Genomic DNA, 57671 nt, shown 5'->3' on the forward strand with positions numbered 1-57671 from the left:
CCCGCGCAAGCGGGGGTGGACCGGTGGCCGCGCTGGTCGTCTTCGCCGCCCTCGGGTGCTTCCCGCGCAAGCGGGGGTGGACCGTTCCACCGCACCCTCACCACCGCCGAGCGCGAGTGCTTCCCGCGCAAGCGGGGGTGGACCGTTCCACCGCACCCTCACCACCGCCGAGCGCGAGTGCTTCCCGCGCAAGCGGGGGTGGACCGTCGGGCGACAACCGTGGGTTGTCGGCTCAGTAGTGCTTCCCGCGCAAGCGGGGGTGGACCGGGCTACACCATGGCGGGCCGGAGCATTCACGCGTGCTTCCCGCGCAAGCGGGGGTGGACCGGAACACAAGGGCACGAACACCACCTTCGGAAAGTGCATCCCGCGCAAGCGGGGGTGGACCGGAACACAAGGGCACGAACACCACCTTCGGAAAGTGCTTCCCGCGCGAGCGGGGGTTGAGTCAAGCCGCCCCATGGCCGCGCGCCGCGCGCGTGCTCGCGAGGGGGCACGCGCGGGTATAGGGGAGCGCGGGCCCGCGCAGCCGCCCCGTGCTCTCCCTGGTACGGCCCCCGGGCCCCAGGGTGCGGCTCCGGGGGTGGGGAATCGTCGTCGGACGATTGATGTGGGCGGCCGTCAGAACATCACCACCGAGCGGAGGACGTCGTCTTCGTGCGTGCGGGTGAATGCGGTCTCGACCTCGTCGAGCTCGATCGTCTCCGTGACGAAGGCACCCGGATCGATCCGGCCCTGCTGATGCAGATCGATCAGCATCGGGAAATCCTCACTGATCCCACCCTGCCGGTCGTGCAGATCCGTATGACAGACCCCACACGCCCGCACCGGCCACCACGGCCTAGCCCGGGCCCGGATCGGGAACGACGATCGTCTCGACCCGCACCGGCTCGTCCCTGCCCGGGGCAACCACACCCGCCTTCAGCTGTCCCAGCCCGACCGGATCGCGACGTCCCCGCACGCCGCCGCCGAACTCGCCGAGAATGACACCGGCCTGCCGCTCGCTCCGGGCTGACACGCACGGCCGGGCGAGGTACCGCGCCCGGCCGTCCGGAAAAGCGCTGGCCCGCCGCGGTCGTCCGCGGTTAGGGTCCGTGGTGTTGTCCCGGTGGCGTACGGTCGCCGGACGTGGCCGAGCAGAGTGTGGAGGTGTTGACCGATGGCTGTCGTTGCGATGGGCGCTGCCCGCATCCGGAAGTTCATCCAGTCCACCTCCGTGGCCGCCGGCTGACCTCACTCTCCATTTCTTCCGCGCCTGAGCGCGCGGCGCCGGGGCCACCCTTGTGAAGGGTTCACCCCTTGTCCTCCTCCGCTTCTTCGTTCTCCTCCTCTTCTTCCTTCCCCGGTTCGGCCTCGTCGTCGCATCCGCTTCTTCCGTACGGCTGGGACGACGGCTGGGCGGCCGCGTTCGCTCCGTACGCCGCACAGGGCCTGCTGCCCGGCCGGGTCGTACGGGTCGACCGTGGGCAGTGCGACGTCATCACCCCGGTCGGCACGGTCCGGGCCGACACCGAGTTCGTGGTGCCCCGCGATCCCATGAAGATCGTGTGCACCGGCGACTGGGCGGCCGTCGATCCGGCCGGTGACCCCCGCTATGTGCGGACGCTGCTGCCGCGTCGTACCGCCTTCGTGCGCTCCACCTCGTCCAAGCGGTCCGAGGGCCAGATCCTCGCCGCGAACGTCGACCACGCGATCATCGCGGTCTCCCTCGCCGTCGAGCTGGACCTCGGCCGCGTGGAGCGGTTCCTCGCGCTCGCGTGGGAGAGCGGGGCGCAGCCCCTCGTCGTCCTCACCAAGGCCGACCTGGTGCCCGACGCCACCGGGCTCTCCTACCTCGTCGAGGATGTGGAGACCGTGGCCCCGGGTGTGCAGGTGCTGCCGGTCAGTTCGATGACGGGAGACGGTACCGAAGTACTCGCCGCGATCGTCTCCGGGGGCACGAGCGTGTTGCTCGGTGTGTCGGGTGCGGGGAAGTCCACGCTCGCCAACGCCCTCCTCGGCGAGGAGGTGATGGACGTACGGGCCACCAGGGACATCGACGGCAAGGGCCGGCATACGACCACCACCCGCAACCTCCTCGCCCTGCCCGGTGGCGGGGTGCTCATCGACACCCCCGGGCTGCGGGGTGTCGGGCTCTGGGACGCCGGAACCGGTGTCGGGCAGGCGTTCTCGGAGATCGAGGACCTCGCAGGGCAGTGCCGGTTCCAGGACTGCGCCCACGACAGGGAGCCCGGCTGCGCGGTCCTCGCGGCCGTGGCGGACGGCTCCCTCCCGGAGCGCCGGCTGACGAGCTACCGCAAGCTCCTGCGCGAGAACCAGTACATGGTCGCCAAGACGGACGCGAGGGCGCGCGCCGAACTGCGCCGAGAGTCCCGTCTCAGGGGCGCCGTGGGCAAGGCCGCCATGGAAGCCAAGCGCGGTCGGCTGCGATGACCGGTTCGCGGCGCGGGGGCGCCGGGCCCCGCGCCGCCGGGGCCGTACGTGGTCTGTCGTGCGGCCCGCGCAGGTCACCCCGGGCGCGGGCCGCAGGGGCGGCGGGGGCGCACGGTCTCCGCCGGGCGGTTCTGTGCACCGCGGGCGGCTTCGTACCCGGCGCGCCCGGCCGGCGGGGGCCATGGACAGGGCGCGGGGCGCCCCCGGCGGCCGGTTCCGCTTCGGGTTCCGGTTCCGGTTCCGGGTTCCGGTTCCGGTTCCGGGTTCCGTGTTCGGGGTTCAGGGTTCGGGGCGCGACCGTGCGGCGCCGTCACTCGTCCAGGCCCCAGCTGTGGATCTTCTTCGGATGGATCCGGATCAGCTCCTCGCTGAAGTGCGGCCCCAAGTCGTGCGGACCCGTGAGGAGTTCCGCCTCGCCCCGGATGTCCACCCCGCGTACCTTCCACGGCTTGAGGCTCACGATGTCGTCGACGACGAGCCCCACTTTCGGATTCGCCCGGAGGTTGCGCCACTTCTTCGTCCGCGCCAGGTCGTGGCCCCCGATCAGGATCGTGCCGTCCTCCTGGGGGAAGAAGCCGACCGGATTCGCCTGCGGCTGGCCCTTCGGGTCGACGGTCGCCAGCCGCCCCAGGCGCTGGGAGGAGAGATACGTACGCTCGGCTTCGCTGAATGAGGTCATGGACGAAGCCTCACACGCGCCGATGGGATTCCGCATCGGACCACGGTCCCGGTCCGGGAGCCGTACGGCCTGGGCCGGTGTGTCCACGGCCTGCCCGACGCTACGTTCCGCCCACCTCCCGCAGCACCGGGGTGCCCCGGGCACCGTACGCCGCCTCCGCGCCCGCGCGGGGCTCGGGCGGACCTGGTCAGCGCGGCTTGGCCGGCGGCGGGGGAGGCGGAGGCGCCGTCGAGCGCGGGGGCTTCTGCGACTGGACGGACTGGCCCAGGGGATCGCCCAGCGGATCGTCCCAGTCCTCCCCGGGCTCGTCCGGATCCGGATCGAAGGGGTCCGGCAACTGTTCCTGCTGATCGGGCACTTGTCTCCTCAAAGAGGGCGAGTGGGAGATTCCGTGCGCATACTATCGGTGTGGTTTCGGCGGACGGGTGGCGTGCGCGGCCGTCCCCGCGCTCCGACGAGGAGGCTCCCATACCGACGAACATCGCCGGTTTTCTGATGCTTGTCGTGCTCGCCCTTCCGGGATACGTCTACCACCGCGCCCTCGGCCGTCATGTGCCCGCACGGGTCCACACCGCCTTCCAGGAACTGGTGTCGATCCTGTTCGTCAGCGTGATCGTCGACGTCCTCGTCGTGGGTGCGCTGGAGACGGGATCCCGGTTCGGGCTGTGGTACTCCCCATCCTTCAAGGCGCTTTTCGACCGGCCGGGCGACTACGTCACCGCGCACTTCACGGCCGTCTGCGTCTGGGGAGCCGTGGCCCTGGCGGTCGCCTGCGCGACCGCGTACGGCGCGGGAGCCGGGCGGTGGTGGAAGGTCCTGCCGCCCTCGGGGCGACAGCGCTGGAACGACCGGGTCCGGCGGCTGGAGCCGCAGAACTCCGCGTGGTGGCTCCTCTTCCGCGAACACCCCGACGCCGAGGTGTACATCGGCTGCGTCCTGGAGGACGGCAGCTATCTCGCCGGGGTCCTGCACAGCTACAGCCGGGTGCCGCTGGAGCACGGCGACCGGGAACTGACCCTGCGCGGAGACATCTCGTACCGCCCGCCCGGTGAGACGGAGACGACCGTGCTGCCCCAGGTCAACGCGGTCGCCGTGAGCGCGCGACGGCTCGCTTTCCTGACCGTCACCTATCTGCCGGCCGCGCCCGATCCGGATCCGTCCGGTGATTCCGTGCCGTCCGCCGGCTCCCAGCCGCCGGCGGACCCGCAGCCGTCGCCGGACCCCCTCGCGTCCCCGGGCTCCCCGTCCGGGGACCCCCAGCCGTCGGCCGATCCGGCACCCGGGGACCCCCTACCACCGGCAGGTCCGGCACCCGGGGACCCTCAGCCGTCGGCCGATCCGGCACAGTCCGGCGGCGGGGCGCCGACCGCGGATCCGGCGCACTCCGCGCCCGGCCCGGGACAGCCGCCCGCCGGTCCGGCCCCGGCCGCCCCCGTAACACCCGCCCCGGCCCCCACGACTTCCGGCCCCCCGGCCGTCGGCCCAGGTCCCTCCGGCTCCCCGGCCGCCGTGCCGGGCCCCGCCCTCCCCGCGACCGGTCAGGGGGCCGGATGACCTCGATCCTCGGTGAGCGCTGGGGCGGCTGCACGGTGAGCGACGCGGTCGTCGAACTGCTGCTCCGGGCCCAGCGCGGAGCGGTACGGGACCGGTCCGACCGGATCGGCCTCCGCCATCTCACGGCCGCCCTGGGCGAGCCCGAGGCCCCCGGGGCGCCCGGTCCCGCCGGATGGCGCGCCGTGCTGCTCGCGTCCGGGTTCCCCGAGGAGCAGCTGACCTGGCAGGACCCGCGCCCCCGGACCGCCCCCGCCATCGGCGATCGGCCGGATGAACTGCCCCTCCCGGACGAAGAGTTACGCGAGCTGCTCGGGCAACTGTCCCGGTGGGCCCGTACGACCGGCGACGACCGCGCCACCACAGCCCATCTGGTCGCCGCCCTGGCCGGGACCGGCTCCCGCACCGGCTCCGATCCGGGAGATCCGCGCGCGGGACTCCACCGCCTCGGGCTGACCGCCGACACCGTCCTGCGGGCCGCCGCCCGGCACCGGCCCGCCGAACCCGACGAGGACACCGCCTTCCTCCCGCCGGCCGGCGTCTCCGCTGACCGCGTATCCGCCGGCCGTGTACCACCCGACCGTGTACAACCGGACGGCGTACAACCCGACGGCGTGCGGCCCGGCACGAACCGCGCCGTGAACACGGGGGAGCAGGGGCTGTTCCCCGTACCCCCGCCGCCCACCGCCGACGAACTCCGCGTCAGAACGGGAAAGCGCATGTCGCCCCTGTTCGTCCGGCTGTTCGCGCTCGGTGGCCCCGACTCGGGGAAGGAGATGGGCGCGCCGGTGGGGCTCGCGCGGCTGCGGCAGCTCGCCGCGCTGATCCTCGTCAACTACGTGCTCGCCACCGGCACCGTCCTGTCCGTGATCGTCTCCTCCTACCGCACCGGGCCCCTGTGGCTGCTGCTCGTGCTGCCGCTGACGTGGCTGCCCCTCGACCGGGTGCCGCTGCCGGTGTGGCTGGTCACCAAGGCGGCGACGGCCTGGTTCGTCCCGTGGCCGTTCGGCTGGCTGGTGGTCTGCTGGATGGCCGGCGAGGCGCTCCAGCTCCGGACCCAGCTGTGGATCTTCCGGGCGAGCCTGGGCAGCCCCGTACTCACCCGCGCCGCCCTCGTGGCGGAGAACCGGCAGAAGGCCGCCGACACACTGATCCGCCGCTTCGGCGGGTCGGAGGAGAGAGCCGGGGCCCCGGCGACATGGCGGCCCGAGGAGCGCAATGTCCTGTGAACGACCCCGGAAGCATCTGTCGGCGGAACTGCGCGACGACCGGGCGGCGGCGGAGTGGCTCGCCCGGAGGGGCGGCCCCGACGACCGGGCCGCCGAGGAACTGATCCTGCTGCTGGACGTGGTCCTCGCCGCGCGCACCGTCTCACTCGACGACGCCCTCGCCCTGCTCCCGCAGGTCCCGGAGGGAAGCCGGGCGCTGCGCCGGCGCCGTACGACCCGCCGGACCATCGGCCTGTGGGCCGCGGACAGCGCCCGGATCGCCTGGCGCCGCGACCTTCTCCCTCCCGTTCTGCACCACTTGGCGATGGGGCTGACCGCCGTGGCGGTGTTCTGGCTCCTCGGTGCCGATGCCCCGGCCCTGCCGTTCATCGGCACGGCCTGCGCGCTCGCGGGGCGGTGGCCGTACGCCGTGCCCCTCGCGCTCGTCGCCGTCGCGCTCGACCCTGCCCTGTGGTGGTCGGCCGGGCTCTGCCTGGGCTCGGCGATCGCCGCGCACCACAGCCTGGACCTCACCCACCAGGTGATCGGCCGGGCCTGGTGGGCGACGGGTCCCGTCTTCGGCTTCGTACCGCTCCGGGCCCGGCTGTCCCTGATGGCGCGGCGGCGGTGGAGCCTGTTCGCGACCGGCCTCGACCTCGCCGTGAGCGGCTACGCGGGGAAGGCGGGGCCCTTGCTCGCCGCCGCGCGGGCCGGGGGAGTGCCACCCGTGTGCGAACCCCTGCTCGCGATGGCCGGGGCGCGGGAGCAGCTCCACCGGGACGACCCCGCCGGCGCGCTGCTCACCGCCCGGGAGGCGACCCGTGAGGCACGGCGCCACGGCGGCGCGGTCCTCGGCTGGTGCCTCGCCGAACTCTCCCGTGTCCACCGCATCAACGGCGACGACGAAGCCGCCGCCGAGGCGCAGGACGAGGCCCTCCCGCTGCTGCGCGGCCGGTCCCGGCGGCGGCACGCCCGCCGGCTGCTGCTGGAGATCGGGGAGCGGCGGCTCGACACCGCGCCCCTGTCCGAACTCCTCCGGGAGGTCCACCGGATGCGGCTGACCGCCCTGCGCTGCCGCGACCACCGGCTGATGCGGGCCACCGAGATGCGGCTGGTCCGGCTGATGCTGCGGGTGGGCAACACCGCGGGGGCACGCGCGGCGCTGCGGGCCGTGGCCCATGGCGAGGACGCCCGGGTGGGGGTGCACGACACACCGGAGGAAGCGGTACGGCACCGGCTCCAGGCCGCGTTCGCGCTGGTCGAGGAGGAACGCACCCGCGACCACGGACGCCGGGACGCCATGGCCGCCCTCGCCGTCCTCGACGCCCGGACCCGGCCGCTCGCCGCGGTGGCGGCCCGGCTGGCCCTGGCCCGCGCGCAGGAGCTCGACGGCGACGAGGACGCGGCGCTCGCGCAGGCCGTGCACAGCCTCGTCGCCGTCCACGAGGCCCGCTACCGCGTGGGCGAGGCCCGCGGGCGCAGGCTCTGGGAGCGGATGCAGCTCAGTGTGTACGCGACGGCCCTGCGGCTCGCGGCCCAGCGGCGGGGCCCCGACGCCGGAGCCCTGGTCGCCGAGATCATGGAGACCGCGCGGGGAGAGGTGCTCCCGAGCCGTGTCGACGACTCCGAACTCGGCCGCCGGCTGGCGCTCGCGGACGCCATGAGCGCGGGGGACCTCATGGGCACGGGAGGCGTCACGGGTGCGGGGGGTCCCTTGGGTGCGGGGGGACGTACGCGTTCGGCAGGCAGTACGGGTGGGGACGAGCCTGTGGGTGCCGGGGACGTCACGGGCGCGGGGGATCCCGCGGACGCGGCGGGACGCACGGGTTCGGCCGACGGGAGGGGCGGGGGCGGCCGTACGCGTGGAGTCGGCCATACGGGCGGGGGCGAGCCCGGGCGCGCGGGGGACCCCGCCGGGGCGACGATCTCCACGGGCGCTAGCGGGGCCGCCGCCCGGGACCGGGCCGCGCCCGATGCCTCGGCCGCGCTCTTCACCCTCGGGCTGAGCCCCGTCCGCCGTCCCCCGGCGATCAGCGTCGACGGCGCCCGCCGACTGCCCGGCGACCGCTCCCGCGACGGCCTCTTCGCCCTCGACCGCGCCCTCCTCGCCGTGGCGGGCCGCTGCTGGTACTGGAGCGCGGTCACCGTCCTCGACCGTTACTACTGGGCCGTACGCTCGCCCGACGGCGTCTGGTCGCACGGCTGGGCCGCGATGGACGCCGAATCCGCGGCCGTCCGCGCGGACGAGGATCTGCGGGAGGCCCTTCCGCTGCCGAAGGACGGCGAGTCCGCGGCCGAGGTGCGCCAGCGGATCGAAGCGGGCGCGCTGTCCGGCACCCGGGAACGGGAGTCCCGCCGCGCGGCGGACGCCGCTTCCGTCACCGCCCCGGCACGGGGCCCGGAGTCCGGACGGCCGGGTGGTCCCGGCACCCGCGCGGACAGCGGCCCGACCCCGGCCGGATTCCCGCCCGGTTACCCGTCCGGCCCACCGCCCGCCCGGGGCTCCGGCGGCGGGCCCGGTCGCTCCCAGGGCCAGGGCCAAGGCCCGGCTCCGGGACCGTCTCCGGATCCGTCCACGCAGATGACGGTGACTCAGGAGCTGGGCCGCGAACTGGAGTTGCTCAGCCGGGTGTCGGCCGCCTTCCTGCCTCCGGTGCTCGCGGAAGGACTGGCCCGGCACACCGGTACCGAACCCGCCTCCCTCGTGGTGTCGCTGCCCGCCGTGCTCGGTCATGTGCCCGTGGCCGCACTGCCGCTGGCCCCCGGGCACGACCGGCGGGTGGTCGATGTGGCCCGGGTGGTGCATGTGCCGGGCTGGGCCGTCGTCGACCAGTGCCTCCGGCGGCTCCCGGGGCGTACGGCACGGCCCGGCACTCCCGTACCCCTGCGGCTGGCGGTCCTGTCACCGGACGCCGCCGACGGTACGGCGACCGCCCTCGAACCGCCCGCCGCCGCCCGGCACACCGTGTGCGGACCGCTGACCAAGACCCAACTGGCGTACACCTTGCAGACGTTCGACGACACCGACGGCCTGCTCTATCTGGCCGGGCACATCGACACCGTGCCGGGCAATCCGTATCTCAGCGGGCTGCGGGTCGCCCCCGAACCCGACGGCACCGCCGCGCGGGTGTCCATGGCCGACATGCTGCACACACCGGACGAGCGGACGAGCCCGGGGGAGACCGTGACACCACCGCCCTTCCCCGTTCCCACCCACGTCCTCGCCGTGGGATGCGGCAGTCTGGGGCTCCAGCCCCCCGTCCACGAGGGCGCGGACCGCACCAGTGTCAGCGAGTGGCTGGGCTTCGGCTCGGCACTGCTCCTCGCCGGCGCGGACCATGTCGTCTGCACGCTCTACACCGTTCACCCCTCCCGGCAGCTCGAAGCGGCCGTCAGAACGCTGACGGAGGGAATGTCCCGGGGGATACCCCCTGCCGATGTGCTGCGCGAGATGCAGCTCGCCCAGCTGCGGCGCTGGCGGCACCAGCGCGCCGGACGGCCCTTCGTCTGGCAGTCGTTCGCCTACAGCGGCGTGGGAGGCTGAGCGATGCGAGCGGTGATCTTCTCCGTGCTGCGCTGGGGACCGTTCCTGGCCGGACTGTGGTGGACGCACCTTCACCACCCCTGGCACGCGGCGCCGGCCCTCGCCGTCGTGGCCCTGCTGCTGCCCCGCCACTACGCCGTCGGTACCGCGGGAGCGGTCGCCGCCGCCTTCGTGCCCGGAATCCCGCCGGTCCCGCTGGCCGTCGCGGCGGTCTACCGGCTCCTGTACGAGAAGCCGCTGCTCCACTGTGTCGTGCCGGCCGCCCGGCTGCTGGGCATCTCCCCCCGGCTGCGGTGCCGCCACGGCCGGCGCGCCGAGGTGCGGCGCGCCGACGCGGCCCTCCGCTCGGGGCGGCCCGGCGCGGCGCTCGACGGGTATCTGGCGGCCCTCGCCGCCCACGGCCGCTCCGACGGCTGCGTCCGCCCCCTGCTCGCACGGGCCGCGGAAGCCGCCCTGCGCTGCGGCTGTCCCCGGCTCGCCGCCGAACTCGCCGCGGGAGCCGCGGTGTCGGGGCCGGGCCAGCCCCTCGGCCGTACGGCGGTACGGGTGGCCCGCGCCCACGCCGTACGTGCACGGGCCCTCCGCGAACTCGGCGACACCGAGGCCGCCGGGGCCGCCGTGCGGGCGGCGCAGCGGTCGCGGCACGGCGACCGCGGCACCGAGGAGTGCGTACGCACCGCAGCCGCCGAGATCCACTTCCACACCAGGCGGTTCGGCGGTGACTACGACGCCGAGGTCGAGGCCGCGGCGGAGATCGTGCGGCAGCAGCGGCTCAGGGCGGGCGCCAAGCGGGCCATGATCACCATGTTCACGGCGATGGGCCACCGTCTCCGGGACGCGGGCGACCCGTGCCGGGCGGCCTCCGTCTTCGGCCAGGCGGCCGCCGAGACCGGCGTCCACGACCACGCCGTCCGCACCTCCGTGAACGTGTTCACGTGGTGGCGAATCCGCCTCGGACCCCGCTGGCGCGGTGCCGTACGGCTGTGGCTCGAAGCGCTCGCCCACCAGATGCGGTGCGGGATCGAGGCGGAACACGAACCCGACGCCGAGTCCCGCCTGGTGCACGAGTGGGCCGTGAACCTCGTCGGTGTCTTCGACGATCCGCTGCTGGAGGCGCGACTGAGGGTGTACCGGCACCGACTGGAGGGCCGGGGCGAAGAAGCGCGCGGTGAACATGAAGCGCAAGGCGAACACAGAGCGCCCGGGAAGCGGGCGGAACGGGCAGTTCCGGGTGAGGGGGTGTCGGGGGTGCCGTCCGGCTTCAGGCCCGAGACCCGGCCCTTCGTCTTCGCCGACCCCACGGCCCAGCGCTCTTGGGCGCGGCTCCGCGAGGTGGCACACGCCGGAGCCGCCGAGGCGGAGACCCCGGCGCGGGGCGGGCTGGCGGGCCGGGGGCGGACACAGGAGCCGGACCGGGACGTGGCCTCGGACCCCGGCGCTGACTCTCCCCCCGCCTGGTGGGAGGGCTGGTGCTCACCGGCCACCGCCGCCGCCGGGGCCCGGGAGGCGCTGGACCTCTTCACCAGGCTCGCTGCCGTGGCCCCCGAGGTGTTCGATCCGATCCGGAAGCGGGTGACGGGCCCGGTGTCCGTACCGGGCGCGCGGAACGGCTCCGTGAGCGCCCCGCCTGCCACGGGCACGGGCGGCGGCCCGGCCGCGCCGACGGCGGCCGTGCTCCACCGGGCCCCGGACAGCCCGGACGGCCCCAACCCTCAGGGCGACCCGGACGTTCGGCCGACCGGTCAGGGGAATTCCGGCACGATCACGGTCCCGGAGCGGGCGTCCGCGCCGGGCCGGTACGTCGGCCCGTCCGGGCCCGGGGAGCGGGAAGGCACCCGGAATCCGGCCGACGCCGACGGGCCGCCCTCCGCGCGACGGAGCCCCGAGACCGCCGGCACGGCACCACCCGCACCCGCCGGGACGGCCACGGCATCCACGCCCCGGCGCGCCGGCACCGGGGCGGCCGAACCGACGGGCCCCGACCGCGCGACCTCCACGGCCGGTCCCGCGCCCTCCGCCACCGACCCCGCGCCGGGGCTCGGAACGGCCCCGGCCACCCCCGGGGCAGGAGGCCGGGCCCCTTCCGGCGGCGCGGGACCCCATGACGGCGCGGACGGCTCAAAGGAGACGGCGGCGTGGCGCATCGTGCTCCCCGCCGAGCCGCCTGAGTGGCTGCGCGAGGCGGACACCCTCACCGCCGTCCGCTGCTGGCCGCTCATGTCGGCCTTCGCGGAGGCGTACGCGATGGGGCACGCGCGTGTCACCGCCGGGCATCTCCTGCTGGTCCTGCTCGACGATCCGGAGTGTGTGCTCGCGGCGGAGGCGGGCGGCCTCGAACGGGCCCGGCTGCGGCGGGCACTCGGCACGCTGTACGGGCCCGGTGGCGCCGGTCTCCCCGAACTGGCCGACGAGACACGTACGGTACTGCGCCGGGCCCGGAAGACGGCCGACCGCCACGGCGAGCGGGACCTCACACCGATGCGTCTGATGAACGCCGTACTGGCCCGCGAACAGACGGTCGTCGCCGCGCTGTTCGGGGCGCTGGGCGCGGACGTCGACGAGGTGCGCGTCCGGGTACGGCACCAACTGGACCGGGTCGGCGCCGAGACGGCCGGCACCGAACCGCTCCCGCCGTGGATCCGGTGGAGCGGTGAACAGCCGGTCCGGCTCACCCCCGCCGCCCGCCGTGTGCTGGCGCGGGCCGCGGCCGTGGCGGTGTCGACCACCGGGCTGCTCGGACCGGATCAACTGCGCGACGGGCTGCGGGACGTCCCCCGCGCCCGTCCCCGCGCGGCCACCGGAGGGAAGGCCACTGGCGGCGGCGCCCAGGGGCCTTCGCCTGAGAGCCTCGGGAACACGCTCTGCCGCCTCACTCCACGGGCGCGGCGGGTGCTCGCCGACGCCGGGGCGGCGGCACGGGCCCAGGGCCATCCGGGCCTCGGCGTCGAGCACCTCAAGGCGGCGCTGGACCACGTCCTCACGGCCGGCACGCGGGGGGACGGTGACCGCGCCGCCGCGGGCGGTGCGGATACGCGTCCCGGGCCCGGAGGCCGTACGGATGCGGACCGTGCGTCCGTGACCGGTACGGATGTTGCCCGTGCGGGTGTGGCTCGTGCGGACGTGGACCCCGGGCCCGGGAGTCCTACGGCCGCGGTCCGTGCGTCCCGGGGGCGGACCGAGCCGGACCCCGGCCCCGGCGGGCGTACGCGGACGAGACCGGCCGTCGCCCCCGGAACGCCGCCGGAGGACCTCCCGGCCGATCCCTGGCGCCGCCCGGGTCCGGCGGATCCCTCCGTCCTCGCCCTGACGACCCGGGCGTCCGCCATCGCCCAGGCGTCCGCTTCTCCCTGCGTCGGCCCCGAGCATCTCGCGGCTGCGCTGGAGTCGGCGGCGCCCGCTTCCGTACCCCTTCATGCCCCGCACCCCCGGCAGCCGCTTCCGCTGACACCCCTGTGCGCCCGGGTGCTGGCGGCGGCCGGGGAGAGCGCGGCCGGGGCGGGGCGTTCCTCGTGGGACGCCGATGACGTGGCCCGCGCCCTGCCCGCGCTCTGGCAGGCACCCGCCGAGCCCGATCCGGAGAACCCGGGGGAGCCAAAGAGCCCCCACCCGTACCGAACCGGCGCCCTCACGGCGCTGATCGAGGCCCACGACTGGACCCGGGCCGTGAACGCGGAGGCCCAGCGCAACATCACCGCTCTCGCCTCCGGGCGGCCGGGGCCGGTCCGGGAAGCCCATGTCCGCTGGACCGCGGTGCTGTCCTTCCTCGCCCGGCTCGATCCCGGCAGCATGGCGCCCATGGCGGTCGGTGAACTGTTGACGGCCGCTCAGTTCCTGGGGCCCGGCCCGGCCGCCGCGCGGCTGCTGCGGGACGCGGAGGCCGGAGCCCGCGCCTTCGCTCCCCGCCACCCGGACGGGCAGGCACGGCTGGCGCGCTCCCTGTCCGACATCGCGGCCTGCGGTCTGCGGCTCGGTCTGACGGGGGAGGCCGTGCGCTGCTACGAGCGGGCCGTCCGCGCACTCCGCGCCCCCGAGCCCCTGTGGCTGGAGGACCGGGGGCTCGACGAACTCCTGGGTCTGGCGCTTCTGCACCGGGCCGAGTTCCTGGCACCCCAGGAGCCCGCCGCGTATCTGGAGGCGGCGGGGCACTACCTCGGTGCGGCGGCGGACGGCGACGCGGACCGGCGGCGGGCCGCCGTGTGGGCCTGCGGCCGGGTGATCGGCCGACTGCGCACCCTGGGGGAGAAGACCGCCGCGCTGGACGTCGCGACCCGCACCCTGCGGCTCTTCGACGAGCCGGTCCCGGAGCTCGGCGATGTGCACCAGGAGCGGGCCGACCTGCTGTACGCGCTGGGCCGGGAGGACGTGGGTCTGGGCGATGTCGCCGCGGCCGCGCGGCTCGCGCCGGAGCGCCCGTACCCGGCCCTGCGGCAGGGCGTCTTCCTGGAACGCGTGGGGCGCCTCGACGAAGCCGTGGCCGCCTACCGGCGGTCCGCCGTGCTGGATCCGGCGTACACCGGGACCCGCAGCCGGCTCGGGCAGGCCCTGGTCCGCCAGGGGCACCACGAGGAGGCCCTGTCCCTGCTCGCGGACGAGTGGCGGTCACCCTCCCTGCTGGCCCGTGCGCAGGCGCTGCGGGCCCTCGGACGGACGGAGGAGGCGTGGGCGGACCTCCGGGCCGCGAGCGCGGCGGCCCCCGGGATCGCCTGGTACCGCTACCACCACGGCCTCGGTCTGCTGGAGGCCGGGGACGAGCGGCGCGGCCGGCTCCAGATCGGCGAGGCCATCCGCCTGGAGATCGCGGACCTGGGCGCGGACCCGGTCTGGTACGCCGTCGGCGCGGGCAATGTCGCCGTCTACTGCGCGGCGCTGGGCGGCCTGCGCCCGGCCCGTACGTGGTACGCGGCGGCCCTGGCCGCGATGCGTCTTCCCTGGTCGGCCGACGAGCTGCACCACGACCTGCGGGAACTCGTGGCGATCCGTCCTGAGCTGGCGTCTCTCGTCGACGACGTGGTGCGGGGACTGGGGCACAGAGCCGCGCCGGGGGCGGGCGCGGTGGGTTCGCCCGTGGGTACGGGCGCGCGGGGTACGGATGCCGGGGACGGCTCGGGCGCGTCGACGGGACGGCGCCCGGGGGAGCCGTAGAGATCCGATGTTCCTCAGCCCCAGATGACCGCGCCCAGCCAGGCCCCCGCGATCAGCAGACAGGCGAACAGCTCCACCAGGACGCTTGTCCCGGCCGCGCGCATCACCGTGCGGGTCGAGGCGGCCGCCTGGCCGTGGCCGCCGAGACGGTGCCGTTCGTAGCCGTAGACACCACCGATGAATCCCGGTATCGCGCCGAGCACCGGCACCACGAAGAAGCCCACGACCGCGCCCGCGCCCGCGAAGGCGGCCATCCGGCGGCTGGCGCCGGACTCGCGTATTCGGCGCGTCGGCATCAGCCAGAGGATCACCTGGACGACCAGGAGCAGGGCGGTGGAGGCGACGAGCAGCACCCAGGCGAGGCTGGTCTGCTCATGGAGGGACCACCAGAGCATGGCGGCCCAGACGAGCCAGCGGCCGGGTACGCCCGGGATCATCACGCCGACCAGGCCCAGCGCGATGACCAGGCCGACAAGGAGAAGCTGCCAGACGCCGCCCATCTGCCAAGGGTGCCGGATGGCGGGGCGGTGCGCTTGCCGGAGCCACCGCCACTTGTTTTCCGGGGGAGCCGGCCCCGGGCCCCTGCGCCTCAAACGCCGGCGGGGCTGGTCTTCCCCGTCCCGGGGGCTTTGCCCCCGGGCCTCCGCGTCTCAGGCGCCGGCGGGGCTGGTTTTGTGCGGTCTTCGGGTGGCGGGGTTGTTGTGTGGTGGGTTGGGCGTGCCGTCGTTTTCTGGGGTGGCCCCGGGGGCCCTGTGGCTCGGGCGCCGGCGGAGCCGGGCTTGTGGTCTTGTGCGTGAGTCGTGTTCCGGTGGGGCCGGGGCGGGATTCATGGGTTCGGAGGGTCAGGGATCGCGGGAGACCCAGCCCCGGGCGTACGCGTGCCAGCCCAGCTGGAGGCGGGTGGTGACGCCGGTCAGCTCCATGAGGCCCTTGACGCGGCGCTGGACCGTGCGGAGGCCGAGGTCGAGTTGTTTGGCGACGCGGGCGTCGGTCATGCCGGCGAGGAGGAGGGAGAGGATCTCCAGATCGGTGGCGTCGGGGCCGGGCGCGAGTTCCTCGACGGGGGGTGGGGCGCCGCCGGGGGTGCCCGTGCCGAGGCGGAGGGGGAGGGCCTCGCGCCAGACCGCCTCGAAGAGGCCCATGAGGGACTCCAGGAGCCCGCTGCCGTGGACGACGAGGGCCGAGGGGTCGGAGCCGTGAACCGTGAGGGGGACCATCCCGAGGGCGCGGTCGGCGACGACCAGTTTGGTGGGGACGCGGTCCACGACCCGTACCCGCTCGTCGCGGCCGAGCGCCGCCGTCAGCTCGACGAGACCGCCGGGCGCGGACAGGACCTCGCGTTCTATCACCACGCGATACAGCACACCGCGCCGCGCCGCGTTCTCCTCCGCCGCGTTGTCCTGGCCGGTGATCACGACCGGCCGGCCGGTGACGAGCGCGCAGACCTCCTCCGTCGCCCCCAGCTGGAGCTGGGCGAAACGGTGCGTCACGGCCCGGCCGCCCGTCACCACCTCCACCAGATCGTGCACCGCGGGCTCGGCCGCCTCCGCGCGGTACTCCTCCGCGAGCAGGGCCGCCGCCAGCTCCGCCTGTTCCAGCTCATGGCGCTGCTGGGTGAGCAGCGCCCCGAGCGCGACCCCGGGCGGCGCCGCGACCCAGCGCCCCAGCCGGGCCGACGACTGCGCGGCGAGCCCCTGCTGTTCCAGCCGCCGCAGCGCCCTCTCCGTGTCCGTCTCCGGCAGCGCCAGCCGGTGCGCCAGATCGGTGACCTCGGCCGCACCCAGCGCGACCAGCGCACGGTACGCCGACTCCTGCCTCTCGTCGAGACCTATCGCTCCCAGCACCAGACCCCTCCCAGCACCAGACCTCCCCGGACCGGACACGCGACGCCATGACCCCCGGGGGACCGCCGTGGCGGAAAGCGGCCACGGCATGTTCCCGCCTCGCTCATCATCCCCTGTACCCCGCGCTGCTCTGGCACTGTTGCGCCACCCCAGCACCAACAGCCCCCGGCGTCGGTGTATTTGGTGTGCGCTGATGCGGTTTGTTCGCCTGGCGTACGCACCTCGTGCCGGAACTCAGATGGGAGAGCGATGCGCCCGATGACGCGTACGGCCCTGGGAGCGGCGACCGCCGCGGTCCTGGCAGCCGGCGTGATCGCCCCGTCGGCGGCGAGCCCGCACGACGGTGACGGCACGACCGGCGAAAGGCCGCTCGTCGGCAGCGAACCGGCCGCGCGGAAGGGGGAGCGGCCGGTCACGGTCACCCTCGTCACCGGCGACCGGGTACTCGTCCGCCGCGACCCGGCCGGCGCCCCGACAGCCACCCTGCTGCCGCGCGCCGACGGCACGACCCCCCTCGTCCAGACCCGGCGCTCGGGCCGGGACCTGTACGTCTACCCCGACGGCGCCGCCTCCGCGCTCGCCGCCGGCACGGTCGACGAGGAGCTGTTCAACGTCACCGGGCTGATCCGCCAGGGCTACGACGACGAGCGCTCACCCACCCTGCCGCTGATCGCCGTCTACGGCACCGATGTGTCCCGCTCCGCGCCCGCCACCCCGCGCGGCGCGCGGCGCGGCCCGGTCCTCAAGGCCGTCGACGGGCTCGCGCTGCGGGCCGACAAGAAGCGGGCCGCCACCTTCTGGGCCGACCTCGCCCGTACCCGCGGCAGCAGCCGGATGACCAAGCTCTGGCTCGACCGCAAGGTCGAGGCCACCCTCGACCGTTCCACGCGCCAGGTCCGCGCGGACGCCGCCTGGGCCGCCGGATACGACGGAAAGGGCACCAAGGTCGCCGTCCTCGACACCGGCGCGGACGCCGGACACCCCGACCTCAAGGGCCGGATCACCGCCTCCCGCAACTTCACCGACTCCGCCACCGACGGCGACGTCCAGGGCCACGGCACCCACACCATGTCCACGGTGGGCGGCTCCGGCGCGGCGAGCGGCGGCAGGAACAAGGGCGTGGCCCCCGGCGCGGACCTCCTGAACGGCAAGGTCCTCGACGACTGGGGTTCCGGCGCCACCTCCTGGATCATCGCCGGGATGCAGTGGGCCGTCGACAACGAGGCCGATGTCGTCTCCATGAGCCTCGGCAGCTCCGAACCGACCGACTGCACCGACCCGATGAGCACCGCCACCGCCGAACTCGCCCGCACCCAGGGCACCTTGTTCGTCGTCGCCGCGGGCAACAGCGGTCCCGCCCTGAACACGGTCTCCTCGCCCGGCTGCGTACCCGCCGTGCTCACCGTCGGAGCCGTCGGGCGCGACGACTCCACCGCCGGCTTCTCCAGCCGCGGCCCCGCCCGCGTCACCCACACGCTCAAACCCGAGATCGCCGCGCCCGGCGTCGACATCTCGGCCGCCGCGGCGGGCGGCCGCGGCGTGTACGCGTACCAGACCATGTCCGGTACGTCGATGGCCACCCCGCATGTCGCGGGCGCGGCCGCCGTGCTGCGCCAGCGCCACCCCGACTGGACGGCCCAGCGGCTCAAGGCCGCGCTCGTCTCGTCGGCCGAGCCCTCGGACCGGGCGTCCGCGCCCGGTGACGTACGCGAGACCGGCGCCGGGCGGCTCGACGTCCGGGCCGCCGTCTCCACCACCGTCACCGGCGCCCCCGCCGTCCAGGGCGGGACCTTCACCTGGCCCCAGCACGGCAGCGACCGCACCACCGTCCGTATCCCGTACACCAACACCGGCGACCGGCCCGTACGGCTGGACCTCGCCGTCCGATCCGTCACCGGCAACGACGGCTCCCGCGTCCGTGCGACCCTCGCCCGGCTCGGCACACGGTCCGTCACCGTCCCCGCCGGGGCCACGGTCACGGTCCCGCTCACGCTCGACCCGTCCGTACGGCTCGACCGCGCCCAGTACGGCGACATCACCGGCCGGGTCATCGCCACGGCGTCCGGCGTCAGCGTCTCCACGCCCTTCGCCCTGTACGTCCAGCCCGAGACCGTCACCCTGCGGGTCAAGCTCGTCGACCGCGCCGGAGCGCCCGCCGCCGGATTCTCGTCGCTCGACGTCATCGGCACCGACGACGCCACCGGCGAGCGGCGCTTCAACAACGGCGCGGCCGAGCAGGTCTACCGGCTGCGCCCCGGCTCGTACTTCCTCTCGTCCTTCACGACCTCTCCCGATCTGACGATCGGCTATCTGGCCCGCCCTCAGTTCGAACTGACGAAGGACACCACCGTCGTCCTCGACGCGCGGGAGGCCCACCGGCTGAGCGTGCGCACCGACCGCCCCGGCGAAGCCCACGGCGCCACCCTCGGGTTCTCCCGCACCTGGGACGAGTGGCTGCACGACGGCAGCGTCACCGGCAACCGGCTCGTCACCGGCTACTACGCCGACGTCCGGGGCCGCGCCCGTGACGGCGACTTCGAGTTCGCCAGCTACTGGCGCACCTATGCCCCGCTCATCGACGAGCTCTCGGTCGTGGGCGGCGGCGACCTCCGCCCGATCGCCGCCAGTTCCGGGTCGGTCAACCTGGACGGAACCGGCAGGGCCGACGTCGTCGACGCGGGCCGCGGCACACCCGAGGAACTCCGGGCGGCGGGCGTCGCCGGGAAGTTCGCCCTCGTCGCGTTCCCCGACGGCGGCGGCAGCGCCTACACCCTGGCGCGGGACGCCAAGGCCGCGGGCGCGAAGGCCGTCATCGTGCACCGCCCGTCCGCGGGCCGCTGGCTGCCCTCCACCGGCCACGGCGCCGCGCCCCACCCGGTGCTCGTCATCGAGGCCGCCGAGGCGGCGTCCCTGCGGGAGCGGCTGTCGGCCGGCCCGGTGACCCTCCGCTGGCGGGCCACCGCCCGCAGCCCGTACGTCTACAACCTGGCCTTCCCCGAGGACGGCCCGGTCACCTCCGGCCGCGTCTACCGCGTCCGCGACGGCGGACTCGGCCGCAACGAGTCCACCTACCACGCCATGGGCGTGCGCTCCGACTACACCGACAGCGTCCTCGCCTACCGTCCCGACGGTGCGCAGGCCCTGATCTCCGGCCTGAACCTGGTCGGTGTCCCCGGTACCCGCACGGAGTTCCACTCGACGGGCGACACCTCCTGGGACCACCTCGTGTCCTCCAGCTTCCCGTGGGGCGAGTACATGGTCGACCCGCCGCGCGCCTACCGGCCGGGGCAGCGGCGCGCGGAGAGCTGGTACGGCGGAGTCCCCGCCCCCGCCACGCCGCGCGACTCCACCGGCGAACCGGAGCTCGCCGCCGAACGGCAGGGCCGTCTCATCGGGGCCGCCCCCGCGTTCTGGGGCGACAGCGAACACTCCGGCCTCGCGGGTTCGTTCGGTGACCTCGGCAGTCTGAAACTCACCCGTGACGGCGAGGAAGTCGGGGAGAGCCCGTACCCGTTCGGTGTCTTCGAGGTCCCGGCGGGAGAGGCGGCGTACGAACTCACCCTGTCCACCACCAAGATCGGCCTGCCCTCCACCGTGTGGAAGCGCTCCACCCGGGTCGAGACGGCCTGGAGGTTCCGCTCCGCGCTGGACGAGAGCGTCTACTCCCAGGGCATCCCGCTGCTCTTCCCCGGCTACCGCCTCCCCGAGGACGGCCTGAAAACACTGCCCGCGGCCGACGGACAGCGGATCACCCTGACCGCCACCGGCCATGCGGGCTACCGGCCCGCCGCGCTGACCTCGGCGAAGCTGTCGTACTCGTACGACGGCGGTGACACCTGGACGGTCGCGCCCACCTCCCGCAAGGGCGGACAGTGGACCGCGACCGTGGACCACGCGGGCGCGGCGGGCAGGCCCGTCACCCTGCGGACCGAACTCACGGACGCCAATGGCAACTCCGTGACCCAGACCGTGGCCGACGCGTACGCCGTGCGCTGACCCCTGACAGGTCCGCCGGGCGCCCGGCCAACGGGGGGGCGGACGCCCGGCGGACCGCTGTTCGAGTGGCGCCCGCCCACAGGTTTTCGGCCTGCCCCGTTTTCACGGGACTCTCGCGGTGGACAATAAGGGCATGAGTCAGCAGGGGGAGACGCCCGCCGCCGCCGAGGACGACTGGTGGAACCGGCTGTACGACGAGTCCGCCCCGGACGCCGGTCCGACGGCACGAGGGCGCGACACACTCGACGACCACTTCGCATCCGTGTCGGACGCGGTCACCGCGCCGGGGCGGGAGGAGCCCTCGGGCGGCGGTGTCACCCGGTCCCGGCCCGGCGCCTGGTGGGAGGGGGACCCGGCGGACACCCCGGACGTCCCGGGGCCGCCGGTCCGCACGGCCGGGGCCGATCACGCTCCCGTTCCGGGCCGCGCCCCCGCTTCCGGAGACCCCGGTGAGTCCAGTAAGTCCGTTGATCCCGGTAAGTCCCGTGGGTCGGGTGCTTCGGGTGGGTCCGGGGCCGCGATTCCGAGCGCTTCGGATCCGGCTGTTCCAGAGTCGGGCCCGCGGGAGCCGAGTCTGCCGGAGTCGCCCCTTCCGGGGCTGACCATTCCGTGGCCGCCGGAGCGGTCCGCCGGATTCGGTGATTCCGGGGGGACCGTCGCGTCGGACGGTCAGGACAGGGCCACGACGGCGGGACCGCCCGGCTCCACCACCGCGCCGGGGGCGGCCGACGGCGAACCGGCCGAACCCCCTGAGCCGAGTGCGTCGGCCGAGCCGCGTCAACCACGCGAGCCGGGTGAGGCGCGCGAGCCGGCCGAGTCGCATGAGCCGCGCGAGCCGGGTGAGCCGGGTGAGCCACGTCAACCGCATGAGCCGGATGAGCCACGTGAGCCGCGTGTATCGGCTGATCCGCGCGCATCGGGTGATCCGCGTGTGCCCGGTGCGGCGGGTGAGGTGCCCGAGCCGCCCGTGCGGGACGCGGTGGCCGGGTCGGACCGGCCGACCAACCCGTCCGCGCCGGGCGCCTGGAGCCCGGCCGCCGCCGCGGCCCCGCCGTCCGCACCGCCCGGTCCTCCGGCAGCGCCCCCGCGCTCCCGGGCCCCGTGGGAAGCACCCGCCGAGGCCGAACCGCCGGAGCGTCAGACCCCGCCGCCCGTACGGCCTCCCGCGCAGGCACCCCCGCCCGCCTCGCCGCTCGCGCCCGCACCTCCGCCCGTACAACGCCCCGCGCAGGCACCCCCGCAGCCCCCGGGGACCCCCGCGCCTCCGCCCGTACGGCCCCCGGCACCGTCACCCGTCGCGCCCCCGGCGCAGCCGCCCGGGCGGCCCGTGGTGCCGCCGGCCGTCGGGCCCGTCGCGCCTCCGGTGCCGCCCGCCCCCGTGGCCGCGCCCCGCGCCGCCGAAACGCACCCGGGGTACATCGGGGCCGGGCCGCCGACCTACGACGCCGAGCCCACCGCCCTGCCCGTCGCGGACGCGGAGCGGCTGGAGGAGGTGGTCGCGGACACCGTGCTCGACGGGGCCCGGTACGGGGCGTACACGCTCCGGGCTGCCTCGACCCGCGGGGACTCCGCCCGCTACCGCGGCGAGCCGCGCCGGGACGCGCTGCTCACCGCGCGGTTCGGGTCCGGAACCGCCGCGCTGGTGCTGGTGGCCGTGGCGAGCGGGGCGCGGGCGGCCGAGGGTACCCATCTCGCCGCCGCCGACGCCTGCCGGTGGATCGGCGGGGCCGTCGGGCGGAGCCACGCCAGGCTCTCCGAGGACATCAGGGCCGGGCGGCGCGGTGAACTCAAGTCCGGGCTTCACCGCCTGACCGACCGCAGCCTCGGGAAGCTGCGGGCCGCCGCCGCCGAGATGGGGGTGGCGCCGGAGGAGTACACCGCCGGGCTGCGGTGTCTGCTGCTCTCCGCCGACCCCCGGTGCCGTACCCGCGTCTTCTTCGGCGTCGGCCCCGGCGGTCTGTTCCGGCTCAGGGACGGCGCCTGGCAGGACATCGAGCCGGAGGTGCCCCGGCCCGAGTCGGTCGCGGGCGAGCCGGTCGTCGGATACGGCTCGCCCCGGAGCGACGTTCCCTCCGAGACCCCGGACGGCGACCGGCTGACCATGGACCTCGGGATCCCGACACCGCCGACCCCGTACGTGGAGGCCCCGGCGCCGGCGCCCGCCGAGCCCTTCCGCTTCCGGGCCTCCGTCGCGCGCCCCGGTGACACGCTCCTGCTGTGCGGCCCCGGGCTCGCCGAGCCGATGCGCGGTGAGCCGGACCTGGCGGCGGAACTGGCCGGGCGCTGGGCCGGGGGTGAGCCGCCGGGCCTCGCCGGGTTCCTCGCCGATGCCACCCTGCGGGTCAAGGGGTACGCGGACGACCGTACGGCCGTCGCCGTCTGGGAGGCGTGACGGGGCCCGTGAGCACTCCACGGGCCCCCGGCCCACCCTTTGATGCGGGCCGCTGGGCGTAACGGGGAGGCGAAATCGCGCTCGTCGTGAATTGATGGACGTTCAGGCCGTCCATGCCGAGAAAGGGTGCCCAAACCATGGCCAAGCAGAACGTGGCGGAGCAGTTCGTCGACATTCTCGTCCGCGCCGGTGTCCAGCGGCTCTACGGAGTCGTCGGCGACAGTCTCAACCCCGTCGTCGACGCGATCCGCCGCAACTCCGCCATCGACTGGATCCAGGTCAGGCACGAGGAGACCGCCGCGTTCGCGGCCGGCGCCGAGGCGCAGATCACCGGGAAGCTCGCGGCGTGCGCCGGGTCCTGCGGCCCGGGCAACCTCCATCTCATCAACGGGCTCTACGACGCCCACCGCTCCATGGCCCCCGTGCTGGCCCTCGCCTCCCACATCCCCTCCAGCGAGATCGGCCTCGGGTACTTCCAGGAGACCCACCCGGACCAGCTGTTCCGCGAGTGCTCCCACTACAGCGAGCTGATCTCCAATCCGAAGCAGATGCCCCGGCTGCTCCAGACGGCGATCCAGCACGCCATCGGCCGCAGCGGCGTCAGCGTCGTCTCGCTGCCGGGCGACATCGCCGCCCAGCAGGCCCCCGAGAAGGCCGCCGAGCAGGCGCTGGTGACCTCGCGGCCGACCGTACGCCCGGGGGACGCCGAGATCGACAAGCTCGTCCGGATGATCGACGAGGCCGACCGGGTCACCCTCTTCTGCGGCAGTGGTACGGCGGGCGCGCACGCCGAGGTGATGGAGTTCGCCGAGCTGGTGAAGTCCCCGGTGGGGCACGCGCTGCGCGGCAAGGAGTGGATCCAGTACGACAACCCGTACGACGTCGGCATGAGCGGTCTGCTCGGTTACGGCGCCGCCTACGAGGCCACCCACGAGTGCGATCTGCTGATCCTGCTCGGGACGGACTTCCCGTACAACGCCTTCCTGCCCGACGATGTGCAGATCGCCCAGGTCGACATCCGCCCCGAGAACCTGGGCCGCCGCTCCAAGCTGGATCTCGCGGTCTGGGGCGATGTGCGCGAGACCCTGCGCTGTCTGATCCAGCGCGTCCGGGCCAAGACCGACCGCAGGTTCCTCGACAAGATGCTGAAGAAGCACGCCGACGCGCTGGAGGGGGTCGTCAAGGCGTACACCCGCAAGGTGGAGAAGCACGTCCCGATCCACCCCGAGTACGTGGCGTCGGTGCTCGACGAACTCGCCGACGAGGACGCCGTGTTCACCGTCGACACCGGTATGTGCAACGTCTGGGCCGCGCGTTATCTCTCGCCCAACGGCCGCCGCCGGATCATCGGGTCCTTCAGCCACGGCTCGATGGCCAACGCCCTGCCGCAGGCGATCGGCGCGCAGTTCGTCGACCGGGACCGCCAGGTCGTGTCGATGTCCGGCGACGGCGGGTTCTCCATGCTGATGGGCGACTTCCTCACGCTCGTCCAGTACGACCTGCCGGTGAAGGTGGTGCTCTTCAACAACTCCTCGCTGGGCATGGTCGAGCTGGAGATGCTCGTCTCGGGGCTGCCCTCGTACGGGACGACGAACAAGAACCCCGACTTCGCGGCGATCGCGCGGGCGTCCGGCGCGTACGGCGTACGGGTCGAGAAGCCCCGGCAGCTGGCGGGCGCGCTCAAGGAGGCACTCAGGCACAAGGGCCCGGCGCTCGTCGATGTGGTGACCGACCCGAACGCGCTCTCCATCCCGCCGAAGATCAGCGCCGAGATGGTCACCGGGTTCGCGCTCTCCGCCAGCAAGATGGTGCTGGACGGCGGGGTCGGCCGGATGGTGCAGATGGCTCGTTCCAATCTGCGGAACGTTCCCCGGCCCTGAGACACCCGGCTCCGACAATTGGCGTAGACCACATCCGCCCGCTGGGGGAAAAATCCGGTCCCGGAGCGGCTTGACCATTTCGTCATGCGTGGTGTGCCCCGGATAAGGGCAGGGCTCTCCGTGGAAGTGTGCGACACGGAGAGTCGTGACGAAGGGTCCGACGTTAACGGGTGGGGATGATGACAGGGCGTCAGGGAGGGGCCGGGTCCGCCGCAGACGGACACGGCCGGCATGGGGGACAGCCTGGAGGGGCCCGCGGAAGGGAGCGGCTGCACCGGAGCATGGGGTGCGGCGATCTGAAGTCCGTACCGGAAGTGCGGCACGGACTCCGGGAACTACTGGATCACTGGGCCGGCCGGGACACGGCGGACGTGGCCGAACTGCTGGCGAGTGAACTGGTCACCAACGCGCTGATCCACACGGATCACGGCGCGGTGGTCACGGCGACGGTGGCGTCCACGACGCTCCGGGTGGAGGTCCGCGACTTCATGGAGGGACTCCCGGACCGGCCCGCCGTCACCGCGGAGCAGCCGGACACCCTCGACGTCCACGGCCGGGGGCTGGCACTGGTCCAGAGCCTGGCGGACTCCTGGGGCGTACGGACGCAGAGCGCGGGCAAGGTGGTCTGGTTCGAACTCAACAACAGGGCCGCGTAAAGGGTGCCCGGCGGGCAGGGGTTGCCCGCCGCGCCCCGGGGCGGTGAACGGCACAGGGCCGGTCCGGGGAAACCGGACCGGCCCTGTCGGTGAATCGGGGGGCTGGGGTCAGCCGAACTGCTGCTCCAGATCCTTGAGTTTGCGTTCCAGCGAGTCGAGCCGCGGCAGGGTCATCGTGTCGTCCTCGGCGGTGAGGTCGACCATCCGCGGCTCAGCGGACGCCGAGTCCGCGGCCTGGCGGGAGGGCGTGGATCGAAGCGGCAGCTGTCCAGGCTCTATGGCAGGCTCCGCTACGGATTTCGAACCCTCCGTAAGGGCCCCCGCGGAGCCCCCGGACGAGCCCGAACCCGAACCGGAGGCCGACGCGGAGGCGAGCGCGGGGAGTTCCGGCTCGCGCATCACACGGCCCCGGCCCCACGCGCGGTGCTGCCGGTTGAGAGCCCTTATCCGCGCCCGGTCCAGCTTGGCCTGGTCGCGGGAGCGGATGCGGTTCTGCTTCTTCGCCGCCTGGTCCTCGCGGACCTCCTCGACGGCCTCGTCCAGGGTGCGGACACCCTCCAGGAGCATCAGCGACCAGGCGTTGAAGGTCTCACGGGGGGCCCGCAGCCACCGCACCACGCGGATCTGCGGGAGGGGACGCGGTACGAGACCCTGCTCGCGCAGCGCGGCGCGGCGGGTCTGCTTGAGCGCGCGGTCGAAGAGGACCGCGGCCGACAGCGACATGCCCGCGAAGAACTGCGGGGCGCCCGCGTGGCCGAGGCCGCGGGGCGCGTGGACCCAGTTGAACCAGGCGGCGGCACCCGCGAACGTCCACACCAGGAGGCGGGAGCCGAGGGCGGCGTCACCGTGGCTGGCCTCACGGACGGCGAGCACCGAACAGAACATGGCGGCACCGTCGAGGCCGAACGGGACCAGATACTCCCAGCCGCCGGAGAGATTCAGATTCTGCCGGCCGAAGCCGACCAGGCCGTGGAAGGAGAGAGCGGCGGCAACCGCGGCGCAGCAGAAGAGGAGTACGTAGGAGGCCGTGCCGTACAGGGCCTCCTTGCGCCTGCGGCGCTCCTCGCTGCGCTCCCAGGAATCCTCGGGCTCCGCTTTGGCGGGGACCTTCTTGGCGCGCTGGAGCACGGCGATCGCGACCAGGACTCCCACGAGCATCACGCCGCCGGGAAGCAGCCAGGTAAGCGATATGTCTCTCATGTGTTGGCGTCCCTTACATCTGCATCGCGGTAGGGCGTTTCGGCCGCCATAGTGACCGAAGTCCCGGCGATCCCAGGGGGTTTCGTGGCAAGAGAACGCCAATGGGGCCATACGGCATACGGATAGGTGCGTTTCACTCGAACTGCCGTACGGGCAGAGGGAGTTGCGTACGATTTATATCACCCGGAAGGGGGTGCGTGACATCCGCAGTGTGACATTGATCCCCGCGTCGGCGGATCAGACGCCCTGAATCAGTCTTGTCACACGGTCGGTGTCGCACGTACGGGGGCACGTGACGCAAGTGTCGTCGGGCCGCAGTGTATAGAACATGCAGCAACTCGCCCTGTCCCGGGTGGGCAGTTGCTCGCCCGAGGGCCCGGTGAGGACGCGGAAGCCGGGTGTGCCGACGTACGGCTTGGCGGTGCCGGGCAGCAGCAGGTCCAGTTCCGCCATCGCCCGCGGCTCCTCGCCGAGCAACCGGGCGACGTACCAGAGCCCTTCGACGATCTCGTCCGTCGCCATGCCCCACAGCGCCCGCCGCCCGCGCCGCATACGCGGGCCGAAGCCGTCCAGCAGCGGCCCGAGATGACCGGCGACGGCATGCCGCACCTCGTCGCGCAGCGCCTCCTCGTCCGGTACGACACGGGCGCCGGGCAGCCGGGCCGCGGGATCGCCCGGCAGGCAGGCGAAGTCGGTGACGCGGACCGCCATGTGCCCGAGCGTGCGATGGAAGGCGGCGCCGGCCGGCGCCACCCGGGGAACGCGGCGGCGCAGGAACCAGGGGACGGTGATCAGCAGGCAGGCCGGCCAGGCGTAGCGGTGGAGGCCGAAGGTGGCGATCACGTCCGGGCGGGCCCGCTGTCCGTAGTCCCGCTGGATCTGCTCGTCGTCCCAGGCGAGATAGCCGTCCAGGGCGGGCCCGCCCGCCGCCAGTTCGTCCGCGCCCACCCAGCCGTCGCCCGCCGGGGCCTGCTCGCCGGGCTTCAGCTCCCGTATCCGCAGCCCGGAGTAGACCTCGGCGAGACGTGCGTAGGCGTCCTCGACGGCCGAGGACGCGGGAGGCAGCAACGCGGGCAGGGTCATTTCCGGGACCACCGAATCACGATCGTCATCAGGTAAGGCTTACCTTACCCGAAATGGTCGGTGTTTGAACTGAGGTCCGGTCCGCCTATCGTGCACCCTGGGCCCGGGGCCGTACCGGCCGGGCCCGGCACCGGCCGGAGGAGGACCCGAGTGGAACAGGCCCCAGCGCGCGACGCGGCAGCGCCCCCGCCTCCGTACGCACCCGCCCCGCCTCCGTACCCCGCCCGCTCCCACCCGGCCCGGCCGTACGCCGCCGCGCCGCGCACCGGGGCCCGCCCCGGGCCGGGCCGGGACGAGCGCCGCGCGCCCGCCGCCGAGCCGCGCGTGCCGGAGCAGGGGCGCGGCGAGTCCGTACGGACCGTGCGGCCGCCGGACGAGCAGGCCCGGGGCGAGCACACCCACAGCGAGCCGCCCGCCCCGGCAGAGGTGCCCGCCCCGCGCACCGTCCAGCGGCACTCGGTCCGCGGCCAGGTCCTCCAGGCACTGCGCACCGCGCTCGTCGACGGCGAACTGGTGCCCGGCGAGGTCTACTCCGCGCCGGTCCTCGCCGTACGGTTCGGTGTGTCGGCGACCCCCGTGCGGGAGGCCATGCAGCGGCTGACGGCCGAGGGCGCGGTCGAGGTGGTCCCCAACCGGGGCTTCAGGGTCGCCGTGCGATCACCGCGTGAACTCGCCGAACTCGCCGAGGTCCGCGCCCTGATCGAGATCCCGGTCATGCTGCGCCTGGCCCGTACCGTCCCCGCCCGCCGCTGGGCCGAGCTGCGCCCCCTCGCGGAGGCGACGGCCGCCGCGGCGGCGATCGGCGACCGGGCCCGCTACGCGGAGTCGGACCGCGCCTTCCACCGCGCGATGCTCTCCCTGTCGGGCAACGACCAACTGGTCGCGGTCGCCGACGACCTCCACCGGCGCTCCCAGTGGCCCCTGACGGGCGCCCCCGTCACCCGGCGGGCGGAGCTGGTGGCCGACGCGGCCGAGCACCAGGCGCTGCTGGAGGCGCTGGTCGCGCAGGATCTGACGGTCGTACGCGCCCTGATCCGCGAGCACTTCACCGGCTCCGCGGACGCCTGAACCGCCGCGGCCGCCCGGTTCACAGCATCGTGGGCGGCTCCAGGTCGGTCAGCAGCGCCGCCACATGCAGACCGGTCATCAGGTACTGCTCGAAGATCTCGTTGTGCAGCGCCCACGGAGAGCGCCGCTGCCGCACCCGGTCGATCGCGTCCCCCGCGTCGAGCCCCATCTCGATCAGGGTCTGCGCAACCAGCAGACCCGACCGGTTGTACCCGGAGTGGCAGCGCACCAGGACGCTGCGCCCGCCGCGTAAGGCGTCGGCGGTCACCACCGCCAGCTCGCGCACCCGGTCGATCTCCCGCGCGGTCAGCGGATCGTCGGGGATGGGCAGGATCCGGTGCTCGACACCGGCCGGCGGGCCGTGGCCCTGGCGGGTGAACAGGCTGACGACCAGGTCGAACTCGCGGTTCACCACCACGGGCCGCCGGCGCTCGTCGCCGTCGATCCAGACATGGCCGCCCATCCACAGCCGGCCGGTGATCTCGTCCCAGCGCGAACGAGGGTCCGGGACCTCCCCCTCCTTGCGGCGTGTTCTCACCCGCCGTTCACCCCCCTCACTCCCTGTCAGGCCGCGGGCTCCGACGGCTTGGCGGGCCGTGGCGGGACCGTGGTGGCCAGCTTCCCCGCGAGCCATACCGGTACGCCGCCGAGCAGTCGGAAGAGCCGGCCCGCCTCGGCCCGCAGCCGGCCGGCCTCCGGTTCCGGCTCGCAGTCGGCGAGCGCGGCCAGCGCCGGAGCGGCGCCGATCAAGTACCCCAGTTCGACACGGATGCGCAGTGCCTCGGAGAAGCCGTGCCGCGCCTCCGCCAACTCCCCTTCCCGCAGGGCGAGCCCGGCCTGATGGTGCCAGGTGAAGGAGAGCAGGAGTTCATCGCCCTGCGCGCCGGCGCCGTCGTGCGCGCGGCGGTAGGCGGCCCGGGCCGCCTGCGGCGAGTCGGCGATGTGCTCGGCGAGCAGACCCCGGCGGAAGTCCAGCAGCGGGCGCCGCGGCGAGGTGGGCTCCAGCAGGGCCGCGGCCCGGCCGAGCGCCGAGCGGGCCTCGTCGGCCCGGTCGCGCACCCCGAGGATCGTCGCCGCGTACGCCAGTCTGCCGCGCTCGCAGGCCGCGCCGCCGCGCTCCTCGTCGTCCCGGGCGACGGCCTCGGCGGTCCGGAGCGCGTCCTCGGCGTCGGCCCAGCCGTCGGCGGTGAACAGACACCTCTCGACGAGCAGGCCGACCCGCTCCAGAGCCGCGGCGGGATCCGTCGCGTACGGAGCCAGCAGGGCCGCCGCGTCGGTCCAACAGCCGCGTGAGCGCAGCCGCCATACCGCGGTCTGGAGTGGATCGTCACCTGCTGTGGTTCCATAACCAGACATGGCGGTATGCGCCACTATGCCCTCCCCGAGCACGTCCTTGAGCTGTTGAGTATGGGGAATCTCAGCACGGATGGGTGCGCCTGGCCAAGGGGATCAGGTGAATGAATTCACAAAGTTTTCCCCGTCGGCCGGATCGTGATCGGATCCGTTGCGGGCCGAGATCATCGGGATTCGGCGGCGACAGGGGTCTAACCGAGGTGTCCGGCGGGCGTCAACAGGCGGAAACCCGCCATCGCCGGGACGGGTGATCAGGGGTCCCGGAATCCGCGCTCGGGACGCGCTCCGGCGCTCCGGCCTGGGTGTCGTCGCCGCCGGGCGGCCGGGAGGGCCCGGCACGCCTCCGCCGCGTACCTCCGGTAATGGCCCCGCGGGCCGGATTCCGACGGTCCGCGGTCGGGGCCCGCCGGGCGTCCCCGGGCGCGCCTTTCGGTCGGCCCACCGGCTCCGGGCGCGTGGGGAATGGCCGGTTCGCTCCCCTGCCGGTGATTCCGCCGGATCCGTTCGGCGAGGTGGCTCGCCCGGGACGGGCCGTCCCGGACGTACGGATGGGGCGCGAGGGTACGGGCGGGGCGGGCCCGGTCGCGTGGGGGCGGGCGGCGGCGGGCTCGGCCGGGCGGCGGGTCGGCGATCGGCGGACCGTACGGGCGGGGGCCCGGCCGTATGGAACGCGACGCCGTACGGGCGGGGGCGGCCATATGGAACGCGCCGAACGGCGGCCGGGGGCGGGTGCTCAGGCCGTCCGGCCGAGCCGGGCCTCCAGACCGTCGAGCAGATACTCCAGGCCCGTGGTGAAGGCGCCGTCCCAGTCGTCGTCGTAGAGATAGCCGTGGGCCGCCAGGGTCGGATAGCGGTCCCCGGCGGCCCGCAACTGCTCCTGGCCGAGCCGGCGTTCCTCGTCGGTGATGTGCAGGGCGGTCTCGGTCGACGCGGACCCCATCACATGGTTGTAGAGCGCCCAGGTCGCCGCGGAGAGGCCGCTTCCGGTGAATCCTGCGCGGACCAGGGTCGCCTGGAGGATCTCCATCCAGGCGAGGAAGTTCGGTCCGATGGCCGGCCGCCGCCGCGCGGGCACGGCGGCGGCCCACGGGTGCCGCAGCAGCGCGGAGCGCCAGGCGGACAGCACCGCCGTGACGTCCTCGCGCCAGGGGGACGCGTGCCCCGCGTCCGGGGGCGCCTCGCCGAAGATCGCGTCGACGGCGAGGTCGATCACATCGTCCTTCGTGTCGACATGCCAATAGAGCGAGGGAGCGACAACGGCGAGCCGGTCGGCGAGCCGCCGCATGGTGAGCCGCTCGATGCCCTCCTCGTCGAGGAGGGCGACGGCGGCCTCGACGATACGCCCGAGGGTGAGCGGAGGCTCCCCGCGGGAGGTGCGCCGCGGCCTGAGCCAGACACTCCGTACCGCGTCACGTCCGTGCTGGTCACGCTGGTTGTCCGCCCTGCTCATCGCACCTCGTTCGACATCCCGGCCACCGTGACCGGTCGGGCCAGCGTAGTACTGTGTGCGCCGTCCCTAACGTTGTTAGGGACTCCCATACGTTGTTAGACCAGTGGGGGAGTGATGGAGAACAACACGCAGGACCGGGCCCGTCGGGGGCGACGGTCGTGGACGCTGCTCGCGGTGAGCGCGGCCCAACTGCTCGTGGTCCTGGACGGGACGATCGTCAATATCGCCCTGCCGTCCGCGCAGCGGGCGCTCGGCATGTCCGACGCGGGCCGGCACTGGGTGATCACCGCCTATCTGCTGGCCTTCGGCGGACTGCTGCTGATCGGCGGCCGGGTCAGCGGTGCCCTCGGCCACCGCCGCGCCTTCGCCGTCGGCCTGGCCGGGTTCGCCGTGGCGTCCGCGCTGGGCGGGGCGGCCGTGAACCCGGGGATGCTGTTCGGAGCCCGCGCCCTGCAAGGGGTGTTCGCCGCGCTGCTCGCGCCCGCCGGGTTGTCCCTGCTGGCGATCACCTTCACCGAGCCGCGTGAACGCGGCCGGGCCTTCGGGGTGTTCGCGGCGGTCGGAGCCGCCGGGTCGGCCGTCGGCCTGATCGCGGGCGGACTGCTCACCGAGTACGCGAGCTGGCGCTGGTGCCTCTACGTCAATGTGCCCGTCGCGCTGCTGGCGGTGCTCGGCGTGGCACTCGTGCCACGGGACCGCCCGGTCCGCGGCGGGGGACGGCTCGACGTCCCGGGCGCACTGCTCAGCGCGGCGGGCTTCGCGGCCGTGGTCTACGCGTTCAACGAGGCCGAACCGCGCGGCTGGGGTTCACCCGCGGTCCTGGGCCTGCTGGCGGCCGGCGGCCTGCTGCTGGCCGCGTTCGTCGCCGTCGAGATCCGGGCCCCGCATCCGCTGCTGCCCATGCGCGTTCTCCTGGACCGGGTGCGCGCCGGGGCGTTCGTCTCCATCACACTCATGTTCGTCGCGATGTTCGGCTTCTACCTCTTCATGAGCTACTACACCCAGACGGTGCTGGGTTACTCACCCGTCGAGGCGGGCCTCACGCTGATCGTCAACGCCCTGGCGGCCGTCGTCGGATCCCTGTTCATCGCCGGGCGGCTGCTCGGACGCGTACCGCCCGCGGTGCTGGTCGTGCCCGGGCTGCTCGCCGCCGCGGCCGGGGTGTTCGTGGTCACGCGGCTGACGCCGGGCGCCACGGACGTCCTGGTGTTCCGGCTCACCCCCGCGCTCCTGCTGACCGGGCTCGGCCTCGGCTGTGTCATGACCGCGACCGCCGGACTGGCGACCGCGGGGACACGCGGCCACGACATCGGAACGGCGTCCGCGGCCTACAACGCGTCGATGCAGCTCGGGGCCGCGCTCGGCACCGCGCTGTTCAACTCCGTCGCGGCGAGCGCCGCCGCGTCCCGGTCGGCGGGGGCCGCGGCCGTCTCGTCTCGGGAGGCGGCCGTGCACGGCTACACCACCGCGCTGACCGTCGCCCTCGGTGTCCTGCTCGCCGCCGTGTGCGCCGCGGCCCTGCTGACGGCGACCCGCGCCCCGGGGCGGTCCCCCGAGCCGGAGAAGGAGCTGATGCCGCTGCCGTAGATCCGTCCCGTGGACCCGGCCCCGGATCCCGGCGCCGCGTCCGGCCGGGGGCCGGTGTTCGGATCCGGGGTGCGGGTCGGTTCGCCCGGTGGCCCCGGGACCGCGCGGGACCCCCGGGGCAGGGGGACGGACGCCTCCGCCCGGGTCCGCCGTCCGCGAGAGCCGGGACGGTCACCGTCCGGGTGGAGGCCGGGCCCTCCCGGCTCAGGCGGGGCCGGGAAGGTGGAAGGTGGCCTCGCCGGTGATGCGGACGGTCGTTTCGTCGCCCGGAGCCACACCGGCGCCCCCGGTGGTCCGTACCGTCACCGCGCCCACGCCCGTGACATCCACCGTGACCAGCGCGTCGTGGCCGTGGAAGCGGACCTCCGTCACCCGGCCGCGCGCGGAGTCGGTTGCGGCGGGGGCGTCGGCGTAGGTGGGGGAGACCAGACGCAGCTGCTCGGGGCGCAGGACGACCGTGCCGGAGCCCGCCGCCGGGCCCGGGCCGTCCGCGAGCGGGACCGCGCCGAGCGCGGTCACCGCCCGGCCGCCGTCCGCGGTCCCCGCCAGGAGCACCGCCTCGCCCACGAAGGAGGCCACCCAGGGGTCCGCGGGACGCGCGTACAGCTCCTGGGGGGTACCGGACTGGGCGACCCGTCCGTCACGGATGACCGCGACCCGGTCCGCCGACGACAGCGCTTCCTCCTGGTCGTGGGTGACCAGCAGCGCGGTCGCCCCGGCGGCGCGCAGCGCACTCCGGATGTCCGCGCGCAGCCCCGCCCGCAGACCGCTGTCGAGGGCGTTGAACGGCTCGTCGAGCAGGACCAGCGCGGGCCGGGGCGCCAGCGCGCGGGCGAGCGCCACCCGCTGCTGCTGACCGCCCGACAGCTCGTGCGGCATCCGGTCGCCGTAGTCGCCTAGCCCGACGAGTTCCAGCATCTCGGCCGTACGGGACCGCCGTTCGGCCCGCCCCGCGCCGACCAGGCCGAAGGCCACGTTCCGGGCCACGCTCAGATGCGGGAAGAGCGCGCCCTCCTGCGCGACGATGCCGACACCCCGCCGCTCGGGCGGCACATGGACACCCGGTCCGCTCACGGTGCGCCCGCCGACGACGACCTCGCCCGCGTCCGGTGCGACAAAGCCCGCGATGACCCGCAGCAGGGTGGTCTTGCCGCAGCCCGACGGGCCGAGGACGGCCGCGAGTTCACCGTCGGGGACGTCGAGCGCGAGGTCGTCGAGGACCCGGACACCGTGCCCGTACGAGGTGGTCAGCGCACTCACGCGCAGTCCGGCCGTGGCGGTCATGAGCGCCTTCCGAGCAGATAGGAGGGGATCGCGGCGATCAGCACGATGGCCGCCGCGTAGGGCGCGGCACCGGCGAAGGCGCCCGCGCCGGTCTCGGTCCACAGCCGTGTCGCGAGGGTGTCGGTACCGGTCGGCCGGAGCAGCAGCGTCGCCGGCAGCTCCTTCATGATGACCACGAAGGTGAGCGCGGCGCCCGCGCCGATCCCGGGCGCCGCGAGCGGCACCGTGATCTCGCGGACGACCCGCAGCGGGGAGCGTCCGAGGGTGCGGGCCACGTCCTCCAGCACCGGCGGTGCCTGGAGAACCGCCGCGCGGGCCGAGGCCACCGCGACCGGCAGGAACAGCACGACGTACGCGGCGATGAGGAGCGGCAGCTCCTGGTACAGCGGATACGCGTACCGGACCGAGAAGAACACCAGGGCCAGTCCGACGGTGATCCCGGGCACGGCGTGTCCGGCGTACACGGACTGTTCGAGCAGCCCCGCGAGCCGTCCGCGGTACCGCGCGGAGAGCACCCCGACCGGCAGGGCGAGCAGGGTGGTGACGGCCGCTCCGGCGGCGGCGACGGTGACCGTGGCGACGGTGGCGGACCACAGCCGCTCGGGGTCCCAGCCGGAGTTGCCGACGGTGAGCCAGTATCCGAGGGTCGCGAGGGGGAAGGCGACGGCCGCCGCCGCGACCGCGCCGCACCAGGCGAGCGCGGGCGCGGTCCACCGGCCGAGCCGGAGCCGGACGGGCGGGCGCGCGCTGCCCCGGCCGGTGCGGGAGTGCCCCGCGCGGCCCCGGGTGCGGTTCTCCGCCATGACCAGGATCACGGTCATCGCGACCAGCACACAGCCGAGGACCGCGGCCGGGGTCCGGTCGAAGCTGGCCTGGTACGAGGAGTGGACGGCGCGGGTGAAGGTGTCGTACCGCATGATCGACACCGACCCGAAGTCGGAGAGGACGTACAGCGCGACGAGGATCGCGCCGCCCGCCGCCGCGGGCCGCAGCTGCGGCAGGGTGATCCGCAGGAAGGTGCGCAGCGATCCGCTGCCCAGGGAGCGGGCCGCCTCCTCCTGTGCCGGATCGATTCCGCGCAGGGTCGCCGCGACCGGCAGGAAGACGTACGGGAAACAGGCGAAGGTGAGGGTGATCGCCGCGCCGGGCAGCCCCGCCAGCGACGGCGCGGCCGAGATCCAGGTGAAGGCGGCCACATAGCTCGGTACGGCCAGCGGCAGGGTCGCCAGCACCGCCCAGACCCGGCGGCCGGGCAGCGTGGTCCGGACGGTCAGCCAGGCCAGGGAGATACCGATCACCAGGGAGGCGGCGACGACGATCGCGGCCAGTGAGAGGCTGCGGCCGAGCAGTTCCCTCGTGCGCGGCTCGGAGACGATGTCCCAGGCGAAGCCCCAGCCGCGTTCCATGGCGCGTACGCCGAGATAGCCGAGCGGCAGCAGCGCGATCAGCGCCGCCGCCGCAGCGGGGAGTAGCAGGACCAACGGTGGACGGCGCCGCCCGGCCGCCGCGGGGGACGCGGCGGCCGGACGGCGCACGGAGTGTGAACTCTTCATGCTCATACGGAGGGTGTGTCGCTCCCGGTGCTCGCGGGACCGATCAGACCATGCCCGCTTCCTTGAGCATCTCCAGGGTCTTCTGGAGGGACTCCAGCTTCCCGAGGTCGATCTTCGGGGCCTTGAGGGACGCCAGCGGCGGGAGGTCCTTCACGGAGGAGGTGACACCGGCCGCGAGCGGGTACTCCTTCGTCTCCTCGGCGAAGTAGGTCTGGGCCTCGGTGGAGAGCAGGTAGTCGACGGCCTTCTCGGCCGCGGCGCTCTGGCCGCCGTCCTTGAGGACACCGACGCCCGCGACGTTGATCAGCGCGCCCGGGTCGCCGCCCGGCAGGAAGTGGATCTTGGCGGTGAGCTTGTCCGCGCCGACCTCGGCGGCCTTCTCGTACCAGTAGTAGTGGTTGATCAGACCGAGGGAGACCTCGCCCTTGTCCACCGCGTCCAGGACCGCGCCGTTCTTGGCGTACGGCTTGGCGCCGTTGGCCTTGAAGTCCTTGAGCCACTTCAGGGTGGCCTCGTCGCCCTCCAGGACGCGCATACCGGTGACGAACGCCTGGAAGGAGGCGTTGGTGGGCGCGTAGCCGACCTTGCCCTTCCACTCGGGCTTCGTCAGGTCCTTGACGCTGTCGGGGGCCTTCTCGACCTTCTTCGAGTTGTACGCGATGACGCGCGAGCGGCCGGAGACGCCGACCCAGTCGTCCTGGCCGCCGCGGAAGGCGGCGTCCACCTTGTCCAGGGACTTCTGCGGGATCTTCCCGAGCATTCCGGCCTGGGAGAGCGCGCCGAGGGCGCCGGCGTCCTGCGAGAAGAACAGGCCCGCCTTGGTCTTGTCGCCCTCCTCCAGGATCTGGGCGGCGAGCTCGGCGCTGTCGCCGTAGCGGACCTGGACCTTCGTGCCGGTCGCGGTCTCCAGCTTCTTGATGATCGGGGAGATCAGCTCTTCGTTGCGCCCGGAGTAGATGACCAGCTCGTCCGTGCTCTGTGCGGTGCTCTTGGCCTTGGGGTCGCTGTCGTTCTTCTTGTCGTCCGAACCGCCGCAGCCGGCGAGTACGGGAAGGAGCAGCGCGGATATGGCGAGTGCGGTGCCGCGGCGGACGAGCGGACGTCGCATGGGTGCCTCCTGAACAACCCGCGCCGGGCCGGACGGGGAGCCGGCCGTCGGTGCGGGACCAATTTACGGACGTCCCATAAATATGGTGAGCCTTGCCTAACTGTCAATTTCGGGCCAAGCGGTGGTCAACGTAGTGCTCAAGTCGTTATCGACTCATAACGCGTCAGGCCTTGAAAATTCCGTGCGCACCTGCCGTGGAGGCACGTAAAGTCCCGCCCCGTTGCCCGCTCGCCTTCTGATGAACGGAGGAAACCCGCCATGACCATGGAGTCATCGCCGCGAGCAGGGCGCCGGGAATGGATCGGGCTCACCGTTCTCGCACTGCCCACCCTGCTCATTTCCATGGACATGACCGTCCTGCATCTGGCGGTGCCCCGGCTGAGCGCCGATCTCGCCCCCACCTCCGCCGAGTTGCTTTGGATCATGGACATCTACGACTTTCTGATCGCGGGGGCGCTGGTGCCCCTGGGCGCGGCCGGTGACCGCTTCGCCTCAGGCGGCTCCTGCTGATCGGCGCGGCCCTCTTCGGCGCCGCCTCCGTCCTCGCCGCGTACGCCGACAGCGCGCAGACCCTCATCGCGGCACGGGCCCTGCTCGGACTGGCGGGCGCGACCCTGATGCCCTCCACGCTCTCCCTGGTCCGGGTGATGTTCCAGGACGCCGGACAGCGCGGCTTCGCCGTCGCCGTCGTGATGACCGGTTTCTCCGTCGGCACCACGATCGGGCCGCTGTTCGGCGGCGCCCCCTGAGCCGGGAGCGCCGGGGAGTGCCCGGGCCCGCGCGGGTACCCGGGCGGACCCGATCCGGGCCCGCCCTGGCTCCGGAGCGGGTCCGCGACGACCACCCGCCGATCGCGCCGCACGCAGGGACGTGCCCCCGGGACCGGTCCCGGGAGCCGGGCTCAGCGGGCGCCGGGAAGTGCCGTCGGCCGACCCCGGCGCCGGGAAGCCCGTCAGCTCATCCGGAGCGCCAGGAAGAAGTCGAGCTTGTCCTCCAGGCGGGACAGATCGCGGCCGGTGAGCTGCTCGATCCTGCCCACCCGGTACCGCAGGGTGTTCACATGCAGATGCAGCCGGGCGGCGCACCGCGTCCAGGAGCCGTCGCTCGCGAGGAACGCCTCCAGCGTCGGGATCAGCTCCGCGCGGTGACGGCGGTCGTACTCCCGCAGCGGATCGAGGAGCCGCGCGGTGAAGGCGCGGCGGACGTCGTCCGGCACGAACGGCAGCAGCAGGACGTGGGACGCCAGCTCGTGATGGCCCGCCGCGCAGACCCGGCCCGGGCGGGCCGCCGCGACCCGGCGCGCGTGCCGGGCCTCCTCCAGCGCCCCGCGCAGCCCCTCCGCCGAACTGACCGGCGCGCTGACGCCGAGGGTGAGCCGCCCGTCGTCCGCGAGACCGGCCGACAGCGGGTCGCGTACGGCGTCGAGCAGCGCGTCCGCGTGCAGGCCCTCCTCCGTGGCGGGTGTGTCCCCGGTCGGCGGCACGGCGGGCAGCGGTACGAGGGCGATCGCCTCCTCACCCGTGTGGGCGACGGCGATCCGGTCGAAGGAGTCGGTCCCGGGCGCCGCCGGCCGGTCGACGAGGATCTCCTCCAGCAGCGACCGGGCCACCGGCCCGGCCTCGGCCGGCGGACCGCCCCGCCCCCAGTCGACACGGGCGACCACGACCTGCCAGTGCGGCGCGTTGCCCGCGCCCGGCAGCAGGACCGGTGCGGCCACCCGCAGCCGCGCGGCGATCTCGGCGGGCGCGGCGGCCGTCTGGACCAGCTCCAGGACCTCCTGGGCGAGCCTTCTGCGGACGGCGCGGGCGGCGTCGCGCCGGTCGCGTTCCACGGCGATCAGCTGGGTGACGCCCTGGAGGAGGTCGAGCCGGGCCCGGGGCCAGTCGCCCGCGTCGGCCTCGACCGCGAGCAGCCAGTCGGACAGCACGCTCTCGCGCGCATCGGCGGAGGCGGGCCCACCCGCGCGGCCGGTGTTGCGGATCGGGAAGAGGGAGTAGACGGTTCCCTCCACGGTCACCCGGTGCGGCCCCGGCCGTCCGGTGCGGGTGGCGGACAGGTGCTCTCCCGCGAGAGCGGTGCTCACGGACGCGGGCAGTGCTTCACCCGGACCCGCGATCCGGCGGCCGGTGGGGGAGAGCACCCAGGCACGCAGATCCAGATCGGAGCCGAGGAGATCGAGCACGGCCTCGGGGCCGCCGCCGCCCGCGGGGCCCGAGGTCATCAGCCGGCGGTGCCGGTCCACGACGGCCGCCAGATCCCCCGCGCGCTCGCCCGACACCCGGCGTACGACATACTCTGTGATCGTTGCGAAAGCAACGGACTCATGGACGGCGAACAGCGGCAGCCGATGGCGGGAACACGCCGCCACCAGATCCTCCGGGACACTGCCCAGCTCCGCCTCACCCGCGGCCAGGCCGGCGACCTGCGCGCCCGCGAGAATCCGGACGAACGGCTCCGAGTCGTCCGGCGACCGACGCCAGGCGAGGCCCGTCAGCACCAGTTCGCCCCCCGACAGATAGCGGCTCGGGTCCCGCAGATCGGTGGTCATCACTCCGCGCACCCCGCGGTCCAGCTCCTCCTCGCCGCCGAGCAGCCGCAACCCCAGCGCGTCGTCCTCCAGCAGTGCGCGCAGCCGCATCCGTCGCCGCCGATCTGTCTCGTTGTTGCCGGTGGCCGGGGCCACGGTTTCCATGAGGGAACTGCGGTGTTGCCGTTCCCTGCTTTTCGCCGCTTTTTCGTCTGAATCTACAAGACAGGAAAGGAGACCAGCCAACTCCTTCATGGTTTCGGTGACTGCACCGGCTGGCGCACTCCTTGTGTACTGGGCGCACAGAGCGTGAACAGAACATGAACAGGCGCGCGCACGCGGCGCTTGGACCGCCGGTCACCGGCCGGCCGTCCCGGACCCGCCCGCCGCACGGCCTCCGGGCGGCCGGTCCCTCCCCGGACGAGTGAGAAGAGAGCCGTTCATGGACTTCCTCCGCCCCGCCAGCTGGGACGAGGCGCTCGCCGCCAAGGCCGAGCACCCCACCGCGGTGCCCATCGCGGGAGGCACCGACGTCATGGTCGAGATCAACTTCGACCACCGCCGGCCCGAGTACCTCATGGACCTGAACCGCATCGGCGAGCTGAGCGAGTGGGAGGTCGGCGCCCGGACGGTCCGGCTCGGGGCCTCGGTCCCGTACACCGCCGTGATGGAGAACCTGCGGGCCGAGCTGCCGGGACTCGCCCTCGCCTCCCACACCGTGGCCTCCCCCCAGATCCGCAACCGCGGCGGCGTCGGAGGCAACCTCGGCACCGCCTCCCCTGCCGGGGACGCCCACCCCGCGCTGCTGGCCGCGGGCGCCGAGGTCGAGGTCGCGTCCGTGCGCGGCACCCGCCGCATCCCGATCGACGCCTTCTACACGGGGGTGAAACGCAACGCGCTCGCCCCCGACGAGCTGATCAGGGCCGTGCACATCGACAGGGCCGACGGCCCCCAGCAGTACTCCAAAGTGGGTACGCGCAACGCCATGGTGATCGCCGTGTGCGCCTTCGGGCTGGCCCTGCACCCCCGGACCCGTACGGTACGGACGGGCATCGGTTCCGCCGCGCCGACCCCCGTACGGGCGTCGGCGGCCGAGGAGTTTCTCGGCGCGGCGCTCGACGAGGGCGGCTTCTGGGAGAGCCGGAAGATCATCACACCGTCCGTCGCCCGGCAGTTCGCGGTGCTGGCCGCCGCCGCCTGCAACCCCATCGACGACGTCCGGGGCACGGCGGCCTACCGCCGTCACGCGGTCGGGGTCATGGCCCGCCGCACACTGACCTGGACCTGGGAGTCCTACCGCGGCACCGCCCGCGCCACCGAGGGAGCCGCCTGATGCGAGTGACGTTCACGGTCAACGGCCGCCGGCAGGAGGCCGACGATGTGTGGGAGGGCGAGAGCCTGCTGTACGTGCTGCGCGAGCGCATGGGTCTCCCGGGCTCCAAGAACGCCTGCGAGCAGGGCGAGTGCGGCTCCTGCACGGTCCGCCTCGACGGGGTCCTGGTCTGCTCCTGCCTGGTCGCCGCCGGCCAGGCCGAGGGCCGCGAGATCGTGACGGTCGAGGGCCTCGCCGACCATGCCCGCCGGCGCGACCGGGGAAGCGGCGCGCGCTCCGGCGGCACCTCGCTCCAGGACGCCCGCCGGTGGACCGCCGACGGCACCGGTTCCGCCACGGGCGCGGGCAGCGGCCCGCCCACCGGAGACGGCTCACCCACGGGCGGGCGCGGCGGCTCCCGTACGGGTGAGTCCGGCGCGCCGCACCCCGGGGGCTCCCCCGCCGGGGACGGTGGCGGAGCACCCGCGCTCTCGCCGGTCCAGCAGGCGTTCATCGACGCGGGAGCCGTCCAGTGCGGCTTCTGCACCCCGGGCCTCCTGGTCGCCGCCGACGACCTGCTGGAGCGCAACGCCCGGCCGTCCGACGCCGACATCCGGGAGGCACTCTCCGGCAACCTCTGCCGCTGCACCGGCTACGAGAAGATCCTCGACGCGGTCCGGCTGGCGGCCGCACGCCGGGAGGAGTCGCTCTGATGGCCACCACAGGCACCCCCACCGGCCTCGCCCAGGGCTCCCGGACCCGCGGCGGCATCGGCGAGTCCACGCTCCGCCCCGACGCCACCCTGAAGGTCACCGGGGAGTTCGCGTACTCCTCCGACATGTGGCACGAGGACATGCTGTGGGGCCACACGCTCCGCTCCACCGTCGCCCACGCCGAGATCCGGTCCCTCGACATCGCCGAGGCGCTGGCGACCCCGGGCGTGCACGCCGTGCTGACGTACGACGATCTGCCCGCCGACGTGAAGCACTACGGACTGGAGATCCGGGACACGCCCGTCCTCGCCCACGGCAAGGTCCGCCACCACGGCGAGCCGGTCGCCCTCGTCGCCGCCGACCACCCCGAGACCGCGCGCCGCGCCGCGGCGAAGATCCGTGTCGAGTACGCCGAACTGCCGCTGATCACCGACGAGGAGTCCGCCACCGCGCCCGGCGCGGTCCTCGTGCACGAGGGGCGCGACGACCACCACAGCGGCCATGTGCCGCACCCGAACATCCTGCACCGCCAGCCGATCGTCCGCGGCGACGCGGCGAAGGCGGCGGAGCGCGCCGATGTGGTCGTCAGGGGCGAGTACGTCTTCGGCATGCAGGACCAGGCGTTCCTCGGCCCCGAGTCCGGGCTCGCCGTCCCCACGGACGACGGCGGGGTGGAGCTGTATGTGGCCACCCAGTGGCTGCACTCCGACCTCCGCCAGATCGCGCCCGTGCTCGGGCTGCCCGAGGACCGGGTGCGGATGACGCTCTCCGGTGTCGGCGGCGCGTTCGGCGGGCGTGAGGACCTGTCGATGCAGATCCACGCCTGTCTGCTGGCCCTGCGCACCGGCAGGCCCGTCAAGATGGTCTACAACCGGTTCGAGTCCTTCTTCGGCCACGTCCACCGCCACCCCGCCAGACTCACCTACGAGCACGGCGCCACCCGGGACGGCCGCCTCACCCATGTGAGGTGCCGGATCGTGCTGGACGGCGGCGCCTACGCCTCCGCCTCCCCGGCCGTCGTCGGCAACGCCTCCTCGCTGGGCGTGGGGCCGTACGCCGTCGACGACGTCGAGATCGAGGCGATCGCCCTCTACACCAACAACCCGCCCTGCGGCGCGATGCGCGGCTTCGGCGCGGTCCAGGCGTGCTTCGCCTACGAGGCCCAGATGGACCGGCTCGCCGCGGCCCTCGGCATGGACCCGGTGGAGTTCCGGCAGCTCAACGCCATGGAACAGGGCACGATCATGCCGACGGGCCAGCGCGTGGACTCCCCGGCCCCCGTCGCCGAACTGCTCCGCCGGGTCAAGGCCCGTCCGCTGCCGCCCGAGCGCCAGTGGGAGAGCGCGGGCGGCGACGCCGATGTACGCGCCCTGCCGGGCGGTCTGTCCAACACCACCCACGGCGAAGGCGTCGTCCGGGGCGTCGGCTACGCGGTCGGGATCAAGAACGTCGGCTTCTCCGAAGGCTTCGACGACTACTCGACGGCCCGGGTGCGCATGGAGGTCGTCGGCGGGGTGCCCGTCGCGACCGTGCACACGGCGATGGCCGAGGTCGGCCAGGGCGGAGTCACCGTCCACGCCCAGATCGCCCGTACCGAACTGGGCGTCGCCCACGTCACCATCCAGCCCGCCGACACCCGGGTGGGCTCGGCGGGCTCCACCTCCGCGTCCCGGCAGACGTATGTCACGGGCGGCGCGATCAGGAACACCTGTGAGGCGGTGCGCGAGAAGGTCCTCGACCTGGGCCGCCGCCGGTTCGGCTCGTACCATCCGGCGTGGGCCACCGCCGAACTGCTGCTTGAAGGCGGCAAGGTGGTCACCGACGGCGGTGAGGTCCTCGCCGATCTCGCCGATGTGCTGGGGGACGAGGCGGTCGACATCGAGCGGGAGTGGCGGCACCGGCCCACCGAGCCGTTCGACCGGACCACCGGGCAGGGCAACGGCCATGTGCAGTACTCCTTCGCCGCCCACCGCGCGGTCGTGGAGGTCGACACGGAACTGGGACTGGTGAAGGTCGTCGAACTGGCCTGTGCCCAGGACGTCGGCAAGGCCCTCAACCCGCTGTCCGTCGTCGGCCAGATCCAGGGCGGCACCACCCAGGGACTGGGCATCGCCGTCATGGAGGAGATCCTCGTCGACCCCGCGACCGCGAAGGTGCGCAACCCGTCCTTCACGGACTATCTGATCCCCACGATCCTCGACACACCGGCCATCCCCGTCGAGGTGCTCGAACTCGCCGACGACCACGCGCCGTACGGGCTGCGCGGGGTCGGCGAGGCACCCACCCTGTCGTCGACTCCCGCCGTCCTGGCGGCGATCCGCGCCGCGACGGGGCTGGAGCTGAACCGTACGCCGGTGCGGCCGGAGCATCTGACCGGCACCTCCTGAAACACCGATGCCTCCGGCGGGCCCCGCGCCCCCGGACGCGGGGTCCGTACACCCTGAAGGAGAGCGACATGCTGGACATCGCCGACGGGCTCGACCGGTGGGCCGGGCAGGGGCGGTCGTTCGCCGTCGCCACCGTGGTGGCCGTCGGCGGCAGCGCGCCCCGGCAGCCGGGCGCCGCGCTGGCCGTGGACAGTGACGGGGCGGCGATCGGCTCGGTCTCCGGAGGGTGTGTGGAGGGCGCGGTGTACGAGCTGTGCCGCCAGGCGCTCCGGGACGGCCACACCGTGCGGGAGCGCTTCGGATACGACGACGAGGACGCCTTCGCCGCGGGTCTGACCTGCGGGGGAGTGATCGACATCCTGGTGACCCCGGTCCACGCGCCGTCTCCGGGCCCGGACGGCACCCGGGCTCCGGCCGCTGCGCTGCGGGACGTCGTCCTCCTGGCGCTGTCCGCCGCCGTACGGGGGGAGAGCGCCGCGCTGGCCAGGGTGGTGGAGGGACCGGCCGAACTGCTGGGCCGCGCCCTGTTCGTCCGGCCCGGGGGCACGTACGAGGGGACCCTCGGCGGGCGTGCCGCGCTCGACCGCACGGCCGCGGGCGAGGCCGCGGCGCTGCTGGACGCGGGCCGCACGGGACCGGTCGTGATCGGTGCGGACGGCGGCCTGTGCGGCAGCGCGCTGACCCTGCTGGTCGAGTCCAGCGTCCCGCCCCCGCGCATGATCGTCTTCGGTGCCGTCGACTTCGCGTCGGCGCTGGCCGGGGCGGGGAAGTTCCTCGGCCACCACGTCACGGTCTGCGACGCCCGTCCCGTCTTCGCGACCAGGGACCGCTTCCCCGACGCGGACGAGGTCGTCGTCGACTGGCCGCACCGGTATCTGCGGTCCACGCGGGTCGACTCCCGTACCGTCCTGTGCGTCCTCACCCATGACGCCAAGTTCGATGTCCCGCTCCTCGAAGAGGCGCTGCGGCTCCCCGTCGCCTACGTCGGCGCGATGGGCTCCCGCCGTACGCATGAGGACCGCAGTCGGCGGCTGCGGGAGGCGGGGGTCACCGAACGCGAACTGGCGAGGCTCCGCAGCCCCATCGGTCTCGACCTCGGCGCCCGCACCCCCGAGGAGACGGCCCTGTCGATCGCCGCGGAGATCGTCGCCGCCCGGCGCGGCGGCAGCGGTGTCCCCCTGACGGGGGCGCGCACGCCGATCCACCACCGGCGTCCCGAGAGCGGTACGGCCGGTACGGGCCGTCCCGAGAGCGGCACCGCCCGTACCGGCCCGGGAGTCCCGGCTCGGACACCGGACGCAAGGTAGCCAGGGGGTGGCTCGCGGGCCGTCGGACCGCCCTCGGGGCCGGCTACTCCCGCGCCGGCTCGGCGCCGCCGTATGCGTCGTGCCAGTTCCACCATTCGTAAGGCGGGGTCTGGGGGTAGCCCTCGGGCGAGTCCTCCCATGGTTCCTGCCGTCCGAGCGCGGTCATGTCGAGGTAGCTCCAGGTGCTCCCCAACGCCTCGTCGCCACGGGCGTTGATGAAGTAGGTGCGGAACACGCCGCTGCCGTCGCGGATGAACGCGTTCGTGCCGTGCCACTCGTCCACACCGAAGTCGGTGTCGAAGTCGTCGGTGATGGTGTACCAGGGCATCGTCCAGCCCATCCGCGCCTTCACACGCTCGATGTCCGGCTGCGGCGCGCGGGAGGCGAAGACGAGCGTGGTGTCGCGGGCGTTCAGATGGGCGAGCCGGGCGACGTGGTCGGCCACCATGGAACAGCCGACGCACGCGTGGTCCGGCCAGCCGGTCACGCCGGGCTCGAAGAAGGCGCGGTAGACGATCAGCTGACGGCGTCCCTCGAACAGGTCGAGCAGGCTCACCCTGCCCTCGGGCCCGTCGAACTCATAGCCCTTCTCCACCGCCATCCAGGGCATCCGCCGGCGCTCCGCGGCCAGCCCGTCCCGGGCGCGGGTCAGCTCCTTCTCCTTCACGAGGAGCTGTCGGCGCGCCGCCTCCCACTCCTGTGGCGTGACGATCGGGGGTGTCTTCATCGTGACGTCCACCTTCCGGTTCGGTCCGGGCTCATGCGGGGGTGAGCCGGACGCCGTTCAGCAGGACCCTCTGCCTCCAGGGTGGGCCGCCACCGACCCGGACGCACGCCGATGCGCCATACGGCTTTGCTCGAATTGCGGCTGCCTCGCGGAAGGGGGAGCCTGGCGAGTGAGGGCCTTTCGCTGTCGCACAGGTGATGGCGTTCGCCCGGTTGAAGGCGTTGATGAGGGCGGTCCCGCACACCAGGGCGGCCGACCGCTGCTCGTCGTGTCCGGCGGTGTCCGGTGGCGTTCGCCCAGCCGCCGTCGGGGGCCGACCGGGGGCCGGGGGAGCGGAAACAGGGCCGGGCTCGGGAGACAGTGGCCGGTACGGGACACCGTTCCCGACGCTCCACCCGCCGACGTCCACGGCGCGGGACGGACCGGTGGGAACCCCCGCGGGCCAGGCCCGGGGAAAACCGGTTGCGGAACCCACGGCCCGCGCGGTCCCATGACCAGGTCGACCTGACATGTGTGTGACACGCCTGTATGTGGAGAGTGGTGCTTGTATGCCCCGGGCCGCGCGGAGCCGTTCTCGTGATCGAGGAAGGACATCCGCACCCGCGTGATGAACTCCCTCGGTGCGAGCCGGAGTCGAGTCGAGAGCTGACCCCACTACCGCGCATCACACAGGAGTCGTGTCCACCATGTCACGCAACAGATCCCGGCGCGCCCGCACCGAAGCCCGCGCCGCATCCTTCCGCTGTCTCCACTGCGGTCTCGACGTCCCGATGACCGCAGCGGGCACCGGGCACCGCAACCACTGCCCCAACTGCCTGTGGAGCCGTCATCTCGACGACACCCCGGGCGACCGGGCCGCCGACTGCGGAGCCCGGATGGAACCGCTCGCCATCTCCGTACGCGGCGACGGCGAATGGGTGCTCGTCCACCGCTGCACCAGCTGCGGAGTGCTCCACGCCAACCGCACGGCGGGCGACGACAACGCGCTGCCGCTGACCAGACTGGCGGTCCGCCCGCTGGCTCAGCCGCCGTTCCCGCTGGAGCGCCTCGCCGCGCTCTGAGCAGGGCACCGGCACCGCGTCCCGGTGCCCGCCTCTCCGGGCGGGCACCGGGATCAGCACCGCCGCCGCTCCCCGCCGCCCCCGGCCGCCGACTCGACGACCGGGAGCACCGCAGCCGCCCACACGGGCCACCCCGGTGAGGTCGGCAGGGCGGGGGAGTGCCGCGGCGGCGGGCCGTCCGGCGTCCCGGCCCGGCGCGACCAGCGCCGCAGGGCCGCCGCCGTGGCCGCCAGCAGCTCCGGCGGCACCGGGGCCGCCTCCGCCGCCAGCTTGGCGATCATCACGGCCGCCTGGTTGCGCCGCCGCCCGGACCACGACCCCAGCTCGCCCGCGATCGCCCCGGGAGCCGCCGTCAGCAGGCGTGCGGCGCGGAAGAGGGCGTACGACTCCGTCTCCCGCTTCATGCAGTCCTCGGCGACCTGCCGGACCGCCCGGGCGTCCGCGGGCGTGCCCCGCGCCCACGCGCACGCGGCGAAGTAGTCCACGAGCAGCTCATGGCTGAAGGGCTGGTCGTCGGGCGCGTCGGGGGAGAGCAGTCCGGTGCTGTGCAGATACGCGCGCACGGACGGCACCCAGGGATCGTCACCCGGCCGGGCGAGCCGCTGCGACGGCATCGCGCCGATCAGCTCGTCCAGTGTCGGCCGCAGCCCGAACGTGGGCTCACGCAACTCGGCCGCGTGGGCGGCGAGCACGGAGCGCAGTTCCCCGCGGGACGCGGGCAGCGGGTTCGTCCCCTCGGCCGCGCCGTCGAGGAGGATGTCCGTCAGCCGCTCGAACAGCCGGAATCGGCCGCCCTCCAGACCGCTCGCCCCGCTGTCCGCGTACACCGCGCACAGAACGACACAGAACATGGGCCGCATCGCCAGCTCCGCCAGCCCGAAGCGCTCCAGCTCCCCGAGGAACCTCTCGGGCGCCCGGCCCCCGCCCCGGGCGCCGGGGCCGAACGCCGCGAGGCACTTCGCGGCCAGCTCCGCGCGTGCCTCCCCGCTCAGCCGGCACAGCCGCAGGCTCTGCAGACCCGCCTCCTCGATGCCGTGGAACCGGAGCGGGTCCCGGCTGGTGAGAACGACCGTGAAATGGGGGGAGTTGGCGAAGGCGACCAGCGCGTTCTGGATCTGGCGGCGCTGCTCGGGGCTGCCGACCTCGTCCACCCCGTCCACCAGCAGCAGCCACTTGCGGGCCGGGAAGGGCGGGTTCTTGAACACGTCCGGCAGCGGCAGCACCGGTGTGCCGATCCGTACGGTCCCGGCGCACCGCCCGGCCGCGGCGCTCAGATCACGGCTCACGGCGCGCGCGAGCCAGCCGAGCGGATCCCAGGGGTCGTTGCCGATACCGCGCGCCATCACGGGGGCCGCCGCGTACACGGGCACATAGTCGCCGACCGTGCCGTCCAGCCACTCCCGCGCCCAGTCGCGGGCGACCGTCCGCAGCAGCGTCGACTTGCCGGTGCCCGCCTCGCCCACGACGTGCGCGCCCGCCAGCAGCGCGGCGGAGTCCACCGGACGGCAGGGGGCACCCGCGGGCTCCGGGTCGCCGGACCGCTGCGGGCCGCCGCCCTCCGCGCCGTGCCCCGGTCTGGCCCGTACCGGCACCCGGATGTCACCGGCCGGGAGCGGGCGGCGCGCGCCACCGGAGCGGCCGGACAGGACGGTGTGCAGGACATCGACATAGCTGTGCCGGGCGGTGGCCTCGTGCAGGACGGTCAGATAGCCCTTCAGCCGGGGGCCGGGCGTGCGCCAGTTGCCCTCCTGCAACTGCTCGTCGGACAGCAGCCCGAGCCACCGCTCCAGCGGCTCCCACCCCAGCCGCTGCTGCCGCGCCAGCGCGGGGAAGGTGTCCCACACCACCGGGGCGGGCACCAGCCGGGCCTCGTGGTCGGCCGTCGGATCGGTCCCGCGCTGTTTGGCGCGTACGACCCCGATGACACAGCCCGAGCCCCGGTCGATCACCGGCGAACCGCTGGCACCCCGCCACAGCTCCGAGCCGCCGACCTTCAGCAGCTCGGCGCCGTTCCTGTGCCAGGAGCCGCCGACGACCCGCAGACCGAAGGCGTCCCCGCCCGCGTAGTCGTGGGCCGGGTGGCCGTGCGCGTGCAGCCGCTGTCCGTCGGGCGGGCGGGCCGGCCCCCGGGACAGCGCCGCGCACGGCTGGTCCCCGAGATCCCCCTCGCTCACCCGCAGCAGCGCCAGATCGGGGCCGCGCCCGCCGTCGAACGGTCGGACGTCCATGTCGTCGACGGAGAAGACGAGCGGGACGCTCTCCGCGCCCCTGCGCCAGCTCCCCCGGACGGCCGAGGGCCGCAGACCGCCGGGCAACGCGACATGGGCGCAGGTCAGCACCAGCCCGGGGCCGACGAAGAACCCGGTACCGCTGTCCCGGGCGCCTGGCCGTGAACTCTCCAGGGCGACGGTCGTCGTGCTCAGCGCCGACTTCAGCCGCTCCCAGGCCCGTACGGAATCCGCCGGGGTGCCCTCGGGCTCAGCCGGTCGTGCCACGGGTCTCGTCCGGCTGCCGACCGTCCGCCGCCGACCGGTCCCACTCCATGGTGACGGTGAGATTGGCGTCCACGGAGCCCTTGGTGATCAGGGCGATCAGCCCGCTCGTCTCCACCCCGACCTGGCAGCCGAACTCCACCGTGAGCCGGTCCGGCCGGGCCCTGCGCAGCGCCGAGGTGACCCCTTCGGCGAAGGTGCCGAGCGCCGAGGTGACCTGTTCGAGGTCGAAGGAGAGAAGGCCGACCTCCTCGTCCATCTCCTGTGCCTGCCAGTCCCCCGAAGCGGGCGCGGGCGCCGGCCCCACACCGACCGCCTGCACCATCATCCGTGTCCCGTCCGGAAGTTGAACCGCCGTCAGAACCTCTTCACCGGCCATCAGTTCCCCCTACCCGTTCGCTGTGGATGTGCGGCAGAGTAGCGGCTCGTCGGGTGTTCGAGGGGGGACTGTGAGTGATGTGGAACGCGGTGGCACCCCGGGGTCGGCGGCCGGCGGCCCGCCGGGGCGCGGGTCCGGTGACGCGGCCGAGTGGGGCGCGGTGCGCCCGCCCGCGATCGAGCCGCTGACCCTCGAACTCGTCGTCGCGGGCTCCCGGGCGGCGTCCCCGCAGGAGCTGCTGGGCGACCCCGGTGTCGTCCAGATCTCGGGGGACCGCAGGGCCCGGCTGCACCGGCGCACCGCGGACGCGGACGCGGAACAGCACCCCCAGGACTACCAGGCCGGCCGGCCGGTCACCGAGACCTACTCCACGGGCGCGCGGGCCGGTGACGGGCCCGCACGCGCACTGTGGCTGCTGGTGCTGCCGTTCCTGCTGGTCAACCTGGCCGTGTGGATGGGCCCCGCGGCGCACGGCGGCCGACGGCCCCGCAGGGCCCGGATCTACGGGGTCCTGATGAGGCTGCTGGCGGCGGCCCTGACCGTGCAGCTGTTCACCACGGTCGCCACCGTCCTCATGGATCTGGTGGCGTGGCAGTGTGCGCTGCCGCGCGGTGCCTGCTCACGGGAGCATTCCTGGGTCCGCCGGCTGAGCCCGGCGGAGGGCGCGTTCGCGGGGATGCCGGGCCCCGCCCTGACCGCGGGGGTCTTCCCGGCGCTGCTGCTCATCGCCCTTCAGAGCAGGGTCGCGCGGCGCACCTGGTTCCGTACCGAGGCGGTGCGCCCGGCGACCTCCCCGCCCGGCGGGTCCGCGGGCACCGGCGCGCCGCTCTCGGCACCGGGGATGTGGTACGGGCGCCGACAGGTCCTGAGGCTGGCGGCCGGGCACTTCACGCTGGCCCTCGCCACCCTGACCGTGCCGTTCCTCGCGGTCCTCCTGGGCCCCGGGGGCTCCCGCGCCGGCGCCGGCAGCACGGGTACGGGGTGGGTGGTCGCGGGTCTGGTCGCGCTCGTCACCGCGCTCGCGGTGCTGGAGATCGCGGGAGCGGGCCGCAGCACCCGGCTCGACGAACGGCGCCTGGCGATCGCCGGATGGCTTCCGGCCGGGGCCTTCGTCCTGTTCCTGGTGGCGGTCGCGCTCTCCTGGACGGTGCCCGCGACGGGGAGCGCCGTCGGGTCCCTGCCCGGCGTCCGGGCGCTGTCGACCGCCGTGCCATTGGTCGAAGTCGCCCTGCTGGGCGCGCTGTTCCTGTGCTGGTCGCCGCGTTCCCGCCACCGGTCCCGCCGCGTCGCCCTGCGCGGCTGCGGCGGTCCCGTCGTCGCCCTGCTGGCCTGCTGGCTGGCCGCGATGTTCTCCGCGGTGCCGGCCGTCGCCACGGCGCTCCTGCTGGACGGCCGTACGGTCACGGACCCCGGGGCGGACATCGCGGGCGTCCCGGTCTTCCAGCACATCGCCGTCCTGGGCCCGCTGGTGCTCCTGTACTTCGCCTCGCTGCTCACCCCGGCGATCGACGCCCTGCGCCGGAGAACGGCCCGGCGGCTGCGCTTCGAAGTGGAGCGTGAATACCGGGGCGAGGCGGCGGACCGGCTGCGCAGCGACGAGATCGGGCTCGCCCGCGGCTCGGCCGCGCTGACCGAGACCGCCCCCGTCGTCCTGGGCCTGGTGGGCGCGGCGGCCCTGGTCCATCTGCTGCTGATCACGGGGGCCACGGTCGATCTCCACCCCGCCTGGCTGTTCACCGAGACCCTCACCCGGGCCGGCGTCTGGCTCGGGCCGGTGCTCGCCGCGCTGCTGCTGTCGGCGGGCTGGGCCGCGTACACCTGGCCCGCCGCGCGCCGTTCCGTCGGGGTCCTGTGGGACATGAGCACGTTCTGGCCGCGCGCGGCCCATCCCTTCGGGCCGCCCTGCGAGGCGGAGCGCGCGGTGCCCGACCTTCAGTGGCGGATGATGTCCTGGATGCGTGCCACCGGGGGAGCGCTGCTGCTCTCCGGGCACGGGCAGGGCTCGGTGCTCGCCGCGGCGGCGGCCTTCCAGCTGGAGCCCGGATACCGCCGCCGGGTCTCCCTGCTCACCTGCGGTTCACCGCTGGCGCGGATCCACGGCCGCTGGTTCCCCGCGTACTTCGGGCCCGATCAGCTGCGGACGCTCGACCGCGAGCTGGCCGGCTGGCGGAATCTGTGGCGGCACACGGACCCCGTCGGCGGTCCCGTCGGCGACCTCGGCGGAGCCCCGGTGGACAGCGACCCCCTGCGCGATCCGCTCGCCTTCGGCCGTACCGCCGAGCATCCGCTGTACGCCCCGATCCTCGGGCACGACGACTACCGGGCGGACCGCGTGTTCGCCACGGAACGCGCGCTGCTGCTCGGCCGGCTCCGCCCCCGGGCCCCGTACTGACGGGCCGCCCCGTGCCGCTGCCGGTCGCCCGGGATGATCCCGCCGGGGCGGACGGCACCCGCGGCGCCGGTGGCTCACGGCCCGGGGATCGGGGCCCGCGGCCTGTGGCCCAGGTCGGGGAGCCCGGGCCCGGAGTGCGGCCGGGCAGCTCCAGCCGAACGGAGCACCGAGACCCGGGAGACCGCCGATCAGGAAGCCGACGAGGACCGACACGCCGTCGCGCCGGACGCCGTTCCCGCGCGCGGTGCGGACGGGACGCGACGCACGGCTCAGCCGCGCCGGCGGGCCACCACCAGGCGGCACCGGGGGCTGCCGTCCGGCAGCCGGCCCAGCTCCTCCACGGGCAGCAGCTCCACCGAGAACCCGGTCCGCGTCAGCTCGTCGCGGACCTCGGAGAGCGGGAAGGTGCGGTAGTACATGACAAACGTCGGGCGCCACAGCAGATTCCGTACGCGCATCGCCGCGTCGAAGCCCCACAGCGCCCAGTAGAGCCGCGAGCCGACCCGGGGAGGAGCCGGCAGCGGGAAGACGAACATGCCGCCGGGGCGCAGACTGCGGTGCACCTGGGCGAACAGCTCCGGGCGCTCGCGGGGCAGGAAGTGCCCGAACGCGCCGAAGCTCACGGCGAGATCGAAGACCGGGGCGAAGGGCAGGGCGCGGGCGTCCGCCTGGACCCAGGACACCCGGGGGGAGAGGGGCGCACCGGGGAGGGACCCGGCCGTCGCACGGGCCTCGGCGAGCATGCCCTCGCTGAAGTCGACGCCCGTCACCCGCTCCTCGCACAGCCGGCGCAGCGCGCCGACGCCCGCCCCGGTGCCGCAGCAGACGTCGAGCCCGGACCGGAAGGGGCCGAGCGGCCCGACGGCCCGGACGAACGGGTCGAGGATCCGGTCCGGTGTACGGAAGGGGGTCTCGTCGAACGTGGGCGCCAGCAGGTCGTATCCGTGCTGGACGGAGGAGAGCGCCTGCACGGTCAGCTCGCGGAACGTGGGGCCGGATGAGGAGAACATCACCTTCACACTACCGCCACGTCCGCACCGCCCGTTGAACAACGCCTCACCGGCATCCGTACTCCGTGGGGGTCCCTGCGCACCGTGAGGGCCGAACCCAGGGAGCAGGGAGGCAGAATTGATGGCAGGCGGCAACGTCACCGCTCTTTTCCGCGCGTCCACGGCGCACAGCCCCTCGTACTCGATGCTCCACCGCGCCGGCGGCGGACAGCCGGGGGAGATCACGGACTTCTGTATTCCGTGCAATCCGTACTTCCCGACGCCCGCGATGTTCGACGAGCTGGGCGGGCGGCTGCGGGAGATCCTCACGTACTACCCCAGTGACACGGACACCGTCACCGCCGAGCTGTGCCAGGTGCTCGGGCTCAATCCGCAGACCGTCGCCATGGGCAATGGCTCGACCGAACTGATCACCTGGATCGATCATCTGCTGGTGCGTGAGTCGCTGGCCGTTCCCGTGCCGACGTTCGGGCGCTGGACGGACCAGCCGATGGAGACCGGTAAAAGGGTCGACATGCTGCTGCTGCCCGAGGCGCACGGTTTTTCGCTGGACCCGGCCTCGTTCGTCCGCTTCATCCGGAGCCGGGGCTCGCGCGCGGCCGTGATCTGCAACCCCAACAACCCCGACGGCGGTTTTCTGTCCCGGCAGAAGATCGTCGAGCTCTTCGACGAACTGCGGGATCTGGACCTGATCGTCGTCGACGAGTCGTTCCTGGAGTTCGCGGACGCGGAGAGGGAACCGAGCGTCGCCGACGAGGCCGTCCTGCGCACGAATGTGATCGTCCTGCGCAGCCTGGGCAAGAACTTCGGGCTGCACGGGGTGCGTTTCGGCTATCTCGTGTCCAACCCGACGCTCGCCGGGAGGGTACGGGCGGCCCTGCCGAAGTGGAATCTCAACTCCTTCGCCGAGACCGTGGTGTTCATGCTGAGGGAGCACCGCCAGGAGTACTCCCGCAGCCTTCAGCAGGCGCGCCGGGACCGTCAGGAGATGATGTGGCGCCTTTCCCAGCTGCCGGGGCTCACCGTCTACCCCTCGCAGGGCAACTTTCTGTACGTACGCCTCCCGGAGGGGGTCGACGGATCGGTCCTGCGCGACCGGCTGCTCGCGGAGCACGGGGTCCTGGTGCGCGAGTGCGGCAACAAGGTGGGCAGTTCGAGCCGCTTTCTGCGGCTGGTGGTCCGGCCGCAGGAGGACGTGGTGCGGCTGATCTCGGGGATGGAACAGGTGCTGTACGGGCGCAGCGTCCGGATGCCGGAACCGCCGCCGCAGCCGATGGCGCCGATGCTCTCGCAGCTGCCCCCGCACTCCCCGCCCACGCATCGGCAGGCGCGGCCGGACCACCCCCGGGACGACCACCACGAGCACGGGCAGGACCCGGGGCAGCCCGCGCCGCATCCGGGCGAGGAGGCCGGCGCGGGGCCCGACACGGGTGCCCGGCCGCAGGGCGCGCCGATGCTGGCGCTCGCGCAGGAGCCCGGACAGCGGGGCGGGCCCGAGCCCTGCCCCGCCGGGGACCGCGCACAGCCGCCCGTGCGCTCGGAGGCGATGGTTCCCGGATACACCTCGGGCACGGCGGCCGTCGACCGCCTGGTCTCCGGAGCGTAGGACGCATGGCTCCGCATACCGGGAAACCGGGACCCGGAAACCGGAACTCGGTCGGCAATTACCGGCCCCGTGACGTTCCGGCGCGGTGCCGGTGGCCGACCGCCCTTACTGTCCGTCACCCGCCTTTCGCCTCCCGTGAATTCAGGCCAGACAGGAGATGAGCGGTGGGTAAACGATGAGCAAATGCGAACACCGGGTCGAGTGCTGCGGCTACCTTGCACCCCATGAGCCCGACTGAGGTCCCTCCCACCCCGACGAGCCCCCCGGCGCCGCACCCCGCGGCCCCTTGTCAGGCCCACCCCGTACGGCCGCTCCCCGCCCCGGCTCCGGTCGCCGGCAGCAGGCCGTCCCCGCTGGTGCGCACAGCCCGCTGAGGCCCGATCACCCCCACGATCACGCACAGCTCTCCTCACGTCTCTTTTCCGGCGGACAATCCCCTATGGTGCTGCGCATGTTTGTTCAGGATAGTCACACAACCCGAATCCGAACGCGGGGAGAACCGTTCGGCGGGGAAATTCAGCGAAGGGAAGGCGTCCACGACAGAAATTCCGCCGTACGCACGGCAATCGACAGGAACACCGTGGAAGGGCCCGGCGGTCACCCGCGCGACGGCATCACCCGCGCCTGTGCCGACACCGTACGAAGCGCCCCGCGAACCGTTGGCGCCACCGCTCTGTCCGGTCGTATGGTTCGGTAGCACTGAATGTTCGGTCAGCAACACACAGCGTTGACAGCAGGGACAGAGATGACCAACGAGCCGGCAATTCCAGCGCAGCTGGGCAGGCCCGAGCGCATGTGGCAGCGTGCCGTCGTACTCGTACTGATCGCTGTCACCAGAACCGCGCGGCCCGTATTCCGGCTCGGTGATCGTGAACTGTCCTGTTCTCATTCCAACGGCGGCTGGACACTCTCCCTGCGCCCCGACGGAAAAGCGATCTTCTACGGGCAGGACGTCGACTGCAGCGACACCACCTACCGGGGCGACAAGCCGGTCGACCTGCTGGTGAACGCGCCCGAGTGGCTGCCCCTGGACCGGCTCAGAGAGCTCAACGACGGCTATGAACTGGGCTATCTGTACTGGTGGGAGGAGGGCCGGTGGAACCGCGCCCCGTATCCGGCCTTCGTCGACGACGACGGGCTGGCCGCCTCCTGCGACGGCTACGCGGGCATCTTCGACGACAAGTCGCTCTCCGACAGCTTCGCCGACGCCGGATACCGGGACCGGGAGGCGGCCGCGCGCTTCGTCGAACGGGTCGCGCAGGGCACGGTGAACGCCTCCGCCTTCAAGGACCTGATGGACTCGGCGTCCGAGCAGAGCCCGCTGCCGGGGGAGTCCAGCGTCCCCAATGCGCTGGAGTGGGCGACCCGGCTGGGAGTGGCGGAGCGCCCGGCCGCCGAACACGCCCTCTGAGGCGGGGGACCGGCGCCCGGTACCTGCGGAAGCCGTGGGCGGACCCGCGCCCCGGCCGCCGTACACGGGTTGGTCGGTCCGGTACGGCGGCCGGGGACCACGGCCGTAGGCCGCGCCCGCCCGGCGTTCGGCGGGGATCCGGCCGGACCCGTGTCATGCCACTGACGTCCGGGGGTCCGGTTGTTCCGGTGTCCGATACCGGGAATGTAGTACGCGTCCGTGCCCCGGCGACCCGCTTCCGCGCGGAACTTGTACGGCCTTAACGTCTTCCTGGCGCCCCGGTGCCGGCAGCATGCCAAACCCACGGGTCCGGCGTTGGAACGGTGTCAGGAGGCGCGGGAGGCGCCGGCCGCCGTCGCCGCCGTCCGGCGGGTCCGGTCGGCGGGCATCCGGAGCACGGCAGTTCCACCGCCCGGACGCCGCGGTCGCGCCCCGGCGGGACCGCCGTCACGGCGGTGTCCGGGCGAGCCGTCGGCGCTCCTGGGAGCCGGTGCGCGCCGGTGGACGGGTGAACCCGCCCGGGTGGACACCGGGTTGTGCGGTACGGGCGACGAGGCTCCGCTCCGGCGAACGGGACAGGGGCGTGCACGTCATATGCCCGCCCCCACCTCCGTACCGCGGATTCAGCGGCCCCTCACCCGGTCCCCGTACGTGTCGAGTCCCCCGGAATCAGCGCGCACGGCACCGAGAGCGGCTTCGGCGCGAGGCCGTTGAGAACGTCGATGAGCATCCCCGCGCACAGGGCACCGATCCGGCGAGGGGCGAGGGTGAGCAGGGTGAGGGCGGGCCGGGCGCCGGGCTCGCTGTCGCCCATGGCGGTGATCCGGAGATCTCCGGGGATGGCGAGACCGAGTTCCGCGGCGGCGGTCCGCAGCGCCTCCCCGTAGGTCTCGTTGAGCGCGTGCACCGCGTCCGGCCGGGCGGGCGAGGCGAGCATCCGGCGCGCCGCGTCGCGCGCCGGCTCACCGTCCCGTACCCGCTCGACGGTCGCGGGCAGTCCGTGCTCGTCGCACCAACGGGCGTACGCCAGCTCGCTGTCGAGGGTGTAGGAGTCGAGCTGGGGGCCGGTGAGCAGCCCGGTCCGGCGGCCCCCGGACTCGTACAGATGATCCAGGGCCAGCGGAACGCCGGACAGCATGTCGCTGTGGACGTACGGGATCCGGCCGTGCCCGGGATCGAGCGGGCGGCCGTCCGTGACGACGGCGAGCCCGCGGTGCAGGGCCTCGGTGATGACCGGGTCGCCCGCGACCGGGTCGACGACGATGAGTCCGTCCATCGGGATCCTGGTCCACAGATCCGTACCCGGCCGGGAGGGGACGACTACCAGGGCGTAGTC

Annotated in this window: 38 protein-coding genes, 1 pseudogene and 1 CRISPR repeat array (1 of these 40 cut by a window edge); of the genes and pseudogenes, 20 read left to right on the forward strand and 19 right to left on the reverse strand. The window is 73.9% G+C overall.

Annotated features, from left to right (window positions below; translation table 11 throughout):
• The first annotated feature begins 55 nt into the window (after positions 1-55).
• A CRISPR array of direct repeats spans positions 56-450; the repeat unit is 29 nt; unit sequence GTGCTTCCCGCGCAAGCGGGGGTGGACCG.
• 171 nt (positions 451-621) lie between these two features.
• Entirely contained in the window at positions 622-759 is a 138-nt protein-coding gene (locus tag ACFYT4_RS09880) for a hypothetical protein (protein WP_389267024.1), read from the reverse strand.
• Positions 760-1299: 540 nt separating this feature from the next.
• On the opposite strand from ACFYT4_RS09880, the gene rsgA reads away from it, so the two are divergent.
• Positions 1300-2433 carry a ribosome small subunit-dependent GTPase A gene (gene rsgA / locus ACFYT4_RS09885; RefSeq protein WP_389267025.1) on the forward strand — a complete coding sequence of 378 codons (1134 nt, stop codon included), beginning with the start codon at positions 1300-1302 and terminating at the stop codon, positions 2431-2433.
• A gap of 310 nt (positions 2434-2743) precedes the next feature.
• Here rsgA and ACFYT4_RS09890 read toward each other — a convergent pair whose 3' ends face one another.
• Both ACFYT4_RS09890 and ACFYT4_RS09895 read right to left on the reverse strand, forming a co-directional pair.
• On the reverse strand, positions 2744-3112 hold the full coding sequence (locus ACFYT4_RS09890; RefSeq protein ID WP_389267026.1) for a PPOX class F420-dependent oxidoreductase: 369 nt from the start codon (positions 3110-3112) through the stop codon (positions 2744-2746).
• Between the two features lie 187 nt (positions 3113-3299).
• Positions 3300-3470: a hypothetical protein gene (locus tag ACFYT4_RS09895; RefSeq protein ID WP_389267027.1), complete on the reverse strand. Its 171-nt coding sequence runs from the start codon at positions 3468-3470 to the stop codon at positions 3300-3302.
• 50 nt (positions 3471-3520) lie between these two features.
• On the opposite strand from ACFYT4_RS09895, the gene ACFYT4_RS09900 reads away from it, so the two are divergent.
• The 4 genes from ACFYT4_RS09900 to ACFYT4_RS09915 are packed head-to-tail and all read left to right on the forward strand — an operon-like array spanning position 3521 to position 14557.
• On the forward strand, positions 3521-4666 hold the full coding sequence (locus tag ACFYT4_RS09900; protein ID WP_389267028.1) for a DUF6338 family protein: 1146 nt from the start codon (positions 3521-3523) through the stop codon (positions 4664-4666).
• Positions 4663-5892 carry a hypothetical protein gene (locus ACFYT4_RS09905; RefSeq protein ID WP_389267029.1) on the forward strand — a complete coding sequence of 410 codons (1230 nt, stop codon included), beginning with the start codon at positions 4663-4665 and terminating at the stop codon, positions 5890-5892. Before ACFYT4_RS09900 ends, ACFYT4_RS09905 begins: the two co-directional genes overlap by 4 nt.
• On the forward strand, positions 5882-9415 hold the full coding sequence (locus ACFYT4_RS09910; RefSeq protein ID WP_389267030.1) for a CHAT domain-containing protein: 3534 nt from the start codon (positions 5882-5884) through the stop codon (positions 9413-9415). Before ACFYT4_RS09905 ends, ACFYT4_RS09910 begins: the two co-directional genes overlap by 11 nt.
• A 3-nt stretch (positions 9416-9418) precedes the next feature.
• A complete protein-coding gene (locus ACFYT4_RS09915; RefSeq protein ID WP_389267031.1) occupies positions 9419-14557 on the forward strand; it encodes a Clp protease N-terminal domain-containing protein in 5139 nt (1712 codons plus the stop codon).
• Between the two features lie 14 nt (positions 14558-14571).
• On the opposite strand, the gene ACFYT4_RS09920 is transcribed toward ACFYT4_RS09915, so the two are convergent.
• Both ACFYT4_RS09920 and ACFYT4_RS09925 read right to left on the reverse strand, forming a co-directional pair.
• Positions 14572-15057, reverse strand: coding sequence for a DUF456 domain-containing protein (locus ACFYT4_RS09920; protein WP_389267032.1), 486 nt, complete (start codon positions 15055-15057; stop codon positions 14572-14574).
• Positions 15058-15399: 342 nt separating this feature from the next.
• The gene (locus ACFYT4_RS09925) at positions 15400-16401 is read right to left on the reverse strand and encodes a helix-turn-helix domain-containing protein (RefSeq protein ID WP_389267033.1); all 1002 of its coding nucleotides are present in this window, start codon (positions 16399-16401) and stop codon (positions 15400-15402) included.
• 249 nt (positions 16402-16650) lie between these two features.
• Here ACFYT4_RS09925 and ACFYT4_RS09930 point away from each other — a divergent pair, with 249 nt between their 5' ends.
• The 4 genes from ACFYT4_RS09930 to ACFYT4_RS09945 all read left to right on the forward strand — a co-directional run bounded on the left by ACFYT4_RS09930 (position 16651) and on the right by ACFYT4_RS09945 (position 25325).
• Complete coding sequence (locus tag ACFYT4_RS09930; RefSeq protein ID WP_389267034.1) at positions 16651-20397, forward strand: S8 family serine peptidase; 3747 nt, start codon at positions 16651-16653, stop codon at positions 20395-20397.
• Positions 20398-21775: 1378 nt separating this feature from the next.
• A complete protein-coding gene (locus ACFYT4_RS09935; RefSeq protein WP_389267035.1) occupies positions 21776-22789 on the forward strand; it encodes a protein phosphatase 2C domain-containing protein in 1014 nt (337 codons plus the stop codon).
• 137 nt (positions 22790-22926) lie between these two features.
• On the forward strand, positions 22927-24669 hold the full coding sequence (locus tag ACFYT4_RS09940) for a pyruvate dehydrogenase (RefSeq protein ID WP_389267036.1): 1743 nt from the start codon (positions 22927-22929) through the stop codon (positions 24667-24669).
• Positions 24670-24983: 314 nt separating this feature from the next.
• Positions 24984-25325: an ATP-binding protein gene (locus ACFYT4_RS09945; RefSeq protein ID WP_389267037.1), complete on the forward strand. Its 342-nt coding sequence runs from the start codon at positions 24984-24986 to the stop codon at positions 25323-25325.
• A gap of 108 nt (positions 25326-25433) precedes the next feature.
• Here the strand turns inward: ACFYT4_RS09945 and ACFYT4_RS09950 are convergent, their stop codons facing one another.
• Positions 25434-26525: a DUF2637 domain-containing protein gene (locus ACFYT4_RS09950; protein ID WP_389267038.1), complete on the reverse strand. Its 1092-nt coding sequence runs from the start codon at positions 26523-26525 to the stop codon at positions 25434-25436.
• Positions 26526-26762: 237 nt separating this feature from the next.
• Positions 26763-27608 carry a (2Fe-2S)-binding protein gene (locus ACFYT4_RS09955; RefSeq protein WP_389267115.1) on the reverse strand — a complete coding sequence of 282 codons (846 nt, stop codon included), beginning with the start codon at positions 27606-27608 and terminating at the stop codon, positions 26763-26765.
• Between the two features lie 150 nt (positions 27609-27758).
• Between ACFYT4_RS09955 and ACFYT4_RS09960 the strand changes: the two genes are divergently transcribed.
• On the forward strand, positions 27759-28676 hold the full coding sequence (locus ACFYT4_RS09960; protein WP_389267039.1) for a GntR family transcriptional regulator: 918 nt from the start codon (positions 27759-27761) through the stop codon (positions 28674-28676).
• 19 nt (positions 28677-28695) lie between these two features.
• On the opposite strand, the gene ACFYT4_RS09965 is transcribed toward ACFYT4_RS09960, so the two are convergent.
• The 3 genes from ACFYT4_RS09965 to ACFYT4_RS09975 all read right to left on the reverse strand — a co-directional run bounded on the left by ACFYT4_RS09965 (position 28696) and on the right by ACFYT4_RS09975 (position 31479).
• Positions 28696-29214 (reverse strand): protein phosphatase, encoded by a 519-nt coding sequence (locus ACFYT4_RS09965; RefSeq protein ID WP_389267040.1) that lies wholly within the window; start codon positions 29212-29214, stop codon positions 28696-28698.
• 26 nt (positions 29215-29240) lie between these two features.
• Positions 29241-30032, reverse strand: a complete 792-nt coding sequence (locus ACFYT4_RS09970) for a hypothetical protein (protein ID WP_389267041.1) — start codon at positions 30030-30032, stop codon at positions 29241-29243.
• A 730-nt stretch (positions 30033-30762) separates the two neighbouring features.
• Positions 30763-31479, reverse strand: a complete 717-nt coding sequence (locus tag ACFYT4_RS09975) for a TetR/AcrR family transcriptional regulator C-terminal domain-containing protein (RefSeq protein ID WP_389267042.1) — start codon at positions 31477-31479, stop codon at positions 30763-30765.
• Between the two features lie 114 nt (positions 31480-31593).
• On the opposite strand from ACFYT4_RS09975, the gene ACFYT4_RS09980 reads away from it, so the two are divergent.
• Positions 31594-33066, forward strand: coding sequence for an MFS transporter (locus ACFYT4_RS09980; RefSeq protein WP_389267043.1), 1473 nt, complete (start codon positions 31594-31596; stop codon positions 33064-33066).
• Positions 33067-33270: 204 nt separating this feature from the next.
• Here ACFYT4_RS09980 and ACFYT4_RS09985 read toward each other — a convergent pair whose 3' ends face one another.
• Genes ACFYT4_RS09985 through ACFYT4_RS09995 form a run of 3 tightly spaced genes read right to left on the reverse strand, consistent with a single transcriptional unit; the run spans position 33271 to position 37011 of the window.
• Positions 33271-34350, reverse strand: a complete 1080-nt coding sequence (locus ACFYT4_RS09985; protein WP_389267044.1) for an ABC transporter ATP-binding protein — start codon at positions 34348-34350, stop codon at positions 33271-33273.
• Positions 34347-35903, reverse strand: a complete 1557-nt coding sequence (locus ACFYT4_RS09990) for an ABC transporter permease (RefSeq protein WP_389267045.1) — start codon at positions 35901-35903, stop codon at positions 34347-34349. The genes ACFYT4_RS09985 and ACFYT4_RS09990 overlap by 4 nt, the downstream gene beginning before the upstream one ends.
• Before the next feature lie 43 nt (positions 35904-35946).
• Entirely contained in the window at positions 35947-37011 is a 1065-nt protein-coding gene (locus tag ACFYT4_RS09995) for an iron ABC transporter substrate-binding protein (protein ID WP_389267046.1), read from the reverse strand.
• Between the two features lie 258 nt (positions 37012-37269).
• Between ACFYT4_RS09995 and ACFYT4_RS10000 the strand changes: the two are divergent.
• A pseudogene (locus ACFYT4_RS10000) lies at positions 37270-37751 on the forward strand (MFS transporter); the annotation flags it as partial.
• A gap of 212 nt (positions 37752-37963) precedes the next feature.
• Here the strand turns inward: ACFYT4_RS10000 and ACFYT4_RS10005 are convergent.
• Positions 37964-39649, reverse strand: a complete 1686-nt coding sequence (locus ACFYT4_RS10005; protein WP_389267116.1) for a PucR family transcriptional regulator — start codon at positions 39647-39649, stop codon at positions 37964-37966.
• A 331-nt stretch (positions 39650-39980) separates the two neighbouring features.
• Here ACFYT4_RS10005 and ACFYT4_RS10010 point away from each other — a divergent pair, with 331 nt between their 5' ends.
• From ACFYT4_RS10010 to ACFYT4_RS10025, 4 genes are all read left to right on the forward strand, one after another.
• A complete protein-coding gene (locus ACFYT4_RS10010) occupies positions 39981-40871 on the forward strand; it encodes an FAD binding domain-containing protein (protein WP_389267047.1) in 891 nt (296 codons plus the stop codon).
• Complete coding sequence (locus ACFYT4_RS10015) at positions 40871-41563, forward strand: (2Fe-2S)-binding protein (RefSeq protein WP_389267048.1); 693 nt, start codon at positions 40871-40873, stop codon at positions 41561-41563. The genes ACFYT4_RS10010 and ACFYT4_RS10015 overlap by 1 nt, the downstream gene beginning before the upstream one ends.
• Positions 41563-43950 carry a xanthine dehydrogenase family protein molybdopterin-binding subunit gene (locus ACFYT4_RS10020; protein ID WP_389267049.1) on the forward strand — a complete coding sequence of 796 codons (2388 nt, stop codon included), beginning with the start codon at positions 41563-41565 and terminating at the stop codon, positions 43948-43950. Before ACFYT4_RS10015 ends, ACFYT4_RS10020 begins: the two co-directional genes overlap by 1 nt.
• 68 nt (positions 43951-44018) lie before the next feature.
• Entirely contained in the window at positions 44019-45257 is a 1239-nt protein-coding gene (locus tag ACFYT4_RS10025) for an XdhC family protein (protein ID WP_389267050.1), read from the forward strand.
• A gap of 43 nt (positions 45258-45300) precedes the next feature.
• Here ACFYT4_RS10025 and ACFYT4_RS10030 read toward each other — a convergent pair whose 3' ends face one another.
• A complete protein-coding gene (locus ACFYT4_RS10030; RefSeq protein ID WP_389267051.1) occupies positions 45301-45984 on the reverse strand; it encodes a DUF899 domain-containing protein in 684 nt (227 codons plus the stop codon).
• A 686-nt stretch (positions 45985-46670) separates the two neighbouring features.
• On the opposite strand from ACFYT4_RS10030, the gene ACFYT4_RS10035 reads away from it, so the two are divergent.
• Entirely contained in the window at positions 46671-47045 is a 375-nt protein-coding gene (locus tag ACFYT4_RS10035; protein ID WP_389267052.1) for an RNHCP domain-containing protein, read from the forward strand.
• A 53-nt stretch (positions 47046-47098) separates the two neighbouring features.
• Here ACFYT4_RS10035 and ACFYT4_RS10040 read toward each other — a convergent pair whose 3' ends face one another.
• Positions 47099-49540: a trypsin-like peptidase domain-containing protein gene (locus tag ACFYT4_RS10040; RefSeq protein WP_389267053.1), complete on the reverse strand. Its 2442-nt coding sequence runs from the start codon at positions 49538-49540 to the stop codon at positions 47099-47101.
• On the reverse strand, positions 49524-49916 hold the full coding sequence (locus ACFYT4_RS10045; RefSeq protein ID WP_389267054.1) for a CU044_2847 family protein: 393 nt from the start codon (positions 49914-49916) through the stop codon (positions 49524-49526). The genes ACFYT4_RS10040 and ACFYT4_RS10045 overlap by 17 nt, the downstream gene beginning before the upstream one ends.
• A gap of 70 nt (positions 49917-49986) precedes the next feature.
• Here ACFYT4_RS10045 and ACFYT4_RS10050 point away from each other — a divergent pair, with 70 nt between their 5' ends.
• A complete protein-coding gene (locus ACFYT4_RS10050) occupies positions 49987-52308 on the forward strand; it encodes a hypothetical protein (RefSeq protein ID WP_389267055.1) in 2322 nt (773 codons plus the stop codon).
• Positions 52309-52577: 269 nt separating this feature from the next.
• On the opposite strand, the gene ACFYT4_RS10055 is transcribed toward ACFYT4_RS10050, so the two are convergent.
• Complete coding sequence (locus ACFYT4_RS10055) at positions 52578-53318, reverse strand: class I SAM-dependent methyltransferase (RefSeq protein WP_389267056.1); 741 nt, start codon at positions 53316-53318, stop codon at positions 52578-52580.
• A gap of 121 nt (positions 53319-53439) precedes the next feature.
• Between ACFYT4_RS10055 and ACFYT4_RS10060 the strand changes: the two genes are divergently transcribed.
• Complete coding sequence (locus tag ACFYT4_RS10060) at positions 53440-54924, forward strand: aminotransferase class I/II-fold pyridoxal phosphate-dependent enzyme (RefSeq protein ID WP_389267057.1); 1485 nt, start codon at positions 53440-53442, stop codon at positions 54922-54924.
• 745 nt (positions 54925-55669) lie between these two features.
• Positions 55670-56335: a hypothetical protein gene (locus tag ACFYT4_RS10065; RefSeq protein ID WP_389267058.1), complete on the forward strand. Its 666-nt coding sequence runs from the start codon at positions 55670-55672 to the stop codon at positions 56333-56335.
• A 634-nt stretch (positions 56336-56969) separates the two neighbouring features.
• Here the strand turns inward: ACFYT4_RS10065 and ACFYT4_RS10070 are convergent.
• Positions 56970-57671 carry the 3' portion of a LacI family DNA-binding transcriptional regulator gene (locus tag ACFYT4_RS10070; protein WP_389267059.1) on the reverse strand. Its footprint extends 423 nt past the window's final position, so the window shows 702 of its 1125 coding nt (coding positions 424-1125); the start codon falls outside the window, past its right edge; it ends in the stop codon at positions 56970-56972.

Source organism: Streptomyces sp. NPDC004609 (assembly GCF_042873655.1).
Lineage (GTDB): Bacteria > Actinomycetota > Actinomycetes > Streptomycetales > Streptomycetaceae > Streptomyces.

Bases quoted from the DNA above. Each gene is read 5' to 3' on its own strand.
- ACFYT4_RS09910 (WP_389267030.1), top strand. From the start codon at position 5,882: ATGTCCTGTGAACGACCCCGGAAGCATCTGTCGGCGGAACTGCGCGAC.
- ACFYT4_RS09950 (WP_389267038.1), bottom strand. From the start codon at position 26,525: ATGAGAGACATATCGCTTACCTGGCTGCTTCCCGGCGGCGTGATGCTC.
- ACFYT4_RS09955 (WP_389267115.1), bottom strand. From the start codon at position 27,608: ATGACCCTGCCCGCGTTGCTGCCTCCCGCGTCCTCGGCCGTCGAGGAC.
- ACFYT4_RS10005 (WP_389267116.1), bottom strand. From the start codon at position 39,649: ATGCGGCTGCGCGCACTGCTGGAGGACGACGCGCTGGGGTTGCGGCTG.
- ACFYT4_RS09985 (WP_389267044.1), bottom strand. From the start codon at position 34,350: ATGACCGCCACGGCCGGACTGCGCGTGAGTGCGCTGACCACCTCGTAC.
- ACFYT4_RS09880 (WP_389267024.1), bottom strand. From the start codon at position 759: ATGCTGATCGATCTGCATCAGCAGGGCCGGATCGATCCGGGTGCCTTC.
- ACFYT4_RS09970 (WP_389267041.1), bottom strand. From the start codon at position 30,032: ATGTCTGGTTATGGAACCACAGCAGGTGACGATCCACTCCAGACCGCG.
- ACFYT4_RS10030 (WP_389267051.1), bottom strand. From the start codon at position 45,984: ATGAAGACACCCCCGATCGTCACGCCACAGGAGTGGGAGGCGGCGCGC.
- ACFYT4_RS09915 (WP_389267031.1), top strand. From the start codon at position 9,419: ATGCGAGCGGTGATCTTCTCCGTGCTGCGCTGGGGACCGTTCCTGGCC.
- ACFYT4_RS09940 (WP_389267036.1), top strand. From the start codon at position 22,927: ATGGCCAAGCAGAACGTGGCGGAGCAGTTCGTCGACATTCTCGTCCGC.
- ACFYT4_RS10025 (WP_389267050.1), top strand. From the start codon at position 44,019: ATGCTGGACATCGCCGACGGGCTCGACCGGTGGGCCGGGCAGGGGCGG.
- ACFYT4_RS10015 (WP_389267048.1), top strand. From the start codon at position 40,871: ATGCGAGTGACGTTCACGGTCAACGGCCGCCGGCAGGAGGCCGACGAT.
- ACFYT4_RS09980 (WP_389267043.1), top strand. From the start codon at position 31,594: ATGGAGAACAACACGCAGGACCGGGCCCGTCGGGGGCGACGGTCGTGG.
- ACFYT4_RS10035 (WP_389267052.1), top strand. From the start codon at position 46,671: ATGTCACGCAACAGATCCCGGCGCGCCCGCACCGAAGCCCGCGCCGCA.
- ACFYT4_RS10055 (WP_389267056.1), bottom strand. From the start codon at position 53,318: ATGTTCTCCTCATCCGGCCCCACGTTCCGCGAGCTGACCGTGCAGGCG.
- ACFYT4_RS09890 (WP_389267026.1), bottom strand. From the start codon at position 3,112: ATGACCTCATTCAGCGAAGCCGAGCGTACGTATCTCTCCTCCCAGCGC.
- ACFYT4_RS09905 (WP_389267029.1), top strand. From the start codon at position 4,663: ATGACCTCGATCCTCGGTGAGCGCTGGGGCGGCTGCACGGTGAGCGAC.
- ACFYT4_RS09920 (WP_389267032.1), bottom strand. From the start codon at position 15,057: ATGGGCGGCGTCTGGCAGCTTCTCCTTGTCGGCCTGGTCATCGCGCTG.
- ACFYT4_RS10020 (WP_389267049.1), top strand. From the start codon at position 41,563: ATGGCCACCACAGGCACCCCCACCGGCCTCGCCCAGGGCTCCCGGACC.
- ACFYT4_RS09975 (WP_389267042.1), bottom strand. From the start codon at position 31,479: ATGAGCAGGGCGGACAACCAGCGTGACCAGCACGGACGTGACGCGGTA.
- ACFYT4_RS10010 (WP_389267047.1), top strand. From the start codon at position 39,981: ATGGACTTCCTCCGCCCCGCCAGCTGGGACGAGGCGCTCGCCGCCAAG.
- ACFYT4_RS09995 (WP_389267046.1), bottom strand. From the start codon at position 37,011: ATGCGACGTCCGCTCGTCCGCCGCGGCACCGCACTCGCCATATCCGCG.
- ACFYT4_RS09990 (WP_389267045.1), bottom strand. From the start codon at position 35,903: ATGAAGAGTTCACACTCCGTGCGCCGTCCGGCCGCCGCGTCCCCCGCG.
- ACFYT4_RS10045 (WP_389267054.1), bottom strand. From the start codon at position 49,916: ATGGCCGGTGAAGAGGTTCTGACGGCGGTTCAACTTCCGGACGGGACA.
- ACFYT4_RS09930 (WP_389267034.1), top strand. From the start codon at position 16,651: ATGCGCCCGATGACGCGTACGGCCCTGGGAGCGGCGACCGCCGCGGTC.
- ACFYT4_RS10065 (WP_389267058.1), top strand. From the start codon at position 55,670: ATGACCAACGAGCCGGCAATTCCAGCGCAGCTGGGCAGGCCCGAGCGC.
- ACFYT4_RS10060 (WP_389267057.1), top strand. From the start codon at position 53,440: ATGGCAGGCGGCAACGTCACCGCTCTTTTCCGCGCGTCCACGGCGCAC.